At 69.4% G+C, this 56,685-nt stretch carries 52 protein-coding genes, 2 tRNA genes and 2 pseudogenes (2 of these 56 cut by a window edge); 25 read left to right on the top strand and 31 right to left on the bottom strand.

Translation table 11 applies throughout. The features are described 5' to 3' along the window. The 3 genes in view from ACH35V_RS16930 to pknB are tightly spaced (at most 22 nt apart) and all read left to right on the top strand, a layout consistent with a single transcriptional unit that may run on beyond the window. Window positions 1–226 carry the end of a peptidoglycan D,D-transpeptidase FtsI family protein gene (locus tag ACH35V_RS16930; protein ID WP_395973312.1) on the top strand. Its footprint begins 1,262 nt before the window's first position, so 226 of the gene's 1,488 nt are visible here — the last part of the coding sequence; its start codon lies off the left edge, out of view; it ends in the stop codon at window positions 224–226. Beyond that, window positions 223–1,638: a serine/threonine-protein kinase gene (locus tag ACH35V_RS16925; RefSeq protein ID WP_395973310.1), complete on the top strand. Its 1,416-nt coding sequence runs from the start codon at window positions 223–225 to the stop codon at window positions 1,636–1,638. The genes ACH35V_RS16930 and ACH35V_RS16925 overlap by 4 nt, the downstream gene beginning before the upstream one ends. Window positions 1,639–1,660: 22 nt before the next feature. Continuing rightward, a complete protein-coding gene (pknB, locus tag ACH35V_RS16920; RefSeq protein ID WP_395973309.1) occupies window positions 1,661–3,466 on the top strand; it encodes a Stk1 family PASTA domain-containing Ser/Thr kinase in 1,806 nt (601 codons plus the stop codon). Window positions 3,467–3,840: 374 nt separating this feature from the next. On the opposite strand, the gene ACH35V_RS16915 is transcribed toward pknB, so the two are convergent. From ACH35V_RS16915 to ACH35V_RS16900, 4 genes are read right to left on the bottom strand one after another with little or no spacing between them, the layout of a single operon-like run. After that, window positions 3,841–4,437, bottom strand: coding sequence for an anthranilate synthase component II (locus tag ACH35V_RS16915; protein WP_395973308.1), 597 nt, complete (start codon window positions 4,435–4,437; stop codon window positions 3,841–3,843). Between the two features lies 1 nt (window position 4,438). Then, a complete protein-coding gene (locus ACH35V_RS16910; RefSeq protein WP_395973306.1) occupies window positions 4,439–4,627 on the bottom strand; it encodes a hypothetical protein in 189 nt (62 codons plus the stop codon). A 9-nt stretch (window positions 4,628–4,636) separates the two neighbouring features. Further along, a complete protein-coding gene (locus ACH35V_RS16905; protein WP_395973438.1) occupies window positions 4,637–5,281 on the bottom strand; it encodes a class E sortase in 645 nt (214 codons plus the stop codon). 34 nt (window positions 5,282–5,315) lie between these two features. Then, window positions 5,316–6,059, bottom strand: coding sequence for a DUF881 domain-containing protein (locus ACH35V_RS16900; protein ID WP_395973304.1), 744 nt, complete (start codon window positions 6,057–6,059; stop codon window positions 5,316–5,318). An 81-nt stretch (window positions 6,060–6,140) separates the two neighbouring features. On the opposite strand from ACH35V_RS16900, the gene ACH35V_RS16895 reads away from it, so the two are divergent. Then, window positions 6,141–6,398 (top strand): cell division protein CrgA, encoded by a 258-nt coding sequence (locus ACH35V_RS16895; RefSeq protein WP_132200853.1) that lies wholly within the window; start codon window positions 6,141–6,143, stop codon window positions 6,396–6,398. Window positions 6,399–6,643: 245 nt separating this feature from the next. Here the strand turns inward: ACH35V_RS16895 and ACH35V_RS16890 are convergent, their stop codons facing one another. Further along, complete coding sequence (locus tag ACH35V_RS16890; RefSeq protein WP_395973302.1) at window positions 6,644–7,540, bottom strand: rhomboid family intramembrane serine protease; 897 nt, start codon at window positions 7,538–7,540, stop codon at window positions 6,644–6,646. A gap of 45 nt (window positions 7,541–7,585) precedes the next feature. Continuing rightward, window positions 7,586–8,167 carry a peptidylprolyl isomerase gene (locus tag ACH35V_RS16885; protein ID WP_395973300.1) on the bottom strand — a complete coding sequence of 194 codons (582 nt, stop codon included), beginning with the start codon at window positions 8,165–8,167 and terminating at the stop codon, window positions 7,586–7,588. A gap of 113 nt (window positions 8,168–8,280) precedes the next feature. Here ACH35V_RS16885 and ACH35V_RS16880 point away from each other — a divergent pair, with 113 nt between their 5' ends. After that, entirely contained in the window at window positions 8,281–8,754 is a 474-nt protein-coding gene (locus ACH35V_RS16880; RefSeq protein WP_395973299.1) for a hypothetical protein, read from the top strand. Between the two features lie 101 nt (window positions 8,755–8,855). Continuing rightward, window positions 8,856–9,737: an acyltransferase gene (locus ACH35V_RS16875; RefSeq protein WP_395973298.1), complete on the top strand. Its 882-nt coding sequence runs from the start codon at window positions 8,856–8,858 to the stop codon at window positions 9,735–9,737. A gap of 61 nt (window positions 9,738–9,798) precedes the next feature. On the opposite strand, the gene ACH35V_RS16870 is transcribed toward ACH35V_RS16875, so the two are convergent. Beyond that, on the bottom strand, window positions 9,799–11,346 hold the full coding sequence (locus tag ACH35V_RS16870; protein ID WP_395973297.1) for a DEAD/DEAH box helicase: 1,548 nt from the start codon (window positions 11,344–11,346) through the stop codon (window positions 9,799–9,801). Window positions 11,347–11,556: 210 nt separating this feature from the next. Continuing rightward, complete coding sequence (locus tag ACH35V_RS16865) at window positions 11,557–12,006, bottom strand: rhodanese-like domain-containing protein (RefSeq protein WP_395973295.1); 450 nt, start codon at window positions 12,004–12,006, stop codon at window positions 11,557–11,559. 99 nt (window positions 12,007–12,105) lie between these two features. Between ACH35V_RS16865 and ACH35V_RS16860 the strand changes: the two genes are divergently transcribed. Beyond that, window positions 12,106–13,116, top strand: coding sequence for a helix-turn-helix domain-containing protein (locus ACH35V_RS16860; protein ID WP_395973293.1), 1,011 nt, complete (start codon window positions 12,106–12,108; stop codon window positions 13,114–13,116). Here the strand turns inward: ACH35V_RS16860 and ACH35V_RS16855 are convergent. After that, window positions 13,110–13,631 (bottom strand): hypothetical protein, encoded by a 522-nt coding sequence (locus tag ACH35V_RS16855; RefSeq protein WP_395973292.1) that lies wholly within the window; start codon window positions 13,629–13,631, stop codon window positions 13,110–13,112. The genes ACH35V_RS16860 and ACH35V_RS16855 overlap by 7 nt on opposite strands. Before the next feature lie 9 nt (window positions 13,632–13,640). Then, window positions 13,641–13,931, bottom strand: coding sequence for a hypothetical protein (locus ACH35V_RS16850; RefSeq protein ID WP_395973291.1), 291 nt, complete (start codon window positions 13,929–13,931; stop codon window positions 13,641–13,643). Between the two features lie 247 nt (window positions 13,932–14,178). Between ACH35V_RS16850 and ACH35V_RS16845 the strand changes: the two genes are divergently transcribed. Beyond that, window positions 14,179–15,042, top strand: a complete 864-nt coding sequence (locus ACH35V_RS16845) for a serine protease (protein WP_395973290.1) — start codon at window positions 14,179–14,181, stop codon at window positions 15,040–15,042. A 74-nt stretch (window positions 15,043–15,116) separates the two neighbouring features. On the opposite strand, the gene ACH35V_RS16840 is transcribed toward ACH35V_RS16845, so the two are convergent. Then, window positions 15,117–15,392 carry a DUF397 domain-containing protein gene (locus ACH35V_RS16840; RefSeq protein WP_395973289.1) on the bottom strand — a complete coding sequence of 92 codons (276 nt, stop codon included), beginning with the start codon at window positions 15,390–15,392 and terminating at the stop codon, window positions 15,117–15,119. Beyond that, entirely contained in the window at window positions 15,325–15,909 is a 585-nt protein-coding gene (locus tag ACH35V_RS16835; RefSeq protein ID WP_395973287.1) for a Uma2 family endonuclease, read from the bottom strand. Before ACH35V_RS16835 ends, ACH35V_RS16840 begins: the two co-directional genes overlap by 68 nt. A gap of 172 nt (window positions 15,910–16,081) precedes the next feature. Here ACH35V_RS16835 and ACH35V_RS16830 point away from each other — a divergent pair, with 172 nt between their 5' ends. The 5 genes and pseudogenes from ACH35V_RS16830 to ACH35V_RS16810 all read left to right on the top strand — a co-directional run bounded on the left by ACH35V_RS16830 (window position 16,082) and on the right by ACH35V_RS16810 (window position 23,460). Then, window positions 16,082–17,497, top strand: coding sequence for a cytochrome ubiquinol oxidase subunit I (locus ACH35V_RS16830; RefSeq protein ID WP_395973285.1), 1,416 nt, complete (start codon window positions 16,082–16,084; stop codon window positions 17,495–17,497). Between the two features lie 15 nt (window positions 17,498–17,512). Next, window positions 17,513–18,532 (top strand): annotated as a pseudogene (gene cydB / locus ACH35V_RS16825) (cytochrome d ubiquinol oxidase subunit II); the annotation flags it as partial. 389 nt (window positions 18,533–18,921) lie between these two features. Further along, window positions 18,922–20,583 carry a thiol reductant ABC exporter subunit CydD gene (gene cydD / locus ACH35V_RS16820; protein ID WP_395973283.1) on the top strand — a complete coding sequence of 554 codons (1,662 nt, stop codon included), beginning with the start codon at window positions 18,922–18,924 and terminating at the stop codon, window positions 20,581–20,583. A gap of 397 nt (window positions 20,584–20,980) precedes the next feature. After that, window positions 20,981–22,717 carry a thiol reductant ABC exporter subunit CydC gene (cydC, locus tag ACH35V_RS16815; protein ID WP_395973281.1) on the top strand — a complete coding sequence of 579 codons (1,737 nt, stop codon included), beginning with the start codon at window positions 20,981–20,983 and terminating at the stop codon, window positions 22,715–22,717. Between the two features lie 146 nt (window positions 22,718–22,863). Continuing rightward, entirely contained in the window at window positions 22,864–23,460 is a 597-nt protein-coding gene (locus ACH35V_RS16810) for a peptidoglycan-binding protein (protein ID WP_395973279.1), read from the top strand. Between the two features lie 308 nt (window positions 23,461–23,768). Here ACH35V_RS16810 and ACH35V_RS16805 read toward each other — a convergent pair whose 3' ends face one another. Then, window positions 23,769–24,218 carry a MerR family transcriptional regulator gene (locus ACH35V_RS16805; protein WP_395973277.1) on the bottom strand — a complete coding sequence of 150 codons (450 nt, stop codon included), beginning with the start codon at window positions 24,216–24,218 and terminating at the stop codon, window positions 23,769–23,771. 87 nt (window positions 24,219–24,305) lie between these two features. Here ACH35V_RS16805 and ACH35V_RS16800 point away from each other — a divergent pair, with 87 nt between their 5' ends. Next, window positions 24,306–25,085, top strand: a complete 780-nt coding sequence (locus ACH35V_RS16800) for an SDR family NAD(P)-dependent oxidoreductase (protein ID WP_395973275.1) — start codon at window positions 24,306–24,308, stop codon at window positions 25,083–25,085. An 88-nt stretch (window positions 25,086–25,173) separates the two neighbouring features. Here ACH35V_RS16800 and ACH35V_RS16795 read toward each other — a convergent pair whose 3' ends face one another. Further along, a complete protein-coding gene (locus tag ACH35V_RS16795; RefSeq protein ID WP_395973274.1) occupies window positions 25,174–25,563 on the bottom strand; it encodes a VOC family protein in 390 nt (129 codons plus the stop codon). A 257-nt stretch (window positions 25,564–25,820) separates the two neighbouring features. On the opposite strand from ACH35V_RS16795, the gene ACH35V_RS16790 reads away from it, so the two are divergent. Further along, complete coding sequence (locus tag ACH35V_RS16790) at window positions 25,821–26,027, top strand: hypothetical protein (protein ID WP_395973273.1); 207 nt, start codon at window positions 25,821–25,823, stop codon at window positions 26,025–26,027. Window positions 26,028–26,144: 117 nt separating this feature from the next. Here the strand turns inward: ACH35V_RS16790 and ACH35V_RS16785 are convergent. From ACH35V_RS16785 to ACH35V_RS16770, 4 genes are all read right to left on the bottom strand, one after another. Next, window positions 26,145–26,217 (bottom strand) — tRNA-Ala (locus ACH35V_RS16785). A gap of 466 nt (window positions 26,218–26,683) precedes the next feature. Continuing rightward, window positions 26,684–27,085: a PASTA domain-containing protein gene (locus tag ACH35V_RS16780; RefSeq protein WP_395973271.1), complete on the bottom strand. Its 402-nt coding sequence runs from the start codon at window positions 27,083–27,085 to the stop codon at window positions 26,684–26,686. Window positions 27,086–27,515: 430 nt separating this feature from the next. Continuing rightward, on the bottom strand, window positions 27,516–28,232 hold the full coding sequence (locus ACH35V_RS16775) for an HAD family hydrolase (protein ID WP_395973269.1): 717 nt from the start codon (window positions 28,230–28,232) through the stop codon (window positions 27,516–27,518). Window positions 28,233–28,322: 90 nt separating this feature from the next. Then, complete coding sequence (locus ACH35V_RS16770; RefSeq protein WP_211342807.1) at window positions 28,323–28,442, bottom strand: DLW-39 family protein; 120 nt, start codon at window positions 28,440–28,442, stop codon at window positions 28,323–28,325. A 231-nt stretch (window positions 28,443–28,673) separates the two neighbouring features. Between ACH35V_RS16770 and ACH35V_RS16765 the strand changes: the two genes are divergently transcribed. The 4 genes from ACH35V_RS16765 (at window position 28,674) to ACH35V_RS16750 (ending at window position 32,226) form a co-directional block, all read left to right on the top strand. Next, window positions 28,674–28,883 carry a hypothetical protein gene (locus tag ACH35V_RS16765; protein ID WP_131971342.1) on the top strand — a complete coding sequence of 70 codons (210 nt, stop codon included), beginning with the start codon at window positions 28,674–28,676 and terminating at the stop codon, window positions 28,881–28,883. Window positions 28,884–28,937: 54 nt separating this feature from the next. Next, on the top strand, window positions 28,938–29,756 hold the full coding sequence (locus tag ACH35V_RS16760; protein ID WP_395973267.1) for an SDR family NAD(P)-dependent oxidoreductase: 819 nt from the start codon (window positions 28,938–28,940) through the stop codon (window positions 29,754–29,756). A 126-nt stretch (window positions 29,757–29,882) separates the two neighbouring features. Next, the gene (locus ACH35V_RS16755) at window positions 29,883–31,676 is read left to right on the top strand and encodes a M64 family metallopeptidase (protein ID WP_395973265.1); all 1,794 of its coding nucleotides are present in this window, start codon (window positions 29,883–29,885) and stop codon (window positions 31,674–31,676) included. Window positions 31,677–31,836: 160 nt separating this feature from the next. Then, the gene (locus ACH35V_RS16750; protein ID WP_395973437.1) at window positions 31,837–32,226 is read left to right on the top strand and encodes a pentapeptide repeat-containing protein; all 390 of its coding nucleotides are present in this window, start codon (window positions 31,837–31,839) and stop codon (window positions 32,224–32,226) included. Here the strand turns inward: ACH35V_RS16750 and ACH35V_RS16745 are convergent. The 3 genes and pseudogenes from ACH35V_RS16745 to ACH35V_RS16735 form a co-directional block, all read right to left on the bottom strand. Then, window positions 32,195–33,001 (bottom strand): annotated as a pseudogene (locus tag ACH35V_RS16745) (DMT family transporter); the annotation flags it as partial. The gene ACH35V_RS16750 and the pseudogene ACH35V_RS16745 overlap by 32 nt on opposite strands. Before the next feature lie 57 nt (window positions 33,002–33,058). Then, on the bottom strand, window positions 33,059–33,919 hold the full coding sequence (locus tag ACH35V_RS16740) for an AraC family transcriptional regulator (RefSeq protein ID WP_395973435.1): 861 nt from the start codon (window positions 33,917–33,919) through the stop codon (window positions 33,059–33,061). A 991-nt stretch (window positions 33,920–34,910) separates the two neighbouring features. Further along, window positions 34,911–35,144 carry a hypothetical protein gene (locus tag ACH35V_RS16735; protein WP_131970558.1) on the bottom strand — a complete coding sequence of 78 codons (234 nt, stop codon included), beginning with the start codon at window positions 35,142–35,144 and terminating at the stop codon, window positions 34,911–34,913. A gap of 274 nt (window positions 35,145–35,418) precedes the next feature. Between ACH35V_RS16735 and ACH35V_RS16730 the strand changes: the two genes are divergently transcribed. Beyond that, window positions 35,419–35,769, top strand: coding sequence for a VOC family protein (locus tag ACH35V_RS16730; RefSeq protein ID WP_395973264.1), 351 nt, complete (start codon window positions 35,419–35,421; stop codon window positions 35,767–35,769). A gap of 2,244 nt (window positions 35,770–38,013) precedes the next feature. Here ACH35V_RS16730 and ACH35V_RS16725 read toward each other — a convergent pair. The 10 genes from ACH35V_RS16725 to dnaA all read right to left on the bottom strand — a co-directional run bounded on the left by ACH35V_RS16725 (window position 38,014) and on the right by dnaA (window position 53,774). Then, the gene (locus ACH35V_RS16725; protein WP_395973433.1) at window positions 38,014–38,622 is read right to left on the bottom strand and encodes a DinB family protein; all 609 of its coding nucleotides are present in this window, start codon (window positions 38,620–38,622) and stop codon (window positions 38,014–38,016) included. A 305-nt stretch (window positions 38,623–38,927) separates the two neighbouring features. Then, window positions 38,928–39,004, bottom strand: a tRNA-Ile gene (locus ACH35V_RS16720). 67 nt (window positions 39,005–39,071) lie between these two features. Continuing rightward, window positions 39,072–39,485 carry a DUF3566 domain-containing protein gene (locus ACH35V_RS16715; RefSeq protein ID WP_395973263.1) on the bottom strand — a complete coding sequence of 138 codons (414 nt, stop codon included), beginning with the start codon at window positions 39,483–39,485 and terminating at the stop codon, window positions 39,072–39,074. A 1,242-nt stretch (window positions 39,486–40,727) separates the two neighbouring features. Then, window positions 40,728–43,235, bottom strand: a complete 2,508-nt coding sequence (gene gyrA / locus ACH35V_RS16710; protein WP_395973261.1) for a DNA gyrase subunit A — start codon at window positions 43,233–43,235, stop codon at window positions 40,728–40,730. 516 nt (window positions 43,236–43,751) lie between these two features. Further along, a complete protein-coding gene (gene gyrB, locus ACH35V_RS16705; protein ID WP_395973259.1) occupies window positions 43,752–45,689 on the bottom strand; it encodes a DNA topoisomerase (ATP-hydrolyzing) subunit B in 1,938 nt (645 codons plus the stop codon). A gap of 729 nt (window positions 45,690–46,418) precedes the next feature. Continuing rightward, on the bottom strand, window positions 46,419–46,961 hold the full coding sequence (locus ACH35V_RS16700; protein ID WP_395973257.1) for a DUF721 domain-containing protein: 543 nt from the start codon (window positions 46,959–46,961) through the stop codon (window positions 46,419–46,421). A gap of 18 nt (window positions 46,962–46,979) precedes the next feature. Then, entirely contained in the window at window positions 46,980–48,104 is a 1,125-nt protein-coding gene (gene recF, locus ACH35V_RS16695) for a DNA replication/repair protein RecF (RefSeq protein WP_395973256.1), read from the bottom strand. A gap of 390 nt (window positions 48,105–48,494) precedes the next feature. Then, a complete protein-coding gene (gene gnd, locus ACH35V_RS16690) occupies window positions 48,495–49,415 on the bottom strand; it encodes a phosphogluconate dehydrogenase (NAD(+)-dependent, decarboxylating) (RefSeq protein ID WP_395973254.1) in 921 nt (306 codons plus the stop codon). A 161-nt stretch (window positions 49,416–49,576) separates the two neighbouring features. Then, window positions 49,577–50,719, bottom strand: coding sequence for a DNA polymerase III subunit beta (gene dnaN, locus ACH35V_RS16685; protein WP_395973252.1), 1,143 nt, complete (start codon window positions 50,717–50,719; stop codon window positions 49,577–49,579). Window positions 50,720–51,392: 673 nt separating this feature from the next. After that, window positions 51,393–53,774 (bottom strand): chromosomal replication initiator protein DnaA, encoded by a 2,382-nt coding sequence (gene dnaA, locus ACH35V_RS16680; RefSeq protein WP_395973250.1) that lies wholly within the window; start codon window positions 53,772–53,774, stop codon window positions 51,393–51,395. A 714-nt stretch (window positions 53,775–54,488) separates the two neighbouring features. Between dnaA and rpmH the strand changes: the two genes are divergently transcribed. The 5 genes in view from rpmH to ACH35V_RS16655 are tightly spaced (at most 38 nt apart) and all read left to right on the top strand, a layout consistent with a single transcriptional unit that may run on beyond the window. Continuing rightward, window positions 54,489–54,626: a 50S ribosomal protein L34 gene (gene rpmH, locus ACH35V_RS16675; RefSeq protein ID WP_138650196.1), complete on the top strand. Its 138-nt coding sequence runs from the start codon at window positions 54,489–54,491 to the stop codon at window positions 54,624–54,626. Window positions 54,627–54,660: 34 nt separating this feature from the next. Then, window positions 54,661–55,020 (top strand): ribonuclease P protein component, encoded by a 360-nt coding sequence (gene rnpA / locus ACH35V_RS16670; RefSeq protein ID WP_395973431.1) that lies wholly within the window; start codon window positions 54,661–54,663, stop codon window positions 55,018–55,020. Further along, a complete protein-coding gene (gene yidD, locus ACH35V_RS16665; RefSeq protein ID WP_395973247.1) occupies window positions 55,017–55,436 on the top strand; it encodes a membrane protein insertion efficiency factor YidD in 420 nt (139 codons plus the stop codon). The genes rnpA and yidD overlap by 4 nt, the downstream gene beginning before the upstream one ends. Next, entirely contained in the window at window positions 55,429–56,478 is a 1,050-nt protein-coding gene (yidC, locus tag ACH35V_RS16660; RefSeq protein ID WP_395973246.1) for a membrane protein insertase YidC, read from the top strand. Before yidD ends, yidC begins: the two co-directional genes overlap by 8 nt. A 38-nt stretch (window positions 56,479–56,516) precedes the next feature. Further along, window positions 56,517–56,685, top strand: the 5' portion of a protein-coding gene (locus tag ACH35V_RS16655; RefSeq protein WP_395973244.1) for a protein jag. It continues 320 nt past the right edge of the window; 169 of the gene's 489 nt are visible here — the first part of the coding sequence; it begins with the start codon at window positions 56,517–56,519; its stop codon lies beyond the right edge, outside the window.

Below are 56,685 nucleotides of genomic sequence, written 5' to 3'. Positions count from 1 at the left end.
CGAGGGCACCGCGAAGAACCTGCAGGGCATGCGGATCGCCGGTAAGACCGGTACCGCGGAGCAGGATCCGGCGTCCGGCATCCCGAACTCCCGCTGGTTCGTCGGGTTCAGCCCGATCGAGAATCCGCGCTACGCGTTCGCCGTGGTGACCGAGGGTTCGGGCGACGGCGCGACCAATGCCGGTCCGATCGCAGGGGCGATCATGTCCAAGGTCTTGAAGAAGTGAGCACGGGCCTCGTCCTGAACGGGCGGTACCGGCTGCTGGAGCGGCTGGCTATCGGCGGGATGGGCGAGGTCTGGCGGGCGTCCGACGAGGTGGCCGGGCATCCGGTCGCGGTGAAGCTGCTGCGCCGCGAGTTCGTGTCGGACATGTCGGCGCGTGGCCGGTTCGAGTCGGAGGCGCGGTTCGCGGCCGAGTTGCGGCATCCGGGTATCGCCCGGGCGTACGACTTCGGCGAGCAGAACGGCCGGACATACCTGGTGATGGAGCTGGTGGCGGGCGAGCCGCTGGACGGGATCCTCACGCGGGACGGCGGGCTGCCGCTGGAGGCCGTCCTCGACCTGCTGGTGCAGGCGGGACGGGCGCTGACCGTCGCGCACCGGGCGGGCGTCGTGCACCGGGACGTCAAGCCCGCGAACCTGATGGTGTCGCCGGACGGCATCCTGAAGATCACCGACTTCGGGATCGCGCGGCAGCTGGCGGCCGCGTCGCAGACCGCGACCGGGATGGTCATGGGGACGGCGCACTACATCTCCCCGGAGCAGGCGCAGGGGTTGAAGCTGACGCCGTCCGCCGACCTGTACTCGCTGGGCGTGGTGGCGTACGAGTGCCTGACGGGCGCGCCGCCGTTCGACGGCTCCACGCCGGTGGAGGTCGCGCTGCGGCACGTCCGGGAGGCGCCCGCGGAGCTGCCGGCGCGGTTCCCGGCGGACGCCCGCGAGCTGATCATGGAGATGCTGGCGAAGCACCCCGAGGGCCGTCCGGCCGACGCGGGGGCGGTCGCCGACCGGGCCCTGGCGATCCGCGCGAGGCTCAGCACGGGACGGCCGATCCGGACGGACGTTCGGCACCCGCCGACGGCACGACCCAATATTGTTACCCAATCGACTGCTTTGTCTGGATTTGACGGACCCGAGGCGGCGGATAACCTCACCAGGGGGTCGGTGCGCCGGCACGCACGCCCCGGCAGGCGTCCGGCACGGGCGTACACCTCCGCCGCGGCCGTGCTGCTGGTCGTCACGGCCATCGTCATCGGGTCGCTGTGGAAGGGGTTCGCCTTCGCCGGATCCGGCGAGGACGAACGGGACCCGCCCGGCGCCCCCGCCACAAGGCCCGTCGGGGACGGCAGCGTCGACGTCCCGGCCACCGCGTCGGGCGGCCCGGCCAGGTACCGGTCCCGTGTCACACCCAGGCCGACTGTCACGCAGCGGCCCCGGACGCATAGGATCCGTCCGTCAACGCCGGGGACCCGCCAGACGTCCCCTTCACAGAAGCCACCTACGAATCCGCACAGGGCGACGCCCACCGCCCCAGACCCAACACCCACACCGACGGAGAGCGCCACGACTCCGTCAACTCCGAGCCCGGATCCCTCTCCGACACAGAGCGGGAAGCTAGGTTCGGAGGACAAGGTGTAGACGTACGAGGGAAAGTGCACATATGAGTCAACCTCGGCTGCTCGGCGGCCGCTACGAGCTCGATACGGTGATCGGGCGAGGCGGCATGGCCGAGGTCTACCGTGCCCGGGACCTGCGCCTCGATCGCGTCGTCGCGGTCAAGACGCTGCGGTCCGACCTGGCCCGTGACCCCACGTTCCAGGCCCGGTTCCGGCGCGAGGCCCAGTCGGCCGCGTCGCTGAACCACCCCTCGGTCATCGCCGTGTACGACACCGGCGAGGACATGATCGGCGACAACTCCATCCCGTACATCGTGATGGAGTACGTGGACGGGAGCACGCTGCGCGACCTGCTGCGGGAGAACCGCGCGCTGCTGCCCGACAAGGCGCTGGAGGTCACCGACGGGATCCTCCGCGCCCTGGACTACAGCCACCGCGGCGGGATCGTCCACCGCGACATCAAACCGGCCAACGTGATGCTCACCCGGCAGCACGAGGTCAAGGTCATGGACTTCGGCATCGCCCGCGCGATGGCCGACACCGCCGCCACGATGACGCAGACCGCGCAGGTCATCGGCACCGCGCAGTACCTGTCGCCGGAACAGGCGCGCGGCGAGCGCGTCGACGCCCGCAGCGACATCTACTCGACCGGGTGCGTCCTGTACGAGCTGCTGACCGGCAAGCCGCCGTTCACCGGCGACTCCCCGGTCGCGATCGCGTACCAGCACGTCCGGGAGGAGCCCGTCCCGCCCTCGCAGGTCGACCCGCAGATCCCGCAGTGGGCGGACGCGATCGTCCTGAAGGCCATGGCGAAGGAGCCGGCCAACCGTTACCAGAACGCCACGGAGTTCCGGCAGGAGATCCAGCGCGTCCTGCAGGGGCAGCCGGTGGCGTCCACGGCGGCGTCCACGATGCTCATGGGCTCGCAGCCGCAGGGCACCCAGGTCATGGGCGGATATCCGGGCAACGGCCCGGCCCGCACCCAGGTGCGGCGCCCGCCGGACGACTACGGCCTCCCGCCCGCCCGCTACGACGACGACATGCCCGACCGCGGCGGCGCCGGCAAGAAGGCAGCGCTGTGGGTGGGCCTCGCCGTCCTGTTCATCGGCGGCGCGGCGCTGATCGGCTGGATGATGAGCGGCGGTGGCGGCGGAACCGACCAGGTCGCGATCCCGCAGAGCATCGTCAACACCACCCAGAGTGACGCCACCGAGCAGCTCACCAAGCTCGGCTTCCGGGTCGGCGAGCCGAAGTCGGAGTACAGCGACGAGGTCCGGAAGGGCAACGTCATCAGCTCCGACCCGAGGCCCGGCACGCAGGCGGCCAAGGGCGCGTCGGTGACGCTGCTGGTCTCCAAGGGCAAGAAGCCGCCCACGGAGATCGAGGTCCCGGACGTGACCGGCAAGCCGTACAGCGCGGCCAAGACCATCCTGGAGGAACGCGGGTTCGACGTCGAGAAGAAGGTCGAGTCGAGCGACAGCGTCCCGCGCCTGAACGTCGTCAGCACCGACCCGCCCGGCGGCTCGAAGGCCCCGAAGAACTCGACCGTCACGGTCGTCGTCTCCAACGGCCCGTCGAACCTCAAGGTGCCGAACCTGTTCAACAACAGCCAGCGCGCCGCCTGCGCCAAGCTGGAGGGCCTCGGCCTGCGTTGCAACGTGGAGAAGGGCCCGGCCCCGCCGGACAAGCCCGTCGCCCCCGGCTTCGTCTACGACCAGCAGCCCACCCCGGACGCGACGGTCGCCCCGGGCGACACCGTCACGATCTTCGTGGCCCAGAAGCCGCAGGAACCGCAACCGCCCACCCAGAGCCCCGGCTTCCCCTTCCCCCCAGGCGGCGGCGACGGATAACCCTGCTTATTGCGTTTCTCTCCTCCTTCGGCCCTGGCGGGCCTCCATCGTCGAGAAGCGCGCGCGATCGCTGCATCGCTTCGTCTCGCCTTGGCGGCTCGCTGCGCGATCAGGTTTCTCGCAAGCTCGAAACCTGCCTTCGGACGCGATCGCAAGCGTTCAGGTTGTTGCAGGGTTGCGGTGAGGGCTGGGCAGGGCGCGTCCGGTGGTGCGCTCCGCGGCTCACCACCGGTGACCTGGGTTTTTGGTGACAGACCAGGGCGTTTGGCGAGAGATCTGAAAATTTCGGTTGAAATCCGTAACGTCTCAAGGCCGAGTGACGAAGACCATATCGAGGGCTTCCGCCATTGCCCCCGAGTGGCGGAAGCCCTCACTCATGTCTTGGGGACGGCGCGCAGGGCGGTGCAGGTGGTGAGCCAGTTGGTCAGGAGTTGGTGGCCGCCGGTGGAGAGGATCGACTCGGGGTGGAACTGGACGCCCTCGATCGGGCGGGTGCAGTGGCGTAGGGCCATGATGACGCCGTCGGGGGTTCGGGCCGTTACGTCCAGGGTGTCGTGGGGGACGGTCTCCGGGTCTACGGCGAGTGAGTGGTAGCGGGTCGCGGGGAACGGGGTGGGGAGGTCGCGGAAGACGCCCTCGCCGTCGTGGACGATCTTGCTCGTGAAGCCGTGGACGATCTCCGGGGCGCGGGAGATCGTGGCGCCGTAGGCGTGGGCTATCGCCTGGTGGCCCAGGCAGACGCCCAGGAGGGGTGTGCCGTTGCGGTCGGCGGCCCGGACGAGGTCCAGGCAGATCCCCGAGTCGGCGGGGTGGCCGGGGCCGGGGCTCAGCAGGACGCCGTCGGCGGACGCCGCGTCCTGGAGGGTGGCGTCCGAGCGGTCCTTGACCTCGCAGGCGGCGCCGAGTTCGAGCAGGTACTGGACGATGTTGTAGACGAAGCTGTCGTGGTTGTCGACGACGAGGATGCGCATGTCAGCCCGGAGTCCGTGAGCCGGACGGGCTCGGCCGGTCGACGACGCCGTGGTCGAACTGGACCTTGGGCTCCACCCACGGGAACACGACGTACCAGAAGACGACCGCGATGGCGATGACGAGGCCCAGCGCCGTGGCGGTCTTGGTCTGCCATTCGCCGGGCAGGTGGCGCCAGATCCAGGCGTACACGGGTGCCTCCTAGGTTCCGGCGGCCGGCTGCCGCGTCTGGCTCGCCTGGTTCACGCGGGGCAGCGCGGACGCCAGCTCACCGAAGATGATCATTCGTTCGGCGGCGGAGTACTTGGGGTGGCAGGTGGTGAGCGTGATCAGCGGTTCGGTCGGCTTGCGCTTCGGGTGCAGCGGGACGGGCGCGGTCACCTCCGTAGCCGACGGCTTGACGATGTCGCGGCCGGTGACCGTGTAGACGTACTGCTTGTCCCGGGTGTCGATGAGGATCTTGTCGCCGTGCTTCAGTTCGCCGAGCCGGTTGAACGGCGCGGAGTAGGTCGTCCGGTGGCCGGAGACCACGAAGTTGCCGACCTGGCCGGGGAGCGCGGTGCCGGGGTAGTGGCCGGGGCCCTTGCGCAGGTCCTTGCGCTCCACGCCCTCGATGATCACGAAGCGGTAGTCCTTCCCGAAGCGGGGGATGCGGATCATCGCGAGGCCCTTGCCGAGCTTCACCCGCTCGGTGGTGACCTTGCCCCAGTCCTTGAGGAGCTCGTCGCCGAGGCGGTCCTGCTGGGCCTGGGTGTAGCGGCCGGTGCCCCACAGAGAGTACGTGACGAAGAGCATGACGATCAGTCCGGCGGTGATGCACAGCTCGCCCATGCCACGGATGACCATCCGCACCGCGCGTCCTCCTCCGTCGGGGGCCGGGCTAGCCGCCGGCCGGCACCGTAGCGTGCTTCATCGTCACGTTGCCGGTGTAGGGCGGCAACGTGGCGCGTTCCACGGTCCGCACCGAATAGCCGAGCCCGTAGGCGCGGACGTACTTCCGGTAGATCGCGATGTCGCGGGACGCGCCGAGCGCCGCGCGGAGCCGTTCCGGGTCGCCTGCCGCGGTGATCCGGAACGGTGGGGAGTACACGACGCCTTGCAGGATCAGCGTATTGCCCACGCAGCGCACCGCGCTCGTCGAGATCACCCGCTGGTCCATGATCTGCATCCCGGTGGCGCCGCCGGCCCACAGCGCGTTGACGACGGCCTGCACGTCCGCCTGGTGGACGACGAGGTCGTCGGGACGGACGCCGCGCGGCAGATCACCGGATTTCGGCAGCGGCGCGTCGTCCAGCGACACCTGGACGGCGGTGCCCGCAAGCGGGGTGAATCCGGCGCGGGACGCCAGTTCGTCGGCCTCGGACTGGGCGTGTTTCACGCGCGCGTCGTGACGTCCGGCCTCGCGGGAGATACCGTCGACCTCGTGGCGGAGGCGCCGGTACTCGGCGCGCTCCTGACGGCTCCGGTGCTGCTCGGCGGCGATGAGCTCGGTGATCCGGGTACGGCCCTGCTCGCGCAGGCTCGTGCCGCGGGCCGTGCTCGCGCTCGCCGCGAACAGGGTTCCCGCGAGGAGCGTGAGAACTGGGATGATGCTTCCCCACGCTGGAAGCCGTACTCTGCACACCAGCGACTACGCTAACCGACAAAACACCCATGCGCGGTCCGGCGCTCCGGCCGCCGGACGCCCGAGGAGATCGAATCCACCGTGGCCAAGTCCAAAGTGCGCAAGAAGGCCGTTTACACGCCCCCGCAGAAGTCCAAGGCCCCGGAGGTCAGCCCGCGCTGGCTGGTGCCCACGATGGTCGGCCTGTGGCTCATCGGCCTGATCTGGATCGCCGTCTTCTACGTGACGGCCAGCACCGGCACCGACGTGCCGTACATGACCGACCTGCACAACTGGAACCTCGGCATCGGCTTCACGGCGATCATCCTCGGCGTGATCCTGTCGACCCGCTGGCGCTGACCGCAGGTTATCCACAGGTCGGGCAGCTCCCACCCCGGTTTTCCCCAGGTTTTCCACAGCCCGGTTCCGGACGCACCGCGCCCTGACCAGGCGCGGTGTGGCCGGGGCCGGTCGTGTCGTGGACGCGGTCACGGTTTCACGGTCGCCGTTCGCCGGAATGGCACGTTCCAGTTGCGTGGAGGTGCCCGGACGCCGCCGCCCGTGGGCCGGTGGGTGGGAGCAGCGGTGTCCGCGCGTTCCAGGGCTCAGGTCGCCGGGCTGAGGTCCGCCGTTCTGACCAGGACCAGGGTCGCGAGCAGGGCGAGGGTGAGCAGCGGCGCCGCGATGTGGATCAGGCGGCGCCGCGCCTCCGGAGCGTAGGCGTACGCGGCGGCGAGCGCCGCGCCGACCACGAGGCCGCCGACGTGCCCCTGCCAGGAGATGTTCGGCACCGAGAACGTGATGATCAGGTTGATCACCAGCAGGAACACGATCGGCCCGACCGGGCCGCCGAGCCGCCGCCCGATCACGAAGTAGGCGCCGAAGAGGCCGAAGATGGCGCCGGACGCGCCGACGGCCGAGTCCTGCGGGGCGCCGACCAGGTACAGCAGCACCGAGCCGCCCAGGCCCGACAGCACGTACAGGACGATGAAGCGCCACCGTCCGAGCACCTGCTCCAGCGCGGGACCGATCGCCCACAGCGCCCACATGTTGAACAGGATGTGGGTGATGCCGAACGACCCGCCGCGCTGGTGCAGGAACATCGTCGTGAACAGCCGGTACCACTCGCCCTCGGCGACGCCGCCGACCTCCCCGTTCGGCAGCACGGCCCGGCCGAGCATCATGAACTCCCACACGACGCGCCACGACGCCAGCTCGGCGAGGTACGCCGCCACGCACGCGCCGATGAGCGTGTACGTGACGACCGGCACGGCGGACGAGGCCGCCCGCGCGCCGAGGGGCGTCCGGGGCACGGCCCTGCGGACGCCCCGGTTGCCTTCGGCGACGCACTCGACGCACTGGTGCCCGACCGCCGCGTCCCGCATGCACTCGGGGCAGATGAAGCGGTCGCACCGGGTGCAGCGCACGTACGTCTCCCGCCCGGGATGCCGGTAGCAGGTCGGCACCGAGGTCTCGGGAGCGGGACTGTGGTCTGTGCTCATCTAGGGCTCCGTAGGGCCGCCGTGGGGTCTCACCGTATGAAACGACTAACGGCGCTCGATCGTCACCGACTCGAGGACGACGTCCGTCTTCGGACGGTCCTGGCGGCCGGTCTCGACCTTGCCCATGGCGTCGACGACGTTCGTGCCCTCGATGACCTTGCCGAAGATGGTGTGCCGGCCCGTCAGGTGCTGCGTGTGCCCGACACTGAGCGTGATGAAGAACTGCGAGCCGTTCGTTCCGGGCCCGGCGTTCGCCATCGCCAGCAGGTACGGCTTGTTGAACTTCAGGTCGGGGTGGAACTCGTCCTTGAACTCGTAGCCCGGGCCGCCGGTGCCGGTGCCCAGCGGGTCGCCGCCCTGGATCATGAACTGGTCGATGATCCGGTGGAAGACGGTGCCGTTGTAGAGCGGCGCGTCCGACTTCTGCCCGGTCCGCGGATCGTGCCAGGTCTTGTTCCCCTCCGCCAGGTCGACGAAGTTCGCCACCGTCTCCGGCGCCTGCTCCGGGTACAGCTGGACGACGATCGTCCCGAGCGACGTGTTGAGCTTCGCGAAGATCTCGTTGGCCACGCTGGCCGCCTCCTCGTGAGTGGGTTGTGTGATGTCCGACGGCGTGGTCGCGGTCATGCCCGAATATGTCACGCTGGGTGGTCGAATGGTCGCGCGTTCAGGTTTACTCCCCGGTCTCTGGGAAGGCTGCATGACAGGACCTCGCAAACAGGGAGGTTAGCGTGTCCCTAATGATCAGTATCCGCCAGAAGCCGCAGGAGGACGGTCTGACACGGTTCGGACGCGTCCAGGAGACGGCCCGCCAGGGCGCCGACATGTGCCGGCAGGGCGCGGCCACCGCGGCCGAGCGGATCGTGCCCGTCGCGGGCGAGCGCGTCATGGTCGTCCGCGGCTGGAGCGCACCGAGGCTCCGGCGGGCCGCCCGGTATGTGGAGACCGGGCTCGCCCCGCGGGTGAGCACGTTCTTGAGCGATGTCGCTCACCGGGTGGAGCCGCCGAAGCGGGCCAGGCCCGGGCGCGGCGCCCTCATGGCGATGATGGGGGTGGTCGCCGCCGTCGGCGTGGCCGGTGCCGTGGCGACGCGGCGCGGAACCATCCGCGACCTGAGCAAGGGTTCCGGTGACCATGCGGGGGACGCCACGTCGGCCGACTCCATGACGGTCAGCGGCGCCGACGTCGACGGTCAGGTGCAATCTCCGCACTGAGCCCTTTCAGGTTTCAGGAGACTCACAGCAGGGCCCGGTCGTCCACGACCGGGCCCTTCGCTGTGCGCCCGGGGTTGCTACCAACCGGTACGGTGAACGCCATGTCGCGGAAACGCTCGATTCGGCAGGCGCTGGCGGCCGGGGCCGGGCGGCGCGCCCGCCAGGGCGTTCACATCGCCGTGCACCGCGCCCTGGAGTGGGTCCAGCGGCACGGGGAGATCACCCCGCACACGCCCGGCCGCCGCAGGTTCGCCTACCTGGGCGAGGGCGCCTGCATCGGCTTCCCGGTCGGCGCGATCTACGGCGAGCCGTGGATCTCGATCGGCGACCACACGCTCGTCGGCACGCACGTCACGATCTCGGCGGGCTTCGTCCCCGGCCTCGACCTCGGCCCGGACGTCGTCGTCCGGATCGGCGGGAGCTGCTCGATCGGACGCGGCACGCACATCGTCGGCCACCAGTCCATCGACATCGGCGACGACGTCTTCACCGGGCCGAACGTCTACATCACCGACCAGAACCACTCCTACGGCGACCTGCACACGCCGATCGGGCGGCAGTGGCCGGAGAACAACCCCGTCGTGATCGGCGACGGCTGCTGGATCGGCACCGGCGCGATCATCCTGCCGGGCACCCGGCTGGGCCGGAACGTCGCGGTCGCGGGCGGGGCCGTCGTCCGGGGCGAGTTCCCCGACCACGCGGTGATCGGCGGCGTCCCGGCCAAGATCCTGCGCAGCCACGACGGGGAGAACGGCTGGCAGCCGCCGCTGCGCAGCGACCCGCTCATGTCGCTGGACGAGCTCGCGGCCCTCTCCGTCAACGGCCTGGAGGGCCTCCAGATCCTCCAGGACAAGCTCCGCGAGGAGGCCGTCCGCCGCGACGGCGGGATCCGACGCGACAGCCCGGTCCAGCGGGACAGCAACGTCCTCCGCGACGACGACGTGCTTCACGACGACGGTGTGCTTCGTGAAGAGGCCGGCTGACAAGGACGCGGCAAGCGAAGAGCCCCGCCCTTGTGGGGGCGGGGCTCCTGGGTTTCGCTGGTCAGTTGTAGCGGGCGGTGCGGCGGTCGCCGCTGTCGCGCCGGTCGGACGTGTACGAGCCGCCCCGCCGGTTGCCGTGGGAGCCGCCCCCGGTGCGCGGGCCTCCGCCCGTCCGGGAGCCGCCGCCGGTGCGCGGGCCGCCGCCGCGGCGGTCGCCGCCGGGGTGGGAACCGCGGTGCTCACCGTCGCGGGACTCGAAGGAACCGCTGCGGGGCTCGAAGGAACCGCCGCCGCGGCGTCCGTCCTGGCGGTCGAACGAGCGCGGGCCGCGTCCGCCGCGGCGTCCGCCCGAACGGCCCCGGCTGCCTCCGCCGCCCTCGCGGCGCGGGCGCTCGGGGATGATCGGCCCCTCGATCGGGATGCCCGACGGCCGCCGCGCGCCGGTCAGCTTGACCAGCTCCGTGTCGCCGGTGGTGACCCGGACGCGGGGCGCGTGGATGCCCGCGCGGCGCGTCATCGCGGACGTCGCGCGCACCTGGTGCGGCAGGACGAGCGTGACGACGGTGCCGCTCTCACCGGCCCGGGCCGTGCGGCCCGCGCGGTGCATGTAGTCCTTGTGGTCGGCGGGCGGGTCGACGTGCATGACGAGGGTCACGTCGTCCACGTGGATGCCCCGGGCCGCGACGTCCGTCGCGACGAGCACGCTGATCGAGCCCTCGCGGAACTCGGCGAGCGTGCGGGTGCGCAGGCCCTGGCTCTTGCCGCCGTGCAGCCCCGCGGCGCGGACGCCGACCTGGGTGAGCTGCTTGGCGAGCCGGTCGACGCCGTGCTTGGTGCGGGCGAACAGGATCGTCCGGCCCTCGCGGTTGGCGATCTCGGCGGTGACGGCGGCCTTCTCCTTCGGCGCGACGAGGAGCAGGTGGTGCTCCATCGTGTCGACGGACTCGTCCACCGGGCCGATCGCGTGCCTCACCGGGCTGTTCAGGTACCGCCTGACCAGGACGTCCACGTCCTTGTCCAGGGTGGCGGAGAACAGCATGCGCTGCCCGCCGGGCTTGGCGGCGTCGAGGATGTCGGTGACGTCGGGCAGGAAGCCCATGTCGGCCATGTGGTCGGCCTCGTCCAGCACGGCGATCTCGATGTCGGACAGGTCGCAGGCGCCCTGCCGCATCAGGTCCTTGAGCCGGCCGGGCGTGGCGACCAGGACCTCGACGCCGCGGCGCAGCGCGTCGATCTGCTTGAACATCGAGGTCTGGCCGATGACGGTCTTGAAGCGCAGGCCGAGACCGCGGCCGAGCGGCTCCAGGTTGGTCTGGACCTGCTGGGCCAGCTCGCGGGTCGGGACCAGGATCAGCGCCAGCGGGCGCTTCGGGGCGGCCTTGCGGCCGGAGAGGCGGGCGAGGAGCGGCAGGCCGAAGGCCAGGGTCTTTCCGGAGCCGGTCTTGCCGCGTCCGAGGACGTCGCGTCCCGCCATGACGTCGGGGATCGCCGCGGCCTGGATCGGGAACGGCGCCTCGATGCCCTGGCGGGCGAGGGAGCTCACCAGCACCGGCGGGAGGCCGAGCTCGGCGAACGTGGGAACCTGCTCATCGCCCGTGGTGGCGGGCATGGACGGGTTCTGTGCAGCGTCAGCTGTGGTCACGCATTACCTTCCGAGAGGGGGGCACGTCTCGGGAGGCACCACGGTCCGCGTGGGCTGCAAGGACGAGCCTGACGCCAAGGGGCGTCGAAGAATGATTCCTAGAGTCTAACGTCGGCCGGGCACCTCGTTATGCCCCGCCTCTGCCGGAACATTCAAGCTCACTCGTCCATCGGGGTTTCAGCAGTCGCAGGAAACGGCGCTGATGGGTCCGGTGAGCGGGTCGGGGGAGCGGCGCGTGACCGTCCCCGGGGTCGTCTCCACGGGGAGCCCTTCGCGGGCCCAGTACTCGAATCCGCCGATCATCTCCTTGACCGGATAGCCGAGCTTCGCGAACTCCAGGGCGGCCCTCGTGGCGCCGTTGCAGCCGGGTCCCCAGCAGTAGACGACTACGGTCTGGCCGTGCGGGATCAGTGCCGCGGCGCGTCCGGCGATCTCCGGGGTCGGCAGGTGAAGCGCGCCGGGGACGTGCCCCTGCTCCCAGCTCCGCGTGCCGCGCGCGTCGACGACCACGATCGTGCCGGCGCCGAGGTCGTCGGCGACGTCGGACACGTCCGTCTCGAACGACAGGCGGGCGGCGAAATGCCGGACGGCCTCCTCGCTGGACGCCGCGGGCAGGAAGTCGATCATTTGACGCTCCTTGGGCCGGAATCTCGTACGGCCCATGCTGCGCGGCGGTCACCTCGTCCCAGAAGTGGCCTGATCGCCGTTTATCGCTAAGATCTCGCCATGGTGGCCATCGCTCCGCCGGCTCGCCGGCACACGGTGTCGGTGCTGACGTTCGACGGCATGTCGCCGTTCGAGCTCGGCTCGGTCGTCGAGGTGTTCGGGCTGCCCCGGCCCGAGCTGGACGTCCCCTGGTACGACCTGCGGGTCTGCTCGCCGGAACGCGGCCCGATACGGGCGGTCGGCGGCTTCACGCTGACCACCGCGCACGGCCTGGCGGAGTTCGCGGCCGCGGACACGGTGATCGTCGTCGCCGTCCCCGACGTCCGGGACGACCCCCCGCCCGACATCGTCGCGGCACTCCGGCGGGCGCACGAGCGGGGAGGCCGCGTCGTGTCGATCTGCTCAGGCGCGTTCGCGCTCGCCGCCGCCGGCCTCCTGGACGGACGCGAGGCCACCACCCACTGGCGATACGCCGACCTGCTCCGGCGCCGCTACCCGATGGTGCGCGTGAACCCGGACGTCCTCTATGTGGACGGCGACGACGTGCTCACCGGGGCGGGCAGCGCGGCCGGGCTCGACATGTGCCTGCATCTCGTCCGCAAGGACCACGGCGCCCGCATCGCGAACGCGGTGGCGCGGCGGCTGGTCGTCCCGCCGCACCGGGAGGGCGGGCAGGCGCAGTTCGTCGAGGCCGCCGTGACCCTGCCGCCGGACGAGCAGGACGACGCGGTCGGACGGAGCATGGCGTGGGCGCTCGCGCATCTCGCCGAGCCGATCACGGTCGCGCGCCTGGCCCGGGAGGCGCACCTCGCGCCGCGCACGTACATCCGGCATTTCCGCGGGCGGACGGGGACGAGCCCGCTCCGCTGGGTCATCGCCCAGCGGATCATGGCGGCGCTGCCGCTGCTGGAGGAGGGCGGGACGCCGATCGAGGAGATCGGCGCGGCGGTCGGCTTCGAGAGCCCGGTGACGTTCCGGCACCATTTCGTCCGGGCGATGAAGACGTCGCCGTCCGCCTACCGGCGCACCTTCCGCGCGACGACGACGGCTGCGGCCGCCTCCGCTCAGTGATCGCCGTCTTGGGGGAGGCTGTCGAGGCCGGTGAGCAGGCGCGCCACGTCCAGCCCGGTGTTCAGGTAATCGACGAAGACGTGATTGTTCAGCGCCCATTTCGACCGGCGGTAGCGAATGAGGAACACCGCGTCGTCGGCCGGATATCCCATTCCGACGAGGCCCTGCGCGACGACGAGCCCTGACCGGTTATAGCCCGAATGGCACCGGACGAGGACGCGCCTACCCCGCCGGAGCGCGTCCACGGCCGTGTCCGCTAACCGACACACGGCCTCTAGCTGGTCGGCGGTCAGCGGGGCGTCGGGCAATTCGGCGTAATGGTGTTCGACATTCGGCGGCGGGCCGTGGCCGTCTCGCCGATAGAGGCTGATGACGGTGTCGAACTCGTCCGTCACGACAGCGGCGAAGCGTTCTCCGGACGCGGTCGCGTAATGGTGCCCGCCCATCCACAGGCCGGGGACGATCTCATTCCACGGCTGCCCCGCGTCCGGCGCTCCCCGCCCCTTGACACGCATCGTCCCAGTTCAGCCGTGGTGGACGGGAGCCGGGGCCCGGCCGACGGGAGCCGGGTCCTGGCGGTCGATCTCGCGGCACAGGACGGTGACCATCTCGTCGAAGGCCGCGGCGCCGTAACGCGAATGGAGGTCGGGGTAGACGTTCTTGCGGGCGGCCTCCCTGAGCATCCAGCGCAGATCGGTGTGCGCCACCTGCTGTCCGAGCGCCAGCCGGTCATGCGCCTGCCGGGTCACCCGCAGCAGCTCCGGATGGGCCGCGGACTCGGAAAGGATCATGCGCGTCGCGTGCCTGAGGTCCATGCCGGGAGTGTAGATCAGCCGATCCCGGCGGCCGGAGCCGACTTTGCAATGCCTGCCCGATTCGCCACGTTCTCCCAGATCAGTCGAATCCGTTCTTCCTGGGTGCGGGGAGCGCGGTTACGATCACGCTGCTGGCACGTTCGTCCTGGATCAGAGCGATGCCGGTAGCGGGGGGCCGGGACGATCCACACCATTGCCGATCCAGCAGCACTGCCACAACCGAAGAACACCGAGAGGACCCCCCGCCATGCAAAGACGCATTCTCGGCATGCTCGTCGCCGCTTTCCTTGGCGCCGCCACGGCGACAGCAGGCACGGCCACGGCGTTCGCCGCCCCGGCTGCCGCCCCCGCGCAAGCTCCCGCGCAGGCGCAGGTCAAGGCCGCCGACTTCACCGGGATCGTCGCCCTGAGCAACTGTTCCGGCTCGGTCGTGCGCACCCCCAACTCCGCCGACAGCGACCCCGCGATGGTGCTCACCAACGGCCACTGCATCGAGACGGGCATGCCGTCCGCCGGCCAGGTGATCACGAACCGGGCGTCCAGCCGGACGTTCACCCTCCTGAACTCCAGCGGGGGAGACCTCGGCACCCTGCGCGCCACGACGCTGCTGTACGCGACCATGACCGACACGGACGCGGCCCTGTACAAGCTCAACACCACCTACGCCCAGATCAAGCAGCAGTACAACACGCCCGCACTGGAGATGGTGCTGCAGCGCCCGGCGTCCGGCGGCACCCTGCACGTCGTCTCCGGCTACTGGAAGCGCATCTACACCTGCCAGCTCGACGGGTTCGCCTACCGCATCCGTGAAGCCGAGTGGACGTGGAAGGACGCGCTGCGTTACACGTCCCAGTGCAACGTCATCGGCGGCACGTCCGGCTCCCCGGCGATCGACGGCGCGTCCGGCAAGGTCATCGGCGTCAACAACACCATCAACGAGAGCGGCGGCCGCTGCACCCTGAACAACCCCTGCGAGGTGGACGAGCAGGGCAACGTCACGGTGCGCCGCCAAATCGGCTACGCCCAGCAGACCTACATCCTGGCCAACTGCATAGCCCCCGGAACCACCCTCGACCTAACCCGCTCCGGCTGCACCGCCCCCCGCGGCTAACACACCACAACAAACGCCTCGCATCTCCCGCCGGGAGATGCGAGGCGCCTTGTTGTTTCACAGGCCCGGCCGTCTTACCCAGCCTTGATCCGACGCGTAAGCGCCCGCCAGGCACCAGCGTCCAAGATCAGCTTGGGCCCGTCAGGGTCCTTGGAGTCGCGCACAGCGACAGCCGGGGCAACACCCGCGACTTCCGTGTGGCCGACCGTGTTCGTCGGATTCCCGAGCGTAGTCGTCAGGTATGGCAACGGCCTGCATTCAGGCCAACACGCCAGGCAAGGGTCAGTGATTGCGGACGGGCTTGAGCTCGATGTCGAGGCCGAAGGGCGAGGTGACGGAGATCCGATCATGGTGGACGCCGGTCGCGACGTATCGTCCGGTGGCGTCGTTGATCTCGTAGGTGTAGACCGCGAACGCTGGTGCGGTCTGGTCGGTCTCCACCCGCCAGAAGTGACGGATTCCCGCCTCCGCGTAAAGCTCCGGGTGCGCCCGCCGGTCTTTGCGCTTGGTGGACGGCGACACCACCTCAACGACGAGGGTGACCAGGTCGGCAGGGATGGGACGTTCGTAGGGGTCGTGATCAGTGGAATACACGACGATGTCGGGGGCCATCTCGACCGGCTCGGTCTCGTCGTCGTCCAGGAGTACGTCCACGTCCGTGTCGACCTGCCAAGCAGCGGGAGCGGCGTCCTCTAGCCGAGTCGCCAGGCGCCGCGCGATGCGCTGATGGATCGGGCGAGGCCGTGGGCTCACGACGAGTTCACCGTGGATGAGACTGACGCGTACCGGGAGGTCTTCCGGTAGCGCTTCGAATTCTGCCCGAGTCCAGGTGTCGCCGGAGGGCAACGGGAGAGTCAGCGCATGCATGGCCGGTAGCGCCTCCGGTCCAGTCGGCACAGGTACTTGGTCAGGGTACCCGTGTACCTCGCGAATGCCTGTGAGGGAATTAACGACGGGCGGTAGTACTACAGGCCGTAGTATGTTCCACGGGACGTAGTACTACAGCTTGTAGTAGATAGTCAGAGAGGCGGCCCGGGGCATGGACACGGTCGATATCGCGCGGTGGCAGTTCGGGATCACCACCGTGTACCACTTCCTGTTCGTGCCGCTGACGATCGGGTTGTCCGCGCTGGTCGCGGGCCTGGAGACGGCCTGGGTCCGGACGGGCAAGACCGCCTACCTGCGGGCCACCAAGTTCTGGGGCAAGCTCTTCCTGATCAACTTCGCGATGGGGATCGTCACCGGCATCGTGCAGGAGTTCCAGTTCGGCATGAACTGGAGTGACTACTCCCGGTTCGTCGGGGACGTCTTCGGCGCGCCGCTCGCGATCGAGGGGCTGCTCGCGTTCTTCGTCGAGTCGACGTTCCTCGGGCTGTGGATCTTCGGCTGGGACAGGCTGCCGAAACGGATCCATCTGGCCTGCATCTGGCTCGTGGCCATCGGGACGCAGCTGTCGGCGTTCTTCATCCTCTCCGCGAACTCCTGGATGCAGCACCCCGTCGGCTACCGGATCGACGAGGAGACCGGACGGGCCGTCCTCACCGACTTCTGGGCCGTCCTGACCAACCCGACGCACCTCGTCGCGTTCCCGCACACGATCACGGCGGCGTTCGTCACCGGCGGGATGTTCATGGCGGGCGTCAGCGCCTGGCACCTCGCGCGGCGGAAGAACGTGGAGGTGTTCCGGCCGTCGCTGCGGCTGGCGCTGGCCGTCACGGCGGTCGCGTCCATCGGCGTCGCCGTCACCGGCGACCAGCAGGGCAGGGTCATGACCGAGCAGCAGCCGATGAAGATGGCCGCCGCCGAGGCGCTCTACGAGACCGAGCGGCCCGCCTCGTTCTCGATCTTCACGGTCGGGACGCCGGACGGCGCCGAGGAGGTCTTCGGGATCAAGGTGCCGCGCGTCCTGTCGTTCCTGGCCACGGGCACTTTCAACGGCGAGGTCGAGGGGATCAACGACATCCAGGCGGCCGAGGAGGCGCGGCACGGGCCCGGCGACTACCGGCCCTTCGTGCCCGCCATCTACTGGAATTTCCGGCTCATGGTCGGGGTCGGGATGCTCACCGCGCTCGTCTCGCTCGGTGGGCTGTGGCTGCTGCGGCGCGGACGGCTGCCGTCCAACCCGTGGGTGTACCGGGTCGGAATGCTGTCGCTGACGCTCCCGTTCATCGGCAACTCCGCCGGATGGATCTTCACGGAGATGGGGCGGCAGCCGTGGTCGGTGTACGGCGTGATGAAGACGTCCGCGAGCGTGTCGCCAGGTGTGTCGGCTTCGTCGATGCTCATCTCCGTCGTCTCGCTGACCGCGCTCTACGCCGTCCTCGCGGTCATCGACGCCGGGCTGATGCTCAAGTACGCCAAGGCCGGGCCGCCGTCCGAGGACGAGGCGCTCCCGCCGCCTCCGGGTGACGACTCCGATGACGATTCCGAGCGCTCGCACGCGTTCGCCTACTGAGAGGGCAGGCCGGTCATGGAACTCACCACCGTCTGGTTCATCATCATCGCCTTCCTGTGGACGAGCTATTTCTTCCTGGAGGGGTTCGACTTCGGCGTCGGCATGCTGCTGCCCGTCCTCGGCCGCAGCGACGTCGAACGGCGCGTCGTCATCAACACCATCGGGCCCGTCTGGGACGCCAACGAGGTGTGGTTCATCGTCGCCGGCGCCGCCATGTTCGCCGCGTTCCCGGAGTGGTACGCGACCCTGTTCAGCGGCTTCTACCTGCCCCTCCTCGCCATCCTGCTGTCGCTGATCATCCGGGGCGTCGCGTTCGAGTACCGGGGCAAGCGGGACGACGCGCGGTGGCGGTCCCGGTGGGACAAGGCGATCTTCTGGGGCAGCCTCGTCCCGGCGTTCCTGTGGGGCGTGGCGTTCGCGAACATCGTCCGCGGGGTGCCGCTGGACGCCGACCACGAGTACGCCGGGACGCTCGCCGACCTGCTCAACCCGTACGCGCTGCTCGGCGGGCTCACGACGATGATCCTGTTCGTCCTGCACGGGGCGGTGTTCTTGGCGCTCAAGACGTCCGGGGACATCCGCGTGCGGGCCCGTTTCATCGCAAGCATCGCCGCGATCGCGGCCATCGCCGCCGGCGGGAGCTTCCTGCTGATCACGCAGCTCGACCACGGCAAACCGGTGACCTGGCTGACCGCCGGGGGCGCGGCCGCCGGGCTGGCGGTCGCCGCCGTCGCCAACCGGAGGGGACGCGAGGGCTGGGCCTTCATCGGCACCGGCGCCGCCATCGTGCTCGCCGTCGCGACGCTGTTCACGTCGCTGTTCCCGGACGTCATGCCGTCCACCCTCGACGCAGCCGGCACCCTGACCACCGAAAACGCCTCCTCCACCCCCTACACGCTCAAGATCATGACGTGGGTGGCGGCCGTGTTCACCCCGATCGTGATGATCTACCAGGGCTGGACGTACTGGGTGTTCCGCAAACGCATCGGCACGTCCCACATCCCGACAACGGCCCGGAACACCCAGAATCCGCAGAATCCACCGAACTCCCCACCAAGCCCCCCGAACCCGCCAGACCCACCGAACCCGCCAGACCCACCGAACCCGCCAAGCCCACCGAACCCGCCAAGCCCACCGAACCCGCCAAGCCCACCGAACCCGCCAAGCCCACCGAACCCGCCAAGCCCACCGAACCCGCCAAGCCCACCGAACCCGCCAAGCCCACCGAACCCACCGAACGCGCCGAGCCCACCGAACCCGCCAAGCCCACCGAACCCACCGAACGCGCCGAGCCCACCGAATCCGCCAGGCCCGCCAGGCCCGCCAAGCCGACCGAATCCGCCGAACGCGCCGAGCCCGCCGAACGCGCCGAGCCCGCCGAGCCCGCCGAGCCCGCCGAACGCACGACCGACCGAGTCGGCGCGATGAAGCCCCTCGACCCCCGGCTGCTCAGGCACGCCCGGACGACCCGCGCCTTCCTGGTCGCGTCCGTCGCGCTCGGCGCCGCCACCGCCGGGCTGATCATCGCGCAGGCGACGCTGCTCGCCGACATGCTCACCCGTGCGTTCCTGGACGGCGCCGCTTTCGGCGACCTGCGCGTCCCGCTACTGCTCCTCCTCGCCGTCGTCCTCGGCCGGGCCCTCGTCGCCTGGCTGCAGGAGGTCGCCGCGCACCGCTCGTCCGCCGCCGTGAAGTCGCAGCTGCGTGCCCGGCTGCTCGCGCACGCGCTGCGGCTCGGCCCGCGCTGGCTGTCCGGCGAGCGCAGCGGCGAGCTGGCCACCCTCGCCACCCGCGGGATCGACGCGCTGGACGACTACTTCTCCCGCTACCTGCCGCAGCTCGTCCTCGCCGTGATCGTCCCGATGGCAGTGGGCGCGCGGATCCTGCTGGGCGACTGGTTGTCCGCCGTGACGATCGCCGTGACGCTGCCGCTCATCCCCGTGTTCGCGATCCTCGTCGGGCTCACCACCCAGCGGAAGATGGACCGCCAGTGGCGCATGCTCTCCGTCCTGTCGTCGCACTTCCTTGACGTCGTCTCCGGCCTCCCCACGCTCAAGATCTTCGGACGCGCCCGCGCCCAGTCGGACAAGATCCGCGAGGTCACCGACCGGCACCGCCGGGCCACGATGTCGACACTCCGGATCGCATTCCTGTCAGCGCTCGTCCTGGAACTCCTTTCGACACTCTCCGTCGCGCTCGTCGCCGTCTCCATCGGGCTCCGCCTCGTCGAGGGCGGGCTCGGCCTGGAGACCGCGCTGCTCGTCCTGATCCTGGCGCCGGAGGCGTACCTGCCGCTGCGCCAGGTCGGCGCTCAGTACCACGCGAGCGTCGAGGGCCTCACCGCCGCCGGACGGATCTTCGAGGTGATCGAAACGCCCGCCCCCGCCCCCGGCACCCGCACCACCGTCCCCGACTTGACCCGCGCCACGATCCGCCTGGACAACGTAACGGTCGCCTACGACAGTCGGGACGAACCCGCGCTCGACGGCCTCTCCCTCACCGTCCACCCAGGGGAAACGGTCGCCCTCACCGGCCCGAGCGGCGCCGGGAAATCCACCGTGCTCGCGTTGCTGCTGGGTTTCGTCCAGCCCGATTCCGGCCGCGCGTTGATCGACTGGACCGACCTCGCCGACATCGACCCGGACACCTGGCGCGCCCGCATCGCCTGGGTCCCGCAGCGCCCCCACCTGTTCGCCGGGACGATCGCCGCCAACATCCGCCTGGGCCGTCCGGACGCGTCCGACGCCGACGTCCGAGCCGCCGCCCAGGCCGCGAACGCCCTGTCGTTCATCGACGCCCTGCCGTCCGGCCTCGACACTCCCCTCGGCGAGCGAGGACTCGGCCTCTCCGCCGGACAACGGCAACGCATCGCCCTCGCCCGCGCCTTCCTGCGCGACGCGCCGCTCCTCCTCCTGGACGAGCCGACCTCGAACCTCGACGTGGAGAGCGAGGCGTCAGTGCTCGACGCCGTCCGCCGCCTGGCCGCCTCCCGCACCGTGATCCTGGTCGCCCACCGCCCCGCCCTAGCCGCCCTCGCCGACCGGACGATCCCCATCCCGTCCCACCCCACCCCGGTAACGACATGACCCCCAACCCCAGACCCCACGTGCCCGCCACTCACCACCCTCACCCACCCCGCCTGAACGCGGTCCATCCCAACACTCACCCGTCTCAGCACCTCAGCCAGACGGCCCGTCCGACACACCGGCTCAGGCAACGTCACACCGCCGCCCCACAGCACTCAGCACACGCAGCACGCCAGACACCAGCACACGCAGCACGCCAGGCAGCGGCAGACACAGCACGCCGCATATCGGCACGCGCAGCACGCCGAGCAGCGGCAGATGCAGGACTCTGGGTATTTGCAGACGTAGGGCACTGGGCAGCGGCAGACGCAGGGCTCCGAGTATTGGCAGACGCAGGACGTCGGGCAAAGGCACGCGCAGGGCTTCGGGCAGCGGCGGGGGCGGGGGCGGGGGCGGCGTGATTCTCCGGTTGCTCACGTTCGCTCGTTCCGCTCGGTGGCGGCTTGGCCTCGCCGTTCTGTTCGGCGTTCTGGCGCTTGGCAGTGGCGTCGGGCTCATGGCCACCTCGGCATGGCTCATCTCGCGCGCCGCGCAGCATCCGCCGGTGCTGATGCTCATGGTCGCGATCGTGGCCGTCCGCGCCTTCGGGCTGGGACGGGGCGTGTTCCGCTACGTCGAACGTCTCATCGGCCATGACGCGACCTTCCGGATCCTCGCGGACCTGCGCGCCCGCGTGTACGAACGGCTGGAACGGCTCGCGCCCGGCGGGCTTCCCACCTTCCGCAGCGGCGACCTCCTTAACCGGCTCGTCGCAGACGTCGACGCCGTCCAGGACCTCTACCTGCGCGTCCTCCTGCCCTGCACGGTCGCCGCTATCGTCGGCAGCGCATCCGTCGGCCTTGCCTGGGCCCTGCTTCCGTCGGCGGGTGCCGTCCTCCTGTGCGCCCTTCTCCTCGCAGGCGTCGTCGCCCCCTGGCTGTCGGCCGTTGTCGCGCGCCGTGCAGAACACCGCACGACCGACCTACGCGCAGATCTCACCACCCACGTCGTGGACACCCTGCAAGGCGCACCCGAACTCATCGCTTACGGCGCCGCCCCTGCGCACCTTGCCAAGGCAACCCAGCTAGACCGTGACTTCACCCGCGCGTCGGCCCGTTCCGCCACCACCGCCGGTATCGGTGCAGCAATTTCCGCTATCGCGGGCGGTCTGGCCGTCTGGGGCAGTCTCGCCGTCGGCGTACCGGCCGTCCGCTCAGGGACGCAGGACGGCGTGCTCCTAGCAGTGGTCGTCCTGCTGCCTCTGGCCGCATTCGAGGTCGTCGCCGGGCTCCCGCTGGCCGCGCAGTACCTGGAACGCGTCCGCCGTTCGGCCACGCGCATCTTCGCCGTCCTGGACACCCCCGAGCCAGTAACCGACCCAACCACCCCCACGCCCCTCCCAGCACCGCCCTACACCCTCAAGGTCGAAAAGCTCCGCGCCCAATGGACGCCCACTGGCCCCTACGTCCTAGACGACGTCACCCTGGAGCTAACCCCGGGCCGCCGTTGCGCGATAGTCGGCCCAAGCGGCTCAGGCAAGACCACACTCACCGCCGTCCTTCTCCGCTTCCTAGAACCCACCAGTGGCCGGACAGCCCTCAACGCAGTAGAACTGCCATCCCTGAGGGGCGACGACGTCCGCCGCATCATCGGCCTATGCGCCCAGGACGCCCACTTGTTCGACTCGACCATCGGCGAGAACGTCCGCTTGGCGCGCCCCACCGCCACCGACGACGAGATCCGCGAAGCCCTCCGCCGCGCCCGCCTCCTCGACTGGATCGACGCGCTCCCCCAGGGCCTCGACACGCGCGTCGGCGAGCACGGCGCGCAGGTGTCCGGCGGCCAGCGCCAGCGCATCGCCCTGGCCCGCGCCCTCCTCGCCGACTTCCCGATCCTCCTCCTGGACGAGCCCGCCGAGCACCTCGACCTCGAAACCGCCGACGCCCTCACCGCGGACCTCCTGACCGCCACCGAAGGCCGGACAACCCTGCTCGTCACCCACCGCCTCACCGGCCTGGACGCCGTCGACGAGATCATCGTCCTCGACGGCGGCCGCGTCACCGACCGCGGAACGCACGCTGACCTGGTGTCCCGCCCCGGCCTCTACCGATCCCTGTGGCGGCGGGAGCGCGCCGCCGAGCCGACTCCAATTTAAGTAAGTAAATTATTCCGAATCAGGTAAACCCGCGCCCGGTTCCATTCGTCCGGACAAATTGTCCGAGATTACCGAGAACAATTCCCCATCGGTCGGCATCACACCGAAGTACAGGATCCAATCGACCGGAACGGGGGATTCCACAGATGAAGATCTTGCTACGCGCAGTGCTCGGCGTCGCGGTGACGCTGCTGGCGATCGGCGCCGGCATGGGCGCGATGAGAACGGCGAGCGCGGACGGCCCGAACACCGATCCCGCGGTCGTCAAGGCCATCGAGTCGCAGCCGTGGGTGGAGCTGGGCCCTGGCGACAGCGACTACCGCATCGCCTCCATGCGCTGTTACCTGGTGCAGTTCCAGTTCTACAAGGACTGCACGCCGACGTCCGCCGGCGAGGGCTGGCCGTCGGACCTCTCGGCCGCGCTGGAGGACTACCAGGGATCGCACAACCTGCCCCAGACGGGCAAGCTCGACATCGAGACCTGGGGCGCGCTCCGTGACGACGGGGGCGAGGTCGGTGCGGGCAGCGGCCGGGTGGCCCAGATCAAGGGCATCCAGTACGCGATGAAGGTCCTGCAGGACCGGTCGCTCGTCGTGGACGGCCGCTACGGCCCGGCCACCACCGCGGCGGTCAAGGCCTTCCAGGAGCGCAAGGAGATCGACGCCGACGGAATCTTCGGCGAGATCACCTTCCGCGCCGCCTTCGCCCAGGGTGCCGAATCTCAGCGCACCCCCGGCCGCTAAAGGCCCTCAACGGCGGCCGCCCCGCCACTCGCGTGGCGGCCGCCGTCCCACATCCGGGGCGCATGTCCCGCCCGTCGCCGCACAGCCGCATATCGAGCGATTCGTTCACGTCGGCTACGAAAAAGGCGGCCTGCTATTAGGTCCCACCACTCAATCACGCTCCCGCAGCCACAACCGCACTCACCCTCCGGACCCGAGCACTACTGGCCGCGCTGGACGGCTGACGCGGACGAGAAGAATGACACCGCGTCCACCCCAATCGGCGTCGTCTTGCGCAGCAGCACGCGGCAAGCGTCACGCAAAAAGCCCTAGGCAGGACCGGAACGGTGAGTGGCAGGGGCCGCCTTCCTCGCGGCGGCCGCGAGCGTTTCGGCGTGTGCTCGCAGAATGCGGTGGTGCACAGGACAATCGTCGAGGTGGTCGTGCTCGCAGTCCAGGGCGTGCCGCAACGCTTTCTGCGCCCGCTGTATCTGCTGGACGCGCTCGTCGAGCTCACACAATTTCGCCGACGCCGCCGCTCGCCAGTTCGGCGCCGTCCGCCCGCTCGGACCGACGAGCAACGCGATCTCCGCCAGTGTGAAGCCGGCCTGTTTCAGCAGGTCGATGAGCGCGACCTGTTCGACGGCGTCCTCGTCGTAGACGCGTTTGCCACCCGCACGCCTGGCGGCGCGGAGCAGTCCTTTGCGCTCATAGAAACGCAGGGCGGACGACGCCAGCCCGGTGCGGGCCCGCAGTTCGGCCATCGACAGCTCACTCATTGACTTGAACCATAGTTCAACCTGGATGCTTGCCGACGTGAGGATTCGTACCATGCAACCCCGCGGCAGCGGGTGGAGGACATCGCGATGACAACGTCGAGTAGAACGCGCATCGCCGTGGTGACCGGAGCGGGCCGGGGGATCGGTCTGGCGATCGTCCGCGCGCTCGCCAAGGACGGTTTCACGGTCGTGGCCGGCACACGCACGACCACCGATGCCCTGCAAGCCGCAACCCCGGACATATACAGAATCGACCTGGCAACCCCTGACGGACCCGACCGCCTCATACAACACGCGCTCGAACGGCACGGCGCCATCGACCTACTCGTCAACAACGTCGCGGGCACTTCGACTCCCGGCGGCGGATTCCTCGAACTCGACGACGACGCCTGGCACCACACGCTCAACCTGACGCTCATGACGGCCGTGCGCACAATCCGAACGGCGCTGCCAAGCCTTCTTGAGCGGCGCGGCGCGGTGGTCAACATCAGTTCCGTCAACGCCCGCCTGCCGCAACCACGTCTGATCGCCCAGTCAGCCGCCAAAGCCGCGCTATCCAACCTCGGCAAAGCGCTGGCGGAGGAGTTCGGCCCTCGAGGCCTGCGAGTGAACACCATCTCCCCCGGGCCAGTCTGGACGGACATTTGGTCGTCCCCGGGCGGCCCCGGCGACCTCCTTGCTCAACGCGCAGGCATTGCCAGAGAGCACATCACCGACCAACTCCCGACGCGCATGGGCCTCTCAACCGGTAGCTTCGCCGAGCCCCAGGAGATAGCGGCACTCGTCGTCTTCCTCGCCTCCGGCCAAGTCCCCAACATGAGCGGTTCGGAGCTGGTAATCGACGGCGGCCTACTCAAAACCGTCTAATCAGGAAGCCATCCCAAGACGACGGCGCGAGGCCCGTCTCAACGACAGCGGTGTGAGGGCGGTGAATGCATCCGTCCTCCACCTGAGATCAGGTGGACATGTCTCCAGTCAGGTAGTCGGCCCGCCCTTCGTCGTCGAGGTTGAACGAGCCTTTGGGGATGATGCAGAACTCGTTTCCGTCGGGATCGGCCATGACGAGGAATCCACCGGGGTCGTATTCGGTCAGCCGACGTCCGCCCAGCGCCTCCACCCTGGCCTGTTCGGCAGCCGGATCGTCCGACTCCAGATCCAGGTGCAGCCGGTTCTTCCCGGCCTTAGAGCCGTCGTTGCGCTGGAAACCCACGCCGAACCCGTTCCTGCGTTCAAGCCAGACATACGGCCCGGCACGCGCGACCACCGGCCGGTCAAGCAGCTCACTCCAGAACGCCGCCAGCCGATCCGGATCAGCGGAGTCGATGATCACGGAGTTGATGTCCATGACCTCCAATCTGCCCGTAAGAGGCCGAACAACCCCAACCAGAAGGGCCCGGATACGAGGCGTCACCAGCAGATGACGGCGAGCGCCAAGAGGCCCCCTGAATGTCGTCGCGAACCTCCCGCTAACGGCCAGACAACGAACCTCGTGCAACAGACCAACAGATCGGCGTTGGGGGCACGATCCGCGCCGTGCAAGCTTCGACTTCCCGCCAAGGGCCGGTTTGTGAACGCTGACCGCCTCTGGCTACCGTCCTGCAGGTGAACGCCTTGATCGCGGCGAAGTGGTTCAGCTTTGGCGGCCTCTGCCTCGTCGCCGGCTGCCTGGCATGGCTCCGCATGCTCAACCTGCTGACCGGCCGGTACGCGCGAGGCGTTCCGCGCTGGCTGGCGGCATTGGCCGTGGTCCCGTTGACGCTGCCGGGCATGGCCGGCCTCTGGTTCGGCCTCGGCACCCTCGCGGACTGAACGTCCAGGCGAACGGGCACGCGACGGACGCGCGACGGGCACCGCGGCGGAAGACGTTACCGTGAAAGACAGGAGCCCAGGTCGGAAGCTTGGTTCTGACCTGGGCTTTCTGGTGAGTGGAGCCTAGGGGATTCGAACCCCTGACACCTGGCTTGCAAAGCCAGTGCTCTACCAACTGAGCTAAGGCCCCTTGAACTCTTGTTGTTTACCTGCGGAAACGTTGGATCGGCGTGACCGATGACGATCGTACACCGTTGGTAGAGCACAGGATTTCCGGACGGGCCGACCCGGTGGAGCACCGGTGACCGCCACTCGCCGGAGGTCTGAGACGCAAGCCGAAGTCGTCCAGTCGCCATGTCCCCGCCGCCGCGGACGAGGCCGCGCGAAGCCCGAACTCACGCCCGCCGACCTTTCCCAGAACGTCACGGCAGCGCCGATGATCGCTGTCGGTGGCCTCGTCGCGCGCTGGCCGTACTACGTGCTCGACGGCGCCGTCGAGCAGCGGTGTCCGGGCGTCGGCCGGGTCCTATTGCCCACGGCGCGGTCGGCAGGTCGCCGGAGTACTGCAGGAGGGGTCGTCCGCGGCCAGGGAATGCCGACGGCCCCCGTCCCTCCTCCGCTAATGCGGTTGCGGGACAGGGGCCTGGACCGGGGCCCTACTCGCCGATCTTCTTGCTGTAGAGCGTGATCGTCGCGTTCTCGGTGACGCGCGTCCCCGCGCCCGGCCTCTGCTTCACGACGACCCAGTTCCGGTCCCACAACAGCAGCCGGTCCTGACCGGTGGCGTCGACCTCGGCGAGTTTGAACAGCCCTGCGTCCTGCATGCGGTTCTGGGCGTCCTGGTGGTTCATCCCCACCACCCGCGGCACCTTGACGCGCTCCGGTGCGGTGGAAGGCGGGGTTGCTGCCGCGGACGTCGCCGGGGCGGCCTCCGCTGCCTCCGGCGTGGCCGTCTTCGTGACCGTGACCGGTGCCGCCGCCGGCGTCTCCTCCGGGGCTGCGCAGCCCGCGGTGAGCACGCCGGTAAGCGCGGCGAGAATGGTGATGAAGGTCCGCATGAGGGTCCTGTCAGTGTGAGGGTCAAGGTCCACAGCGGCGGAGGGCTGGTCCTGTGACGCCGGGCACATTGACAGGGTTGACAGCCGTCCGATTTCGGCCGGTGCGGACGTGGGCCGCGGCGACATGATCCCCTCGCCGGGCACTCGCAGGCCCTCAGCCCTGACGAACTACCGCCAGTCGACCACACCGCGACGATGGCGATGCAGCTTCGGAGCTCCGTGGAAGAGGCACCCGTTGGCAACGTGGCCGCGCAGGATCTCGGCGGGGCGCGGTGGGCGAGTCTCCAGGCGCACAACGTCGCGTGGAACTGGACCTTAACCGGATTCCAAGGTGCCCCGCAGATTTGCAGCACCGGCTTGTTGGAATGCCGTCCGGTGAACTGCGTGAGCCCGGTCGCTGAGGCGCCTCAGGCGCGAGCGCGCGATGGGCCTATCTGTGGTCGGCGGGCAGTGGGGTATTGGCGGGGGTGGGGAGGATGAGGGTGGGGAGGGCGGCGACGCTGGGGAGGATGTGGGTGGCGCCGGCGGTGAGGAGGCGGTCGCGGTCGTGGGCGCCGGTGAGGACGCCCGCGACGATGGACGCGCCCGAGCGGTGCCCGGTGAGCATGTCGTTGGCGGTGTCGCCGCAGACGGCGATGTGGCGGACGTCGTCCGCGCCGAGGCGGAGGGCGGCGGTGAGGACGAGGTCGGGCCACGGGCGGCCGCGGGGGACGTCCGCCGGGCAGAGGGTCAGGTCGACGCGGTCCCACCAGCCGAGGGTGTCGATGATGCGGGCCTGCGTGCTGCGGCCGAAACCGGTGAGGAGGCATACGCGGATGCCGGCGGCGCGGATGCGCAGGAGGGCGTCGTCGGCGCCGGGCACGGGCTTCAGGCCGTGGCGGTCGACGATGTCGTCGTAGGAGCGTTCGAACGCCAGGTTCGCCGCCTGGGCGCGGTCCTCGTCGAAGAGGGAGCGAAAGATGGCGATCTTCGAGCCGCCGCGCGATTCGTGGAACCGGGCGAGGGCACGGTCGTACGCCGCCGTGCCGGAGACGATCCCCAGGGTGGCGATCGCCTCGGCGAAGGCGGTCCGGACGGCGTCGCCGTCCGCGACAGTGGTCCCGGCGAGATCGAGGCAGGCGACGGTGATCGGGGCTGCTTCGTTCACGCCGGGGACCTTATCGCCTGCGTCGGGTGAACACTTCTCATCCCGGCCCGCGCCGGCCATGCCTCCGCGGACGGGCGGGATGAAAAATGCTCAGTTGTCGGACGACGTGGCCTCGGTCCACAGGTCCAGCTCGGCACGGTCCTGCTGCAGCCGGCGCCAGACTGCGAAGCCACCGAGTGCCACGACGGCCAGAATGAGCAGTTTCTTCACGGTGGGACCCCTTCACCTCGACTATTCAGTCAAACCCCGGGGGACCTCACATCAGCGACTGCTTCCCCCAGGCTCTCCGCAGCCTAGCAACCGTTCCCGGGCGATCAGCACCCCCTCACCGGTATCGGACCCGGCGTCCAAATTCTGGTGCGGATGCCCTCACCCCCGCGCCATCTCGCCGGGCCGCCGGGACCGCCGCATAATCCGGGGTGACGACCCTCGGGAGAGCCGATGGCTGAGGACGACTTCCGCCGCTGGGAACGCGAGTTCGATTCGGGCGCGCCGGACGAGGAGCCGTCCGGGGCCCGCGGGCTGGTGCTCGCCGCCGGGGTGACCGCGACGGGATGCGCCGCGATGATCGCGTTGGGCGAGGTGGTCATCGGGTCGGCCGGGCTGGTGCTGTCGTCGGTCATCTTGCTGCTGTGGCGGATCGGGATGTGAGCCCCCGCCGCGGCTGAGGGTGAGGATTGTTCACGTATGCGGCATCATCGCGGGATGGATCTGCGCGGAGCGAACGTCCTGCTGACCGGCGCGAGCGGCGGGATCGGGCAGGCACTCGCGGCGGCGCTGGCGGGGCGCGGCGCGCGGCTCGTCCTGACGGGCCGGCGGGTGGACGTCCTGGAACCGCTGGCCGAGCGGCTCGGCGGCGGCGCCCGGGTCGTCGCCGCCGACCTGGCGGACCGCGAGACGGCCGAGCAACTCCTGGACGAGGCCGAGCGGCTCCTCGGCGAGGCGGGCCGGGTGGACGTGCTGGTCGCGAACGCGGCGCTGCCGGCGTCCGGGCTGCTGGCCGACTATTCGATCACCGAGATCGACCGGGCGCTCGACGTGAACCTGCGGGCGCCGGTCGTGATGGCGAAGCTCGCGAGCGCGCGGATGGCCGATCGTGGCCGCGGGCATCTGGTGTTCGTCTCGTCGCTGTCGGGAAAGGCGGCGTCCGGGAACGCGTCCCTCTACAACGCGACGAAGTTCGGCATGCGGGGGTTCGCTCTGGCGCTGCGCGAGGACCTGCGGCCGCACGGGGTCGGCGTGTCGACGATCTTCCCGGGGTTCATCCGGGACGCGGGCATGTTCGCCGAAACCGGCGTCACGCTGCCGCGCGGCGTCGGCACCCGGTCTCCGGAGGACGTGGCGCGGGCGACCGTACGGGCCATCGAGCGGAACGTCGCCGAGATCGACGTGGCGCCGCTCGGGCTGCGGCTCGGGGCCAGGATCGGCGGGCTCGCGCCCGTCCTGTCGGCGGCGGTGCAGCGGCGCGCGGGCGGCGCGCGGGTCACGCGGGGCCTGGCGGACGGACAGCGCCGCAAGCGGTAGCGACAAATCCGCATCTTCAGGTGATAATCCGGAAACGTCCCCCTTGATCAGCGGGACGTGCCGGGCGCAGCGTCCCCCCGGGCGGCCCCCCGCCTGCCGCGTGCGCCGCCGCGAGGAGGTCTGCGCATGTGGACGGGTAGGACGACGGCGATCGGGGCGGCGGCCGTGACCGTCCTGTCCCTGTCTGCGGCTCCCGCGCGGGCGGCCGACCCCGCAGACGCGACAGTGGTCCCCGTGCAGGTCACCGGTGACCCCGCGAAGCGCTTCAACCTCGTGATCCTCGGGGACGGTTACACGCCGGCCGACATGCCCAAGTTCCGCGCCCACTACGCCGAACATCTCAATGACCTGTGGACGATCGAGCCGTTCAAGTCGTACCGCAGCTACATCAACGTGTACGCGGTCGAGATCCCGTCCGGCGAGTCTGGGGTGAGCTGCGATCCGTCGCTGTCGTCCCCACGCCGCACTACTCCGTTGAGCATGGCGTTCTGGAGCGGTTGCCGGGCGGACGGCGTTCAGCGGCTTCTCGTCATGGACTCTGCGGCGGCCAAGACGTACGCGGACCTCGTCCCAGGGACGACCACAGCAAATCGGCAGATTCTCGGGCTCGCCAACAGCGACACCTACGGCGGTGCAGGCGGCGCCTACGCGACAGCTTCTGGCGGGAACGCGATGTCCGCTCTCATCGCGCCACATGAGCTCGGCCACTCACTGGGTGGGCTGGACGACGAGTACGACTACTACCAGCGGGGTGTTCCCGGCGGGACGTACACCGGTCCTGAGCCCGACTCCCTCCACCACACGCTGCTGACCGAGCAAGACATGAAGGCGCAGAAGAAGAAGTGGTGGCGGTGGCTCGGTGAGCGAAGCGAGTCCGGAGGAACCATAGGACGGTACGAGGGCGGCATCTATTTCAGTAAGGGCGTGTGGAGGCCGAGCCAGCACTCGATGATGAAAACGCTGGGCTATTACTTCGACCAGGTGTCGCGCGAACGGATGACCCAGCAGATAGCAGCCAAGGTCAACCTCGTCCAGGCGCACACTCCCACGGCCGTGCCGGTGGGGGACGACCGTGTTCTGTGGGTCGAAACGATGCATCCGTCCGGTCACCAGCTGTCCGTCACATGGACGGTCGACGGGAAGGCCGTACAGAAGGGTGCCAACCTGGAACTGTCGCGGCTGCACCTGAAGAAGGGCACGCACACCGTCCAGGCGAGGGTCACTGACCCAACTGGCTTCGTCCGTGACCCGGCTGTACGTTCGTCGGCCGCGCTCACCCAAGTGCGCACGTGGACGGTCGACACCAGCGTGCAGACCCCGCCGGAGGACGTGCCCGTCGATTTCAGTTCGTCCACCCCTACCGACAAGCCTGTGGGCAGCGAATCGGTCGTGTACGTGGAGACGACACATCCGGTGCGGAGCATTCCGTCCGTTCGCTGGGAATTGGACGGACGACGCGTACGCGGCGGTGACCGGGACATCGATCTGGCACGGTTCCGCTTGTCCAAGGACACGCATCAGCTAGTCGCACGAGTCGGTTCCAAGACCCGGACGTGGACGATCGACGCGCAGGCCCCGACGGTGAAGTACGAACTGTCGAAGGCGACGCAGAGCCAGGTGCGCCCTGGCCGGACGCCCGAACACGTCTTCGACGGCCCGTTCACCATGCGCCTCACAGGCGCGGACGACCGCGCGGGCGTCGTGGTCTCCGAGTTCCGCGTCGACGGGGACGGCTGGTTCAACTACTTCGGCTGGCCGACCGACTCGTCCGCCCCCTGGCTGTTCACCGAGAACGGCACGGTCATCGACAGCCTCACCTACGGCAAGCTAGGCAAAGGCCGACACACCATCGAATACCGCGCCATCGACCCAGCCGGCAACATCGGAAAGCCGGGCAAGTTCATCGTCACACTCCGCTGACCAGCCGACCAAAGGACACTCGCCCGCTCAGGACGAACACGCCCACCAACACGCCGGCCGCGCGACCCGCGGACCCCCGCGAGCAAGCCGGCATCTGCGTGAGCGACGGGCACTTTCCGGCTATGAATATGGTCGGGACGGCTCTGATCGCGCTAGCTGAGTGTGTCCGTCCCAGCAGGTCAACAGGTCGAGGCCTCTTCGGACTCGGCCCCCGCGTCCCGGACAGACGCGGCTTCACCGGACGCAGCTCCAGTGGCCGTGGCGGCTCCAGCGGACGCAGCACCGCCGGACGCAGCTCCGCCGGACGCAGCTCCAGCGGACGCAGCTCCAGCGGACGCAGCTCCAGCGGACGCAGCTCCAGCGGACGCAGCTCCAGCGGACGCAGCTCCAGCGGACGCAGCTCCAGCGGACGCAGCTCCAGCGGACGCAGCTCCAGCGGACGCAGCTCCGCCAGGCGCGGCATCGGCGGACGCGGCATCGGCGGGTGCGGGGCTGCGGTGGGCGGTCGCCAGGACGGAACCGCCGAGGATCAGCGCGAATGAGGCGATGATCGTCCCGGTGAGGGGCTCGCTGAGGAACACGACCCCGGCGACGACCGCGACGGCCGGGTTCACATAGGTGAACACCATGCCCCTGGACGTGCCGACCTCCCGGATCAGCTCGAAGAACACGATGAACGCCGCCGCCGTGCAGACGAGCCCGAGCCCGATGAGCGCGGCGAGGACACGTCCGCTCGGCATCGACTCCGGCCAGGTGGCGGCCGCCGGGCCGGTGTAGACGAGCGCGGCGATGGCCAGCGAGAACGCGGCCAGCTGCAGGCTGGGCAGGTCCCGCAGCCGCCGGGTCGCGATCATCGGGGCGATGGAGTAGCCGAGCGCGACCAGCATGACCTCGCCGATCGCCCACGCGCTGCCGCCGCCGAGATGCGGACCGGCGAGGACCCCGACCCCGACCAGCCCGACCAGCAGCCCCGCCCACCGCACCGGCCCGAGCCGCTCCCCGTCGCCGGTGAGCCTGGCCAGCACCACCCCGACGATCGGGACGGCGGCGATCAGCAGCCCGGTCATCGAGCTGGTCAGCCGGGTCTCGGCATCCGACAGCAGGGCCCACGGCCCGAGGATCTCCACCGCCGTGAACACCAGGAGCGGAAGCCAATGCCGGCGGACCACGCCGAGCCGGCCCGCCCGGAGCGCCAGCGGCAGCAGGACGGCGGCGCCGAGCGCGGTCCGGGTGAACACGATCATCGCGACCGAGACGTCCTCGACCGCCACCTTGATCATCAGATAGGGGATGCCCCACAGGACGCTCATCAGCGCGAACAGCACCCAGCCACGGCGACTCAACACGACCTCCGTTCCCGTCCGTCCGACGAACGGACAGGCTCAGAATGCGGGACGGCGCGACGCGCTGTCTTGAACGCTGTTGCGGTACGCGCCGGGCGTGACGCCCACCACACGCCGGAACCACCGCGTGAGATGCGCCTGGTCGGCGAACCCGACGAGCGTCGCGACCTCCGCCGGCCGGTGTCCCGCGTCCAGCAGCGCACGGGCCCGGGTGACCCGGTGCTGCGCGAGCCACGCGTAGGGCGGCATCCCCACAGCTTCACGGAAGGCCCGCAGCAGTTGATACCGCGAGAGCTCCAGGTCGCCCGCGACCTCGGCGAGCGTCGGCGGGGCGAGCATCTCGTCCGACAGGCGCGCCGCGACGACGCGGGCGATCCGGCCAGCGTCCGCGCCTCTCCGTCCCGGCGCCTCCTCCGGGCTCGGACCCGCATGCCGCCGGACGAGCGCGCCCAGCACCCCGAGCAGACGGGACTCGCCCTCCAGCGGGTCCTGCCCCAGGCGCAGGGCGCGATGCGCGAGCCCCAACGCCAGGCCAAGCTCCGGATCATCGATGATCGGCTCCCGGAAGTGCGGCCACGCGGGCTCCTCGTCCGAATTCACGGCGGCGCCCAGCAGCTCGGCACCCGGATAAACGCACAGGTAGGCGAAGCCTTCCGGACGAGCCGGACCACCCGTGTGCGCCTCCCCCGGCTCGACAACGACCAGGCTCCCAGCACCCGAGTACACCTTCTCGCCCCGGTACCGCATCGTCTCCAGACCGTCGACGGTCACCCCGATGGCGTACTCATCATGGATATGCGGCGCGTAATGCCGACGCCCGATCCGCGCGGTCAACAGATCAAGCGGCACCCCCTGAACCCCGCCAACCCGCGTCCAAACCGTCTGATCCCCACCCCGCACAACCCCGCCGCCCCCAGAACCAACCGCCTCCACCCCGCCGTCCTCCACCCGGGACCCACCCCGCCAATCAGCCCGCCCTTCAGCAGCTTGCCCAGCCCGAAGGGCACTTCCCCAACCAGACCGCGCCGTGCCCAGTGGCTGCGCCCCTGAGTCAGCCACTCGCTCACCCCCAAGCTCATCCACCCGCCCAGCCCGAACAGCCGCATCCCATACAGACCGTGACTCGGCGCACTGCACGGCCCCAACCTCAACAGGCTCAACCAAGCGAGCGCTACCTCGCGCACCCCCAGGATCGCCCGGACGACCAGACCGAGCGCCCGAACCCAGCGCGGCGCTCGCCTCCACACCCGACCCAATCCGTGCCTGCACAGACCCATTCGACCGAGGGACGGCACGCCTCGCAGACAGCGACTCATCAAGCCGCCCCACCTCGGACTCGACCAACTGCCCAGACCCAGTCCCAGCACGCCGCACGGCCCCTGCCTCCGCGAACAGCTCAGACCGAGCCTCAGCAGACCTACCTGACCGAAGGACGGCACGTCGCGCAGACCGCGACGCAGCTGGCCGCCCGGCCTCGGACTCGACCAGCTGACCAGACCCAGTACCAGCACGCCGCACGGCCCCTGCCTCCGCGGACGGCCCAGTCCGAGCCTCACCAGAGCCACCCGACCCAAGGACGGCACGCCGCGCCAACCGCGACTCAACGAGCCGCCCGACCTCGGGCTCGACCGGTTGGCCAGACCGAGAAGTCGTGCGCCGCGCGGCATCTCGCCCCGCGGACGACTCGGCCCCAGGGTCGACATCCTCATCGAGTCGAGCGGCGAATCGCTGATCTGGCCGAGGAGCTAGGCCGCGTGCGGACGGTGGTTCGGTAGGCAGCTCGGTATCAGCTTCGGCAGGCCGCTCGGGGAAGGGGGCGGTGGGCTGCTGCTCGTTGGGCCGTTCTTCCTGAGGCTTGGTTTGCCGGTCGGGTCGAGGGATGGCGGGGCGCTCAGGCCGAGAAGACGTGGCGGAGCCGCCACCGGTCCGCGTCACGGCCGAGCTCCGCGACGGCCACTCCCTCGGCGCCCGTTACGCGGACCCGATAGACCCGGCCCTCCTGGGCCGTGCCGTATGTCTTCAGGACCTCGTCCACGGCGTACCGCGTCCCCCGCCATTCGTACGCGGTGAGCCGTCCCGCCAGATCGTGCTCGGCGCGGATCGGTTCGTTCAGCAACTGCCCCATGGGGCGAGCGTAGCACGCATTCGAACTGGTGTTCGCAGGTCGGGGCGGTGCTCTCGGCCTTCGGGACACAGGTTTCGGGCCCTCGTACGGATGCGCGTCCCCGCTCCGCCGGGCGTGGCGCAGCGCTTGACTTCATGCGGACATCAAGCCGGGGCGTGCGGACCATGTACAGGTAAACGAAGGAGGCCGCCTCCCTCATCCCGCGATCAACGAGAGGTTCACGCGATTCGGTCCGTACCCCGGGGAAAGACCAGACGAGGAGCGAGGGGGAGCCATGATCAACGGGGCACACGTCATCATCTACAGCCGCGACGCCGAGGCGGACCGCGCGTTCATCCGCGACGTCCTGGGATTTCCGGACGTCGACGCGGGCCATGGCTGGCTGATCTTCAAGCTGCCGCCGGCCGAGCTCGCGGCACATCCCACCGAGGGCGAGCCGCGGCACGAGTTCTACCTCATGTGTGACGACATTCAGACCACGCTCGAAGGACTGGGGGCCCGCGGCGTCCAGGTCGACGTGCCCGTGACCGAGCAGAGCTGGGGGTTGCTCGCCGCGATCAGGCTGCCGAGCGGCGGGGAGCTGCCGATCTACGAGCCACGGCATCCGCAGGCGAAGGACCTCTAGTCACTGTTATCCACAGGTGGGGACAGCTTCTGCACACACCTCCCTTGTCGTGCTGACAGGCGTTCCAGGAGATCGCGTCCACAGGCAGATCCCCAGAACAGCCGGGCTTTCCACGGTCTGTGCGGCCCGTCGCGTGCCACCCCTTCAGCATCCACGAGGGTGTGGTGTCATACACAGAATCCACAGCCTGTGGATAACTGGCGTGCACATCCTGGGTATGACCGTGAGGTGGCGCGTCCACCATTCTTCCCCAGCTCGCCCCCAACGCGCAGGACCACTTATCCACGTCGTGGATAACGCGCTGACCAGCAGATAGGCCATGCCTGCCGCACCGTCCCCCACACCACGTTCACATGCTGTGGACGGACATCCTCCCCAGCCCCGTGTGTCCGGTGGATAGCGTTGCCCACCGGCAATCCCCAGCCACGTCCCCAACCGCCCGACGGCCGTGGCTGGGGACAACCAGCATCGGCTCGACGTTGCCGAACCGCGTCCCAGCGGACGGCGACGTGTGAGTTAGCCCCGCGATAACCGCGCCGCACAACCGGCACAACGATCGACCGATTGCTGATCGAGCAGCTCACGGACAAGGGGCGTGGACGCCCCTCGGCCGAAACGGACCTGCCGGAGCTGGTGCTGTAGCGACCTTCAGGCCCATGTGTTCGGCCACCGTTGTCTAAGGACGGCGACATCTGGCAAGCGCGGAGTCGCTCACTGCGTGCCCACGCCAGGGCTGCGGTGCTTCGGCGCAGCGCGCCCAGGAAGACCCGAGCCGTGTCTCTCGCAGCTGCAGGGCACCCGGATCCCTACCCATCTCCGGTCTGTTGCCTGGACGTGCCGCGGTCGTGCAGAGGAACCGGTGTGGAGCGCGCTGAGACCTCACCAAGGCGGATGGATCGGATGGGGGCCGCTCGCTATCAGGTGACGTCCGACCTATGACCGGAGAGGTTGGGGCTCCTCGACGCGAACGGGCGGATTTCGAGCTGGCCAGGCGTTGCATGTCGTCCGCCGCCCGGAACGGCCTGGGAGAGTGACGGCGCGAAACTCCGCCGTGAGGACGCGCGGCCGATCGTCTGGAGGGACGACCGCACCAGATCGCGTGATCAGAGCCTGGACGCGTCCAGGCGGCACGCTAGGTCTTCTGGCTCACAGCAGGCGACCGATGATCTTGACCGCCTTTGCGGATTCTCCTTGGAGTCGCCCAGGGGAGAGCGGCGATGTGGAGAGCCTTGGCCACGACGACCTGCCTTGCTGTCAGCCTGCGCCCACTCGTCGTCCACCGCCCCGGGACATGGTGCGGGCGCGTCGTCGCGTCATGCTCAGACCGCCAAGGGAGAATGGTGGTGGAGGCGTGATCGCGTTCAACCAGGGAAGAGAGCGATCACCGCGTGCCCCGCGGCCGGTAGCGAACTCGCGAGCGGACGGCAGATGGCATCTGGCGTGGGATGGGCGATGTCCATTGCGGGCCGCTGATCACCAGGTGGACAGCAGTCTTGCCCTAAGACCCGCCGCAGTTATCCACAGGTGTGGATGAGAAGCCCAGACTCCCTTCTAGAACGCGGAGTTCGGCCTGGTCCCCGAAGGAATTTCGCCGATGACCACCCTCGTCTTGTGGCGTCCCGTCCGCCGCCCCACCGAACTGGACCGACTCCCCGACCAGCCGACCTTCTCCGCGCTTTCACCGATCGCTAACCTGCCCGTTAGGTAGGCAAGCGCATGATCTTCGAGCTGCGGGTACCTGCCCGAGGGACTGGACGAGTTCAGCACTCAGGTCATCTGCCGCATGGGCTGGTCCACGAATTCCATGCCGAGTCACCTGACGCCTCCGGACCGTGAACCAAGTTATCCACAACCTGTGGGGAAGTAATGCACCTGGCCGATGCCCTGTGCAGATACTCCGAGACTCCCCGCCGTCCGGGTCCACATCACAACCCGATCAGGATCCGCACTGTACTGATCACGGACGGCACAACGGAGCGAGTCACGTGGCCTAGACGATGCCAGTCGCCGAGCAGCGCTCCGTGCAGGTGAGCGACTTGCAGCGTTCGCTATTCTGCGTGTTCTGCGTGCGTCTAAGGGACGAGTTCGTTCCTCCCAGGGTCGTGATCTCGTACGCCCGTGCCGAACCACTGCTGAGAGCTATTCATGTTCAGTCGCGTCCGCTGGTGTTGCCGTCGCTGCCGTTATCCACAGGCTCGACTGTCGCGTGCGGATTCGCGACTTATCTACGGGGCCTGATCCCGGCTACTCGCCGGTGAGCCCGTCGATCGACTCTCTGATCAGGTCGGCGTGGCCGTTGTGCCGCGCGTACTCCTCGATCAGATGGAGCAAGATCCATCGCAGGCTTGGCGTTCTGCCGTCGGGCCAGCTACGCCGGGCCGGTCTTTCGAGTCCGCCGCCGTTCAACGCTTCGGTGACTAGCGAGCGCGAACGAGAAATGCTCTCCTGCCAGAGTGCGCGAAGTTGCTCGGGAGTGTCCTCGGCGGCCGAGTGCCAAATCCAATCGGGGTCAGCGTCCCAGTCGCCCGTTCTCCACAACGCTTCGAGATCCCGGCCGTGCAACCACCAGGAACACCACCAATCCTCGATGAAGGCCAAGTGTTTGAGCATCCCGCCCAACGTCAGCGACGAGGTGGCGATCGTCGCCCGAAGACCTGTGGCATCCAGATCTGAACACTTCCATGCCAGGGTTGCGCGCTGGTAGTCCAGGAAGCCCAGCAGGGTGCTGGCCTCATCTGCTGCGAGGGGAGGTTCCGGCCGACCCTGATCGTCCACGTCCACCATGGGCGAGCAGCCTAGCGGCACGGCCAATAGCTCGATGCCGGGCAGGCTCGTCGGGGTTCCGTAGGCCATCACGAAGTGTCGCGGTCCTGACCAAGACGGAGCCTGATGCCGCGGCCGGAGACGTTCAGGCGGCCGCACATACCCGCTGGCGGCCGGTCGAGGCGGGGCAGGCGAGAGTGGCGGAGGTGGCGCGGCCGTTCGGTGACCGGCGGCGCGCTGCATGCTCCCGGGGCTAAGCACGGGCTGTTTCAGCGGCATGCACGCCGTCGGCCCTTGGCGGGGTGGACGGGAGCTGGTCGGCAACGCTTTAGCGGGGGACGCCGTCATGGACGGTTACGAAAACCCCCGTCGGTACCCGGCGGGGGCTTTTGGGGTGGTGGGCCTAGGAGGACTTGAACCTCCGGCCTCATCCTTATCAGGGATGCGCTCTAACCGACTGAGCTATAGGCCCGGGTTGTGCCGCTGTTCCGGCGGCGCAACGTGAGGTTACCCCATCTGGCGGGGCAACCGGAAATCGATTACTCGGCCTCCTTGAGGGTCACTTCGACCCCGCCGACGAGATCTGCGGCGAGGTTGTAGATGACGGAGCCGACCGTGGACAGAGCGGTGATGAGCAGGACGTTCAGGGCACCCACAAGGACCGTGTAGCCGAAGACGCGGAAGAAGGAGAACCAACTGCCGGCGTCGACGCTGCCGGTGGTCTCGCCCTGCTCCTTGGTGAGGCTGTTGATCGTGTCGCTGATGGCGTCGAACACGCCCAAACCGGACAGGATCGCGTAGAGGACGATCACGGCGACGAGGAGGACGACGAAGCAGACCAGCGACATGACGAAGCTGAACTTCATCACCGACCACGGTTCGAGCCGGGCGAGCTGCAGCTGAGCCTTGCGGGCCGGCTTGCCGCCGGTGGCGGACTTGGACGGACGTTTCACGGGCGCAGGCGACGTGGACGGACGGTCCTTGAGGACGGTCCCCGCGAAGCTCGGACGCTTCGAGCCACCAGAGCCGGACGGGCTGGACGCGGGCGTGCCGGACGGCCCCGGCCCTGGACCCGACCCCGTTCCCGGGCTCGCGGTGGACGAGTTGCCCGGCGGTGGCGCGTTGAATGACGGGTTCGGCTTCTCCGTACGTCCTGCGGAGACTGAACCGGACGGCTCGGTGGGTTGGGCCCAGCCCGCCGAGCCCGAGGCCGAACCCGCCGCCGGTCCAGGGGGACGGCCGGAGGCCGAACCCGATGCCGGGTTGGCGGGACGGCCAGAGGCCGAACCCGCTGCAGGGCTGGTTGGACGGCCAGAAGCCGGGCCAGAGGACGGCGGGCCCGGTTGCGGAGAAGCGGACGGGCCGGAGGCCGAGCCCGAAGACCGCGCCGACGCCGATCCCGACGGGCCGGACGAGCGCCCAGAAGCCGAAGCGGAGGATGGGCCGCTGGGCCGCGGGACGGGGTCGACTGCGGTCGGGGAATCGGCGGGCTTGTCGTCCTTGGGCGGTTCGGTGGTGTCCTGGACGGGGGCTATCTCCGGCGAGTCGGATTTGTCCGCCGGCTCGTCCACCTGGGGCAGGTCGGTCCTGGTCTCGTCCGTGCGGGACTCGATCTCGACGGTCGTCTCGTCCCGGCCGGGCTTCGCGGCTGCGGCGGACACCACCTTGCTCGGCACGCCAGATTTGCCCGACGCACCGGACTTGCTCGACCTGGCGCCCGACCTGCCCGCTGCGCTCGACCTGCCCGCTGCGCTCGACCTGCCTGACGCACCCGACCTGCCTGACGCACCCGGCTTGTCGGATGCGTCAGGCTCTTCTGGCGCGTCCTGCTTGGCCGAATCGCCTGGCTTGTCTGACGCCTCGGGCTTGGCCGGCTGGTTCGGCTTCGCCGTTGCTTCCGGCTTGTCCGACCCGTCCGGCTTCGTTGACCCATCGGCCTCCGTTGAAGCGTCAGGCTCCGTTGAGGCGTCAGGCTTCGCGGCTCGGCTTGGCTTGCGCGGCCGGCCCGGCTTGGCTTCGGACTCGCCGGCGGGGTTCGCGCCGGGCTCGGCCCCGGGGTTCTCGCCGGAGCCGCCCGGCGCAGCCGCGCCGGGCCCGTCCTTGCTTTTGCCGGGCTCAGTGCTCACGTGTCCTCCTGGCCTAGCGGTTCGGTGACGGAGGTGGCGAACGCACAGGACGTGACGCAGTCCCGTACGTCATTCACCGTCGTCGCCTCCCTCGGCGTCGTCCGAGTCCTCCATGGACTCTACGTTCCTCGCGATGGCCACCACGCTGTCCCCGTCCGCGAGGTTCATCAGGCGGACGCCCATGGTCTGCCTGCCGGACTGCTTGATCTCCGCGGCCGTGGTCCGGATGACTCCGCCGTTGGACGTCATCGCGAACACACCGTCGTCCGGGCCCACCATCAGGGCCCCTACCAACATCCCGCGGGATTGCACGATCTTAGCGGTGAGGACGCCCTTACCCCCACGACCCTGCAGCGGGTACTGGTCGACGGGCGTGCGCTTGGCGTACCCGCCCTCGGTCGCGACGAGGACGTCCTGGGACGTGTCCTTCACGACCAGCATGTTAAGAACTTCCTGGTCCTCGTCGAAACGCATGCCGATCACGCCGGACGTGGCGCGTCCCATCGGGCGCAGCGAGTCGTCGTCGGCGCGGAAGCGGATCGCCTGGGCGCCGGTGGACACCATCAGCAGGTCGTCGTCGGCCGAGACGAGCCGCGCGGCGATGACCTCGTCGTCGTCGACCAGGTTGATCGCGATGATGCCGCCGGTGCGGGGCGAGTCGAAGTCGCTCAGGGCGGTCTTCTTGACGCGGCCCATCTTCGTCCCGAGGACGAGGTAGGGCGCGACCTCGTAGTCGCGCAGGTCCATGACCTGGGCGATGCGCTCGTCCGGCTGGAACGCCAGCAGGTTCGCGACGTGCTGGCCGCGCGAGTCACGTCCGGAATCAGGCAGTTCGTATGCCTTCGCCCGGTACACCCGCCCCTTGTTGGTGAAGAACAGGATCCAGTGGTGCGTCGTGGTGACGAAGAACTGGTCGACGATGTCGTCCTGCTTGAGCTGCGCGCCGCGAACGCCCTTGCCGCCGCGCCGCTGCGCGCGGTACAGGTCGGTGCGGGTGCGCTTGGCGTAGCCGCCGCGGGTGATCGTGACGACGACGTCCTCTTCGGCGATGAGGTCCTCGTACGACACGTCCCCGTCGAACGGGATGATCTGCGTGCGCCGCTCGTCGCCGAACTTCTCGACGATCGGGGCCAGCTCGTCGCCGACGATCTGACGCTGCCGCTCCGGCGAGGCCAGGATGTCGTTGTAGTCGGCGATCTCCGCCATGAGCTTGTCGTACTCGTCGGTGATCTGCTGGCGCTCCAGGGCGGCGAGCTTGCGCAGCTGCATGTCGAGGATCGCCTGCGCCTGGATCTCGTCGATCTCCAGCAGCTGCATCAGGCCCCGCTGCGCCTCCGATGCCGACGGCGACCGGCGGATCAGCGCGATGACCTCGTCGATCCGGTCGAGCGCCTTCAGCAGGGCGCGCAGGATGTGGGCGCGCTCCTCGGCCTTGCGGAGCAGGAACCGGGTGCGGCGGACGATGACTTCGATCTGGTGCGAGACCCAGTGCCGGACGAACTGGTCAATCCGGAGGGTGCGCGGCACGCCGTCGACCAGCGCGAGCATGTTCGCGCCGAACGTCTCCTGCAGCTGGGTGTGCTTGTACAGGTTGTTCAGGACGACCTTGGCGACGGCGTCCCGCTTCAGGACGATCACGAGGCGCTGACCCGTCCGGCCGGACGTCTCGTCGCGGACGTCGGCGATGCCGTCGAGCTTGCCCTCCTTCACCCCGTCCGCAATCTTGAGGGCGAGGTTGTCCGGGTTGACCTGGTACGGCAGCTCGGTGACGACGAGGCAGTTGCGGCCCTGGATCTCCTCGACCTCGACGACGGCCCGCATGGTGATCGAGCCGCGGCCGGTGCGGTACGCGTCCTCGATGCCCTTGCGGCCGACGATCAGCCCGGCGGTCGGGAAGTCGGGGCCCTTGACCCGCTCGAGCAGCGCCTCGAGCAGCTCCTCGTCGGACGTGCCGAAGTTGTCCAGGTACCACCTGACCCCGGCCGCGACCTCCCGCAGGTTGTGCGGCGGGATGTTCGTCGCCATCCCCACCGCAATGCCGGCGGACCCGTTGACCAGCAGGTTCGGGTACCGCGACGGCAGGACGTCCGGCTCCTGCGACCGGCCGTCGTAGTTGGGGGAGAAGTCGACGGTCTCCTTGTCGATGTCGCGCAGCAGCTCCATCGCCAGGGGCGCCATGCGGCATTCGGTGTACCGCATGGCCGCGGCGGGGTCGTTGCCGCGCGAGCCGAAGTTGCCGTTCCCGTCGACCAGCGGGTATCGCATCGACCACGGCTGCGCGAGCCTGACCAGCGCGTCGTAGATGGCGGAGTCGCCGTGCGGGTGGTAGTTCCCCATGACGTCGCCGACGACGCGGGCGCACTTGAAGTAGCCCCGGTCGGGCCGGTAGCCGCCGTCGTACATGGCGTACAGGACGCGGCGGTGCACGGGTTTGAGGCCGTCGCGGACCTCGGGCAGCGCACGCGCGACGATGACCGACATCGCGTAGTCGAGATAGCTCTTCTGCATCTCGACCTGGATGTCGACCGGTTCGATCCGTTCGCCCGGGTACCCGCTCTCGGTGGTCACGTCCGTCACTCTCAGGACCTCTTCTGCTCGTTGGGATGCACGTACGGTCGCCTGCCGAAATCAGGCCGCGGAAACCTCACCCGTCCACTCGAAACCCCGCCCCAGGCCCCCAGAGACCCGCGCCGCCGCCCGCAAGACCCAGCGGCCGCTTGACGGTTGACCGCCGAGCCGTCGACCGCCGAACGGTCGATCGCCGAACGGTCGATCGCCGAACGGTCGATCGCCGAACGGTCGATCGCCGAACGGTCGATCGCTGGACGATCGGCCACCGGCCTGTCGATCGCTAGGCGGTCGATCGCTGAACGGTCGGCCGCTGAACGGTCGGCCGCCGAGCTGTCGGGCGCTGAACGGTCGGGCGCCGAGCTGTCGGGCGCCGAGCTGTCGGGCGCCGAGCCGGCGGCCGATGGACGGTCGGCCACCGGGCTGTCGATCGCTGGGCCGTCGGGCGTCGAGCCGGCGGCTGTGGGGCGGTCGGCTGGTGGGAGCTGGGCCATCGGGCCGTCGGGAGCTGGGCATCGGCCGTACTCAGATGTCAAGGAAGCGCACGTCCTTGGCGTTGCGCTGGATGAACTCGCGGCGGGGCTCGACCTCCTCGCCCATGAGCACGCTGAACAGCTCGTCCGCCTGGGCGGCGTCGTCGAGCTGCACCTGCAGCAGCACTCGGTTGTCGGGGTCCATCGTGGTGTCCCACAGCTCGTTGGCGTTCATCTCGCCGAGGCCCTTGAAGCGCTGCACCAGGTCGCGGGGACGGGGGTCGCGCTTGCCGGCGGCGACCCCGGCCTCGATGATCGCGTCCCGCTCGGAGTCGGAGTAGGCGTAGTCGGCCTCCGAGCCCCGCGCGTCCCACTTGATCTTGTAGAGCGGGGGCTGGGACAGGTAGACGTGCCCGGCCTCGATCAGCGGCTTCATGAACCGGAACAGCAGCGTCAGCAGCAGCGTGTTGATGTGGTGGCCGTCGACGTCCGCGTCCGACATCAGGATGATCTTGTGGTAGCGGAGCTTGGTGATGTCGAACTCGTCGTGCACGCCGGTGCCGAGCGCGGTGATGATCGCCTGGACTTCGTTGTTCTTCAGGATCTTGTCGATCCTGGCCTTCTCCACGTTGAGGATCTTGCCGCGGATCGGCAGGATCGCCTGGAAGTGCGGGTTGCGGCCGCCCTTCGCGGAGCCGCCCGCCGAGTCGCCCTCGACGATGTACAGCTCGGACTTGCCGGGGTCGGTGGACTGGCAGTCCGACAGCTTGCCGGGCAGCGACGTCGACTCCAGCAGGCTCTTGCGGCGGGTCAGGTCGCGCGCCTGCCGCGCCGCCACCCGCGCCCGCGCCGCCTGCGACGCCTTGTTGATGATCTCCTTGGCCTCGCCGGGGTTCTCCTCGAACCAGTCGCGCAGGTACACGTTGCAGGCGCGCTGCACGAACGACTTGGCCTCGGTGTTGCCGAGCTTGGTCTTGGTCTGGCCCTCGAACTGCGGGTCGGCCAGCTTGATCGAGATGATCGCGGTGAGGCCCTCGCGGACGTCCTCGCCGGTGAGATTGTCGTCCTTGTCGCGGAGCAGGCCCTTGTCGCGAGCGTACCGGTTGACGATCGTCGTCAGCGCCGCGCGGAAGCCCTCCTCGTGGGTGCCGCCCTCCGCCGTGTTGATCGTGTTCGCGAACGTGTGGACGGACTCGGCGTAGGACGAGTTCCACTGCATGGCGATCTCGATCGACATGCCCGTGGTCTCGTCGCTGAAGTACACCACCGACTCGTGGACGGCGTCCTTCCGCGCGTTGATGTAGCGGACGAAGTCCTCGATGCCGCCGTCATAGTGGTACCGGACGACGTTCGGCTCGCCGTTCACGTGATCGGGACGCTCGTCCCGCAGCGTGATGGCGAGGCCGCGGTTCAGGAACGCCATCTCCTGCATGCGGCGGGAGAGGGTCTCGAAGTTCCACTCGGTCGTCTCGAAGATCTCAGTGTCCGGCCAGAACCTGATGAGGGTGCCGGTCTCCTCGGTCGGCTCACCCTTGCTGAGCTCGGTCTCCGGACCCTGCCACGTGTACGACTGGCGCCACACGTGGCCGTCGGTGCGGACCTCGGCCTCCATCCGGGTGGACAACGCGTTCACAACCGCCGAGCCCACACCGTGCAGACCGCCCGAAACGGCATAGGACTTGCCGTCGAACTTGCCGCCCGCGTGCAACGTGGTCAGCACCAGCTCGATGGCCGGCCGCTTCTCCACGGGATGCTCGCCCACTGGGATGCCGCGCCCGTTGTCGAGGACGCTCACCCCTCCGTCGGCCATCAGCGTCACCACGATGTCGTCGGCGTAGCCGGCCAGGGCCTCGTCGACAGCGTTGTCCACGATCTCGTAGACGAGATGGTGCAGGCCACGCTCACCGGTCGAGCCGATGTACATGCCCGGGCGTTTGCGAACCGCCTCAAGCCCTTCAAGGACAGTGATCGAACTAGCGTCGTACGCCAAAGGAGATCCTCCTGCCGGGGATGTCTGCCGCTCCGCGCCCGAGGGAGGCACGGTGTGCCCCGTAACACACATGACAGGGCGCCCTTGTGCTCTGTTCAACGTTCGGTCAGAGCTTTGGGCACCCCTTGGCGGCGCAGCATCCTGAACCGATTTCATTCTACCGGGTCATGCGACAGAAAGTGGCACTGACGAGCGCTGTGTGCGCGTGTGGCGGCCGAGCGGGCCTGGAGATGCATCCCCCCACAGGACCGGGGGTGTTCTCTGGCCTACGTGGCGCTCGCTGCTGAACCCGTCACCCCCCATCCCGAACACATGTTCCCACCCGCCCCCGACACCCCACTCAACTTCCCACCCCACCACCAAGCCCCCGCGCGTCCCCCAAGCCAACCCCAAAGCCACGCCCGAAACCCCCCAAGAAAGCCCCTGAAACGCCCCACACACGTCCCCGCGACCACCCCCTCCCGCCTCTCACACTCCAGACCACACCCCGACACCGCACCGCGCCCGACACCGCACCGCGCCGCACCGCGCCCGACACCGCACCGCGCCGCACCGCGCCCGACACCGCACCGCGCCGCACCGCGCCCGACACCGCACCGCGCCGCACCGCGCCCGACACCGCACCGCACGACATCGCACCGCACCGCGCCCGACACGGCGCCGAGCCGCGCACGGAATCAGGCCGCGGCCGTCGCCGCCGCGTCGCGTCGCGTCGCGTACGGCGGGGCGTTAGCGGGTGCGCCAGGCGCCGGGGCGGCGGGGGGTGGAGGGGCCGACGACCTTTACCCGGCGGACGGTGCCGTGGCCGAGGTCCTCGTTCAGGCGCCGGACGAGGTTGGACGACAGCAGGCGAAGCTGCGTCGCCCAGGTCGTCGAGTCGGCGGCGACGGTGAGTTCGCCGTCCTCGAAGCGTTCCGGACGGGTGTGCTCGGCCAGTTCCGCGCCGACGATGCCGGCCCAGTTGCCGAACACGCCGCCCACGGCGGCTCTCTGCTCCCAGCCGCGGGAGGCCATCAGGTCGCGGATCGCCGCGCCGAACAGTTTGGGGTCGCCGCCGCGTCCGGGGTCCCTCACGCGGACGAGTCGTCCGGTCCCTTTGCGCTTGCCGTTCTGCCCGGGGATGGTGCCGCGCTTCACCGCGTCCGCCTTCGCCTGGGCGAGGGCCTCGCGGGCCAGTTCGATGCCCGACTTGGCCGGCGGGCCGTCGACGTCCGGCTCGGGGGACTCGGGGGACTCGGGGGAGTTGTGCACATCCTGTGGATCGTCGTTCATGCGCTCGCCCTTTCCCGGTCAGTCGCGGACGATCTGGCCGTCAGAGACGGTATACGAAGCCCCTGTCAGTTCGGCCGGGACATCGGCCGGGACGGCGGCCGTGATGAGCACCTGCTCGGCCACCGCGACCGTCTCCGCCAGCCTGCTGCGACGCCCCGTGTCGAGCTCGGCGAACACGTCGTCCAGGATCAGGACGGGGTCGTCGCCGTCCGCCCTGAGCAGGTCGAACGCGGCGAGCCTCAGCCCGAGCGCGAACGACCACGACTCGCCGTGGCTGGCGTAGCCGCGCGCTGGAAGCTCCCCCAGCCGCAGGACGAGTTCGTCCCGATGCGGTCCGACGAGGCTCACTCCCCGGTCCAGTTCCTGTTTGCGGGACTCGCCTACCGCCGCCAGCAACTGGTCGGCTAGTTGTCCACGGTCTGTGGACAACTCGACGTCCCCCAACGAGCTTTTGTAGTGCAGATCAGCCGCGTCGCTGGCCGGTGCGAGGGTCGCGTAGGCGTGGACGGCGAGGGGGCGGAGCGCCTCGACGAGGTCCAGTCGCGCGGCTAGCAGCTCGGATCCTGTGCGTGCCAGATGCGAGTCCCATACGTCCAGGGTCGCGAGAACCTCCTGGCTGGGTGAGCGCCTGTGCGCGGCCGCTGATTTCAGGAGGGCGTTGCGCTGCTTGAGGACGCGGTCGTAGTCGGAACGCACGCCGGCGAAGCGCGGAGCCCGTGCGGTCAGCAACTCGTCCATGAAACGCCTGCGCTCCCCCGGGTCGCCCTTCACGAGCGAAAGGTCCTCCGGGGCGAACAGCACCGTCCGCAGCATCCCCAGGATCTCGCGCGGCCTGGGGACGGGGGACCGGTTGAGCCGCGCCCGGTTGGCCTTCCCGGGGTTGATCTCGAGTTCGATCAGCGCCTTGCGGTCGTCCTTCACCAAGCCGGCCCGCACGATCGCACGCGGCGCGCCGTGCCGGACGAGCGGCGCGTCCGTCGCGGCCCGGTGACTGCCGTGCGAGGCGACGTAACCGATGGCTTCGACCAGGTTCGTCTTGCCTTGCCCGTTCGGGCCCACGAACGCCGTAACCCCCGGTTCGAGCGCGACCTCGGCGGCCGGATACGAACGGAAGTCCTGCAGGGAGAGGTGGGCGACGTGCACGAGAGACGAGCGTAGAGCCTCCGCCGCCGCTCCAAGCACGCGCCTGCCGACCCGCAGCGCGCCGCCAATGTCTGGGGCAGCGTTGCCGCGGCCGCGTCTTCGGAGGACCCGCCGATGCTGGACGTCGGCCAGGCGCCACAGCCGCGTCCACAGGCAGAGCCGCGTTGGCAGGTGTCGGGAGCGTTCGGTGTCAGGCGGGAGAGGTGCGGGCTTTGCTGGCGTTGGCGGCATTTGGGCACCTCCTTCGAGCGAAACGGGGTGGACGTGTGAGCGCCCCGCAGGATCGTCGTCTGCGGGGCGTTCTCGGTCCTCGCGTCCGACCACTTCAGGGTCGGGCATCGCGGAGGGAGGGCGGGGCCGAAAGCGAAACTGTGGATAACTCTCGAAGCCTCAGACGGCCGGGGGAGTCACGTCGGCGCCGGGGGAGTCGCCGTCGCCTACGGCCTCGACGGCGTGGCCGCCGAACTGGTTGCGGAGGGCGGCGACGACGCGCATGGCGGGCGAGTCCTCCTGGCGGGAGGCGAAGCGGGCGAAGAGGGACGCGCTGATCGCGGGCAGCGGGACGGCGTGCTCGACGGCTGCCTGGACCGTCCAGCGGCCCTCTCCGGAGTCGTTGGCGTAGCCGCGCAGGTCGTCCAGTTCCGGGTCGTCGGCGAGCGCCCTGTTCAGCAGGTCCAGCAGCCAGGACCGGATGACCGTGCCCTCCTGCCAGCTCAGGAACGTCTCCGGCACCTTGGTGACGAGGTCGCTGGCCTCGATGAGCTCGTAACCCTCGCCGAAGGCCTGCATCATCGCGTACTCGATGCCGTTGTGGACCATCTTCACGAAGTGCCCGGCGCCGACCTTGCCTGAGTGGACGAACCCGTACTCGCCCTCCGGCTTGAGCGTCTCGAAGATGGGCATCAGGCGCTTCACGTTGTCTTCGTCGCCGCCGACCATCAGCGCGTAACCGTTCTGCAAGCCCCACACGCCGCCGCTCACACCGCAGTCAATGAACCCGATGCCCTTGGCGGCGAGCTGCTCACCGTGCTTCAGGTCGTCCACATAGTGTGAATTACCGCCGTCGATGACGATGTCGCCTGCTTGAAGGACCTCGCCCAGCTTGTGGACAGTGTCCTCGGTGGCCTGGCCTGCGGGCACCATCACCCACACGGCGCGCGGCGGGGTGAGCCGTTCGATCAGTTCCTCGACGGAGCCGACGTCGCTGACGTCCGGATCGCGGTCATAGCCGACGATCGTGTGGCCGCCCCGGCGCAGCCGCTCGGCCATGTTGCCGCCCATCTTGCCCAGGCCGATGATCCCAAGCTCCATGCAAACTCCCCTGTGCGTAGATGTCCGTCCGTCCTTACGTGCGCGCGCCGGCGAGTGCGCCGTTCCGCGGCTGCCCGCGGTCCCGCGTTCCCCGCCGTGCATGCCCGGGGGTGAGCCTTTCATCCGATCCGACGGGCCCTGTGGACGAAAGGCTCACCGCCTCACCCGGACAGCCGGACGGGCATGATCAGGTAACGGTAGTTCGGGTTCTCGCCGTCCTGCGGGGGCTTGCCGGTGAGGACGGCCGGCTTCGTCGGGGTGGTGAAGGACAGCCGGGCGACGTCGGAACCGATCGCGGAGAGCCCGTCGAGGAGGAACGCGGGGTTGAAGGCGATGTCGATGTCCTCGCCCTCCAGGGACGCCTCCAGGGCCTCCACGGCCTGCGCCTCGTCCCCGGTCCCGGCCTCCAGGACGACCTCGCCCTGGCTGAACGAGAGCCGCACGGGGGTGTTGCGCTCGGCGACCAGGGAGACGCGCTTGACGGCCTCGATGAACGGGCCGGTCGGGATCTCGGCGAGGCCCGCGTACTCGCTGGGCAGCAGCGACCGGTACTTGACGAAGTCGCCGTCCAGGAGGCGGGACGTCGTCCGGCGGCCGCCGCCCTCGAAACCGATCATGCCTTCGCCGGTGCCGCCCGTCCCGCCGAGCGCGATCGACACCTCCGCGCCCGCCGTCAGCGACTTGGCGGTGTCGGCGAGCGTCCTGGCGGGGACGAGGGCGACGGCGGAGAAGTCCGGGCGCTCCGGCTTCCAGTGCAGTTCACGGACGGCCAGGCGGTAGCGGTCCGTGGACGCCAGCGTCACGGTTTCGCCCTCGATTTCCACACGGACGCCGGTCAGCATGGGGATCGTGTCGTCCTTGCCTGCAGCGATCGCCACCTGCCCGACTGCCGCGGCGAACTCGTCACTGCCCACGGACCCGGCGGCCGGGGGCATCTCCGGCAGGGTGGGGTAGTCCTCCACAGGCATGGTCAGAAGTGTGAATTTCGCGCTGCCGCAGCGGAGCATCACCTTCGCGCCGTCCGTCGTCACCTCCACAGGGTGGGGAGGGAGGCTGCGCGAGATCTCGGCGAGGAGCCGTCCGGACACCAGGGCCGTCCCCGCCTCCTCCACATCGATGTCCGTGGAGACCTGGGCGGAGACCTCGTAATCGAACGCGGACAGCTTCAGCCGGTCGCTGTTCTCCTCGCCTCCGGCGACGATGTGCATGCCCGCGAGCACCGGCACCGGGGGCCGGACGGGGAGCGTACGCGCGGTCCAGGCGACGGCGTCGGCCAGGGCGTCTCTGTCGATGCGGAACTTCAAGTGGACCCGCCTCCTGCAGGTGTCGGACAAGGGTGAGGTGATCCTGGCACGGCCGGGGCGCTCGGGTCGGGTTGTCCCCAGGCCCTGACTTGAGATGGATCTTTTCCTGAGTAGAGAAGTAGAGCAGTACCAGTAATAGGGGCGGTGGATAGTGTGGACAGACGGCGTCTTCCCAGGTGGGAGCGGGTTTCTTCGTCCACCGGTGCTGTGCATCGAAGGTGGACGGCGCGGCGCCGCCTGGGGACGGCGAAATCATCCCCACACGTCATCCTCATGTCATCCCCCGGTTTTCCACGAGTTCTCCACGGGTATGCCGACCGTTTCGGCGGCCTGTGTACACCGGACGAGTGACCGCCGGGTCGCCCGCGGGTCCGTCCCCAGGCTCTCCCCAGGTCCTCCCCAAGTCGTCCACTGGTTTTCCCCAGGACGCCGTGGGCTCGTGCACCGCGGATCCACATCCGTCCACTGCTCATCCTCAGGTTCTCCAACGGTTGCCCACCGGGTTATCCACGAAAATCCCCAGAGTTTTCCACAACTTGTGAGTAGCGACTCCGGTTCTCGGGCGAGACGTGCCTTTCGTCGCTTCCGTCCGGTCGGCGGGGTGTGGACGGGGACGGTGCGGGCCGTCCACAAGCGTCGCGCAGGTCTGTCCACAGTGTGCACAGGGCGCCGGTCAGCGCTTGCGGGCCTGGTGCTTGATGCGCCCGGTCAGCTCCGTGACCTGGTTGTAGATGGCGCGGCGCTCGGCCATCAGCGACCGGATCTTGCGTTCGGCGTGCATGACCGTGGTGTGGTCGCGTCCCCCGAACTGCTGGCCGATCTTGGGCAGGGACAGCTCCGTCAGCTCCCGGCACAGGTACATCGCGATCTGCCGGGCCGTGACGAGCATCCGGGAGCGGGACGGGCCGCACAGGTCCTCGATCGTCGTCCCGAAGTACTCCACGGTCTGCGCCATGATCATCGCGGCGGTGATCTCCGGGCCGGAGTCGTTCGGGATGAGGTCCTTCAGGACGATCTCGGCGAGCTTCATGTCCACCGACTGCCGGTTCAGGCTCGCGAACGCCGTGACCCGGATCAGCGCGCCCTCCAGCTCGCGGATGTTCGTCGCGATCTGCGAGGCGATGAACTCCAGCACGTCCGGCGGCGCGGCGAGGCCCTCCTGGCGCGCCTTCTTCTGCAGGATCGCGATCCGCGTCTCCAGCTCGGGCGGCTGGACGTCGGTCGTCAGCCCCCACTCGAACCGGTTGCGCAGCCGGTCCTCCAACGTGACCAACTCCTTGGGCGGACGGTCGCTGGAGATGACGATCTGCTTGCTGGCGTTGTGGAGCGTGTTGAACGTGTGGAAGAACTCCTCCTGCGTCTGCTCCTTGCCCTCAAGGAACTGGATGTCGTCGACGAGGAGGATGTCGACGTCGCGGTAGCGGCGGCGGAACCCGTCGGCCTTTCCGTCGCGAATCGAGTTGATGAAGTCGTTCGTGAACTCTTCCGAACTCACATAACGGACGCGCGCGCCATTGAAGAGGCTCTGCGCGTAATGCCCGATCGCATGGAGAAGGTGCGTCTTCCCTAGGCCGGAGTCGCCGTAGACGAACAACGGGTTGTACGCCTTGGCCGGCTGCTCGGCGACCGCTACTGCGGCTGCATGCGCGAACCTGTTGGACGAGCCGATGACGAACGTCTCGAAGGTGTACTTGGGGTTCAGGCGGGCGTGCTCGGACGCACCAGAACCTGTGTTGCCTCCCGGAGCCGGGGCCCCGCCCGGACCCCCGCCGGGGGCAAGGCCAGGGCCGTTAGGGGTGCCGCCGAGGCCGGGGCCGTTGGGGCTGCGGGAGTCTGGGGGCTCATCGTCGCGGAACACGCTTTTGCGGTATGGCTCCTCGCCGCGATACTGCTCGCCGCCTCCGCCGAACTGCTCGGCGACAGCACCTCCGCCGTACTGCTCGCTGCTCGCGGGTGCGCCACTGTACGGCTCGGCGCCTCCACCACCACCACCGCCGCCGTACTGGTCGCTGCCGCTACTCCCGTACTGCTCGCTGCTGCCTGCGCCGTACTGGTCGGTGCCAGTGCTGCCGTACTGCTCCGGCCCTCCGTACGACTGCTCACCGCCGGCGAACGATGGGTCTCCGCCCTTGAAGGTGTTCTCCGGGTGCCCGAGCGATGGCTCGTTCCCACCGTGCTGGGGTTCGCGCCCCTGCGGCTCTGCACGGCCGTCCGAACGCAGCGGGCCGAGCGTGCGGTCGTTCAGATGCGAGTGCGAGGGCCGTCCAGGAGGCTCTCCACTGAATCCCTCTGGCGCGCCGTGCCCGGGATAGCCTTGCGGGCCCCGTCCGTCGAAGGGACCTGGGCCACGTCCACCCGGACCCGGACCTGGGCCTGGGCCTGGCCCCTGCCCGCCTGGGCCGTAGGCGGATGGACGGGGAGCGGGCGGATAGTTGCCCCGCTCGTCGTCCGCAGCCTGTGGATAACCTCCGGGGGCGCCGGGGTTGTGGGTAACTCCCGACTGCGGCCGGTACCCCGGCTCGCTGTACGGCTGCTCTGAATACGGACGTTCTGATGGTTCGCCGTAGGGCTGCCCTGTGTGCGGACGCTCCCGGTCCCTTTCACGCTCGCGATCCCTGTCGCGGTCGTCATGCGGCCGGTCTGAGTAGGACTCGCCATAAGAAGGAGCGGGTTCGTGCATGCCGAGCCCTCCCCCCGGCGCTGGGATCGGCGCGCCCAGTGGGTCACCACCACCCGGCCTGGACGACGACGCACCGGGGCCTGGGCCAGGACCTGGCCCGCCGCCAGGCATGGCGGGCGGCTCCGGCTGGACGGTCACCGCGACACGGATCTCCCTGCCCAGCTCATGCGAAAGGGCCTGCGTGATGAGGTTGCGCAGCCGCGTCTCCAGCGCGTCCTTGGCGAACTCGTTCGGCGCGGCCAGCAGCGCCGTTCCCTCCACCAGTGCCAGCGGGCGGACCATCGGCAGCCAGGCGCGGTAGCTCGGAGACAGATCGCTCTCGGCCAGTGCGGTGAGGGTGCGGGCCCAGACTGATCCGAGATCCTGGCCGTCCATGCGCAAGGTCCCCTCCCCCTCCGTCCGACGGAGTACCTGACTGCCCCGGCTGTCCCACAGGACGCGATCGGCCCCACAGGGCACGGCCGCGACGCGGAAGACTTACTCTCTCACGAGTTGTCCACAGAGTTGTCCACATGCTGTGCATAGGCATGGAGCACCCTGTGTAAAACCCGTGACGCGGGTTCCTACGAGCGAGGTCGGGAAGCCTCCGGCCTGCACGCGGGCCGGTCCGGGTGTGGTTCTCGAACGGGGGTTATGAGGGGCAGAACACCGACATGGACCGTCGAATTCGTCGAAGTCGAAAGAGCGTCGGTTCGCCCGGACGACCCTAACCGCTGCGGCCCACACCCGCAACACGACCGGTCCGCCAACACGCCCCGTCCCGCCCGTCCCCCGGACGCGCCCCCGCGCTCCACCCCCCGGCCCCTCGCGCTCCGCTGGACCGAGCTCCCGCGCTCCTCCGCTGGACCGCGCCCCGCGCTCTGCTGGATCGGGCGTTCCGTCGGATCGGGCGCGGTCGATCGGTTTGACCCGGTGGGCGGGAGCCCGTAACGTGCTGAGGTCGAGTCGCATCGACGGAGATGACGCGTGCCCGCCGGCAGCCCCTCCAGGCAGGCTCGGGTGGGCCCCCGCTGCGGGGGACCGGACGCGCCCCTCGATGCGAGTTGCCGAGCCTTTGCAGACGAACCGACCGCAGCACTGGAGCCCCAAGTGAGCAAGCGTACTTTCCAGCCGAACAACCGTCGCCGCCACAAGAAGCACGGCTTCCGGCTGCGCATGCGCACCCGCGCCGGCCGCGCGATCCTGTCCAACCGGCGCGGCAAGGGCCGCACTCGCATCGCGGTCTGATCCACCGCTCACTGTGCTGCCGTCCGGAAACCGGATGCGGCGGCGGGACGACTTCACGTTGGCCGTCCGGCGCGGTCGCCGCGCCGGACGGCCGAATGTCGTGGTTCATCTGCTTCACCCGGACGAGTCGCCCGACCGGGCCGGCGGCGGGGCAGCCCCGCCGCTGGTCGGGTTCATCGTGGCGCGCACCGTGGGGAACGCGGTCGTCCGCAACACCGCGCGACGCCGCCTCCGCCATCTGATGCGCCCGCACCTGGACCGGCTCCCAGCGGGTAGCCTGCTCGTAGTGCGCGCCAACCCCTCGGCGGGGACGGCGCGTCCTGACGAACTGGCCGCGGATCTGGAGTCGGCGCTCGACCGGCTGCTGCGGCCCGCGTCCAAGGGGCGGAGATGAGGAGTCGGCAGGGGATGGCCTTCCCCCCGCATCACCCGGTGGGGCCCCCGGGCCCCGTCGCGACGCTGCTGATCCTTCTCGTCCGCGCCTACCGCCGCTTCTTGAGTCCCCTGCTCGGGCAGCAGTGCCGTTTCCAGCCCAGCTGCAGCGCGTACGGCCTGGAGTCGCTCCAGGTGCACGGGGCGCTGCGCGGCACATGGCTGACGGCCCGCCGGATCGCGCGGTGCCACCCCTTCCACCCCGGGGGTTACGACCCGGTGCCGCCGAAGAAGACGTCCGAGACGCGCTTCTCCGGGGGAACTGGGGGGACGTCCCGGACGTCCGCCCAGGAGCGATCCGCGGCGGCTTCTTCGAACTCCGGCCGCGAGGAGAGCGGCCCCGCCCTAGCAGAGCCCAAGGAGCTGCCCGGTGCTTGACTGGTTGTACGAGATCGTCGCTCAGCTCATCGTGTGGATCCACACGGGCCTGAGCACCGTCGTCCCCAAGGACAGTGGATGGGCCTGGGGCGGCTCGATCATCCTGCTTACCGTCCTGCTGCGCGTGATCCTCGTTCCCCTATTCGTGAAGCAGATCCACGCTTCGCGGAAGATGCAGGAACTGAACCCCAAGGTTCAGGCGCTGCGCAAGAAATACAAGAACGACAAGCAGCGCCTCAACCAGGAGGTCATGAAGCTCTACCAGGAGAACGGCGCCAACCCGCTCTCGGGCTGCCTCCCCCTCCTGGTGCAGATGCCGATCTTCATCGGCCTCTTCCAGACGCTGAAGAAGGTCTCGGACGCCAAGCCCGGCGAGAGCGTCTTCGCGATGTCGGCCGACCTGGTGGCGAGCGCCCAGCACGCCAGCATCTTCGGCGCCCACATCCCGGACACCTTCCTCAACGCCTGGGGCTCGGACCCCAAGAGCTGGACCGCCATCATCATCACCGGCATCGCCGTGGTGATCAGCTCCGTCACGACGTTCTTCACCGTCCGGGCCAGCATGAAGCGCCAGCCCGTCACCGACGACGCCAACCCGATGATGCAGGCGCAGAAGATGATGGTCTTCCTCGCGCCGCTGTTCGGCCTCTTCGGGCTCGGGTTCCCGCTCGGTGTCCTCATGTACTGGGTCACGTCCAACAGCTGGACGCTGGCGCAGCAGCACTACATCTACAAGAAGTACCCGCCGCCCAGTAAGGACGGCGAGCCCGCGCCGACCACGACCACCGGCAAGTCGGGCACCGCCAAGTCGGGCGCCAAGTCGGGCACCGCCAAGTCGGGCACGAAGGCCGGCGCCAAGAGCGGCGCGAAGAGCGGTGCGAAGGCCGCCGGCTCGAAGAACGGTCAGCCGTCGTCCGGCATGAAGGCCAAGCTCAGGAAGGAGCCGGAGCCGGAACCCGAGGTGGACGACAAGCCGAAGGTCGTCCGCAACCAGCCGACCCGCAAGTCGCGCAGCAAGCGCAGCGGTACCCAGAAGCGCTAGTTTGATCCCCGAGCACGTGCCGGAGAAGGAGAACCCCGTTGAGCCAGACCGACACCACTGATGAGGTCGACGTCCAGGCGCTCGAGCAGGAAGGCGAGATCGCCGCCGACTACATCGAGGGCCTGCTGGACATCGGTGACTACGACGGCGACATCGACATGGACGTCGAGGGCGAGCGCGCGATGGTCGCCGTCGTCGGCGGTGCCC

The organism is Actinomadura sp. 1N219 (genome assembly GCF_044326405.1).
Lineage (GTDB): Bacteria > Actinomycetota > Actinomycetes > Streptosporangiales > Streptosporangiaceae > Spirillospora.
Note: the sequence above shows the minus strand (reverse complement) of the source record. Positions and strands in the feature narration are given on the sequence as shown.

Excerpts from the sequence above, each read along its gene's own strand:
- ACH35V_RS16795 (WP_395973274.1), bottom strand. The coding sequence starts at position 25,563 with ATGGACATCAACTCCGTGATCATCGACTCCGCTGATCCGGATCGGCTG.
- ACH35V_RS16865 (WP_395973295.1), bottom strand. The coding sequence starts at position 12,006 with ATGATCGACTTCCTGCCCGCGGCGTCCAGCGAGGAGGCCGTCCGGCAT.
- ACH35V_RS16725 (WP_395973433.1), bottom strand. The coding sequence starts at position 38,622 with ATGGCCTACGGAACCCCGACGAGCCTGCCCGGCATCGAGCTATTGGCC.
- ACH35V_RS16730 (WP_395973264.1), top strand. The coding sequence starts at position 35,419 with ATGATCAACGGGGCACACGTCATCATCTACAGCCGCGACGCCGAGGCG.
- ACH35V_RS16855 (WP_395973292.1), bottom strand. The coding sequence starts at position 13,631 with ATGCGTGTCAAGGGGCGGGGAGCGCCGGACGCGGGGCAGCCGTGGAAT.
- ACH35V_RS16905 (WP_395973438.1), bottom strand. The coding sequence starts at position 5,281 with ATGGTCATCCGTGGCATGGGCGAGCTGTGCATCACCGCCGGACTGATC.
- dnaA (WP_395973250.1), bottom strand. The coding sequence starts at position 53,774 with ATGGACGGCCAGGATCTCGGATCAGTCTGGGCCCGCACCCTCACCGCA.
- pknB (WP_395973309.1), top strand. The coding sequence starts at position 1,661 with ATGAGTCAACCTCGGCTGCTCGGCGGCCGCTACGAGCTCGATACGGTG.
- ACH35V_RS16810 (WP_395973279.1), top strand. The coding sequence starts at position 22,864 with ATGAAGATCTTGCTACGCGCAGTGCTCGGCGTCGCGGTGACGCTGCTG.
- ACH35V_RS16735 (WP_131970558.1), bottom strand. The coding sequence starts at position 35,144 with ATGGGGCAGTTGCTGAACGAACCGATCCGCGCCGAGCACGATCTGGCG.
- ACH35V_RS16800 (WP_395973275.1), top strand. The coding sequence starts at position 24,306 with ATGACAACGTCGAGTAGAACGCGCATCGCCGTGGTGACCGGAGCGGGC.
- ACH35V_RS16755 (WP_395973265.1), top strand. The coding sequence starts at position 29,883 with ATGTGGACGGGTAGGACGACGGCGATCGGGGCGGCGGCCGTGACCGTC.
- ACH35V_RS16840 (WP_395973289.1), bottom strand. The coding sequence starts at position 15,392 with ATGATCGGATCTCCGTCACCTCGCCCTTCGGCCTCGACATCGAGCTCA.
- ACH35V_RS16875 (WP_395973298.1), top strand. The coding sequence starts at position 8,856 with ATGTCGCGGAAACGCTCGATTCGGCAGGCGCTGGCGGCCGGGGCCGGG.
- ACH35V_RS16780 (WP_395973271.1), bottom strand. The coding sequence starts at position 27,085 with ATGCGGACCTTCATCACCATTCTCGCCGCGCTTACCGGCGTGCTCACC.
- ACH35V_RS16890 (WP_395973302.1), bottom strand. The coding sequence starts at position 7,540 with ATGAGCACAGACCACAGTCCCGCTCCCGAGACCTCGGTGCCGACCTGC.
- ACH35V_RS16870 (WP_395973297.1), bottom strand. The coding sequence starts at position 11,346 with ATGCCCGCCACCACGGGCGATGAGCAGGTTCCCACGTTCGCCGAGCTC.
- ACH35V_RS16700 (WP_395973257.1), bottom strand. The coding sequence starts at position 46,961 with ATGAACGACGATCCACAGGATGTGCACAACTCCCCCGAGTCCCCCGAG.
- ACH35V_RS16880 (WP_395973299.1), top strand. The coding sequence starts at position 8,281 with ATGATCAGTATCCGCCAGAAGCCGCAGGAGGACGGTCTGACACGGTTC.
- gnd (WP_395973254.1), bottom strand. The coding sequence starts at position 49,415 with ATGGAGCTTGGGATCATCGGCCTGGGCAAGATGGGCGGCAACATGGCC.
- ACH35V_RS16835 (WP_395973287.1), bottom strand. The coding sequence starts at position 15,909 with ATGCATGCGCTGACTCTCCCGTTGCCCTCCGGCGACACCTGGACTCGG.
- rnpA (WP_395973431.1), top strand. The coding sequence starts at position 54,661 with ATGCGGCGGCGGGACGACTTCACGTTGGCCGTCCGGCGCGGTCGCCGC.
- ACH35V_RS16760 (WP_395973267.1), top strand. The coding sequence starts at position 28,938 with ATGGATCTGCGCGGAGCGAACGTCCTGCTGACCGGCGCGAGCGGCGGG.
- ACH35V_RS16830 (WP_395973285.1), top strand. The coding sequence starts at position 16,082 with ATGGACACGGTCGATATCGCGCGGTGGCAGTTCGGGATCACCACCGTG.
- ACH35V_RS16845 (WP_395973290.1), top strand. The coding sequence starts at position 14,179 with ATGCAAAGACGCATTCTCGGCATGCTCGTCGCCGCTTTCCTTGGCGCC.
- ACH35V_RS16885 (WP_395973300.1), bottom strand. The coding sequence starts at position 8,167 with ATGACCGCGACCACGCCGTCGGACATCACACAACCCACTCACGAGGAG.
- ACH35V_RS16805 (WP_395973277.1), bottom strand. The coding sequence starts at position 24,218 with ATGAGTGAGCTGTCGATGGCCGAACTGCGGGCCCGCACCGGGCTGGCG.
- ACH35V_RS16850 (WP_395973291.1), bottom strand. The coding sequence starts at position 13,931 with ATGGACCTCAGGCACGCGACGCGCATGATCCTTTCCGAGTCCGCGGCC.
- yidD (WP_395973247.1), top strand. The coding sequence starts at position 55,017 with ATGAGGAGTCGGCAGGGGATGGCCTTCCCCCCGCATCACCCGGTGGGG.
- cydD (WP_395973283.1), top strand. The coding sequence starts at position 18,922 with ATGAAGCCCCTCGACCCCCGGCTGCTCAGGCACGCCCGGACGACCCGC.
- ACH35V_RS16915 (WP_395973308.1), bottom strand. The coding sequence starts at position 4,437 with ATGCGCATCCTCGTCGTCGACAACCACGACAGCTTCGTCTACAACATC.
- ACH35V_RS16765 (WP_131971342.1), top strand. The coding sequence starts at position 28,674 with ATGGCTGAGGACGACTTCCGCCGCTGGGAACGCGAGTTCGATTCGGGC.
- ACH35V_RS16860 (WP_395973293.1), top strand. The coding sequence starts at position 12,106 with ATGGTGGCCATCGCTCCGCCGGCTCGCCGGCACACGGTGTCGGTGCTG.